40 protein-coding genes are annotated in these 57,671 nt (G+C 37.4%); 19 read left to right on the forward strand and 21 right to left on the reverse strand.

What is annotated here, in order from left to right:
* Positions 1 to 311: 311 nt before the first annotated feature.
* The 3 genes from QNJ50_RS03785 to QNJ50_RS03795 all read right to left on the reverse strand — a co-directional run bounded on the left by QNJ50_RS03785 (position 312) and on the right by QNJ50_RS03795 (position 5,755).
* Positions 312 to 689: a response regulator gene (locus QNJ50_RS03785; RefSeq protein WP_300632179.1), complete on the reverse strand. Its 378-nt coding sequence runs from the start codon at positions 687 to 689 to the stop codon at positions 312 to 314.
* A gap of 156 nt (positions 690 to 845) precedes the next feature.
* Positions 846 to 2,969, reverse strand: coding sequence for a PAS domain S-box protein (locus QNJ50_RS03790; RefSeq protein ID WP_300632180.1), 2,124 nt, complete (start codon positions 2,967 to 2,969; stop codon positions 846 to 848).
* A gap of 410 nt (positions 2,970 to 3,379) precedes the next feature.
* On the reverse strand, positions 3,380 to 5,755 hold the full coding sequence (locus tag QNJ50_RS03795; protein WP_300632183.1) for a response regulator: 2,376 nt from the start codon (positions 5,753 to 5,755) through the stop codon (positions 3,380 to 3,382).
* Positions 5,756 to 6,191: 436 nt separating this feature from the next.
* Between QNJ50_RS03795 and ppsA the strand changes: the two genes are divergently transcribed.
* The 5 genes from ppsA (at position 6,192) to QNJ50_RS03820 (ending at position 13,243) form a co-directional block, all read left to right on the forward strand.
* Positions 6,192 to 8,642 carry a phosphoenolpyruvate synthase gene (ppsA, locus tag QNJ50_RS03800; RefSeq protein ID WP_300632185.1) on the forward strand — a complete coding sequence of 817 codons (2,451 nt, stop codon included), beginning with the start codon at positions 6,192 to 6,194 and terminating at the stop codon, positions 8,640 to 8,642.
* A gap of 379 nt (positions 8,643 to 9,021) precedes the next feature.
* Positions 9,022 to 9,591 (forward strand): universal stress protein, encoded by a 570-nt coding sequence (locus QNJ50_RS03805; protein WP_300632187.1) that lies wholly within the window; start codon positions 9,022 to 9,024, stop codon positions 9,589 to 9,591.
* A 208-nt stretch (positions 9,592 to 9,799) separates the two neighbouring features.
* Complete coding sequence (locus QNJ50_RS03810) at positions 9,800 to 10,351, forward strand: universal stress protein (protein WP_300632188.1); 552 nt, start codon at positions 9,800 to 9,802, stop codon at positions 10,349 to 10,351.
* Between the two features lie 442 nt (positions 10,352 to 10,793).
* Positions 10,794 to 11,579: a hypothetical protein gene (locus tag QNJ50_RS03815; RefSeq protein ID WP_300632189.1), complete on the forward strand. Its 786-nt coding sequence runs from the start codon at positions 10,794 to 10,796 to the stop codon at positions 11,577 to 11,579.
* A gap of 344 nt (positions 11,580 to 11,923) precedes the next feature.
* On the forward strand, positions 11,924 to 13,243 hold the full coding sequence (locus QNJ50_RS03820; protein WP_300632191.1) for a tetratricopeptide repeat protein: 1,320 nt from the start codon (positions 11,924 to 11,926) through the stop codon (positions 13,241 to 13,243).
* Between the two features lie 246 nt (positions 13,244 to 13,489).
* Here the strand turns inward: QNJ50_RS03820 and QNJ50_RS03825 are convergent, their stop codons facing one another.
* The 4 genes from QNJ50_RS03825 to QNJ50_RS03840 all read right to left on the reverse strand — a co-directional run bounded on the left by QNJ50_RS03825 (position 13,490) and on the right by QNJ50_RS03840 (position 17,955).
* The gene (locus QNJ50_RS03825; RefSeq protein ID WP_300632193.1) at positions 13,490 to 14,053 is read right to left on the reverse strand and encodes a DUF1353 domain-containing protein; all 564 of its coding nucleotides are present in this window, start codon (positions 14,051 to 14,053) and stop codon (positions 13,490 to 13,492) included.
* 414 nt (positions 14,054 to 14,467) lie between these two features.
* A complete protein-coding gene (locus QNJ50_RS03830) occupies positions 14,468 to 15,292 on the reverse strand; it encodes a YwiC-like family protein (protein ID WP_300632194.1) in 825 nt (274 codons plus the stop codon).
* Positions 15,293 to 15,754: 462 nt separating this feature from the next.
* Positions 15,755 to 16,102: a FeoA family protein gene (locus QNJ50_RS03835; RefSeq protein ID WP_300632197.1), complete on the reverse strand. Its 348-nt coding sequence runs from the start codon at positions 16,100 to 16,102 to the stop codon at positions 15,755 to 15,757.
* 764 nt (positions 16,103 to 16,866) lie between these two features.
* Positions 16,867 to 17,955, reverse strand: coding sequence for a nucleotidyltransferase domain-containing protein (locus QNJ50_RS03840; RefSeq protein ID WP_300632200.1), 1,089 nt, complete (start codon positions 17,953 to 17,955; stop codon positions 16,867 to 16,869).
* Positions 17,956 to 18,625: 670 nt separating this feature from the next.
* On the opposite strand from QNJ50_RS03840, the gene rplU reads away from it, so the two are divergent.
* Together rplU and rpmA are read left to right on the forward strand one after the other, a co-directional pair.
* On the forward strand, positions 18,626 to 19,009 hold the full coding sequence (gene rplU, locus QNJ50_RS03845) for a 50S ribosomal protein L21 (protein WP_300632201.1): 384 nt from the start codon (positions 18,626 to 18,628) through the stop codon (positions 19,007 to 19,009).
* 355 nt (positions 19,010 to 19,364) lie between these two features.
* Positions 19,365 to 19,634 (forward strand): 50S ribosomal protein L27, encoded by a 270-nt coding sequence (gene rpmA / locus QNJ50_RS03850; RefSeq protein WP_300632203.1) that lies wholly within the window; start codon positions 19,365 to 19,367, stop codon positions 19,632 to 19,634.
* Between the two features lie 327 nt (positions 19,635 to 19,961).
* Here the strand turns inward: rpmA and QNJ50_RS03855 are convergent, their stop codons facing one another.
* A complete protein-coding gene (locus QNJ50_RS03855; protein ID WP_300632205.1) occupies positions 19,962 to 20,450 on the reverse strand; it encodes a molybdenum cofactor biosynthesis protein MoaE in 489 nt (162 codons plus the stop codon).
* A 1,029-nt stretch (positions 20,451 to 21,479) separates the two neighbouring features.
* Between QNJ50_RS03855 and QNJ50_RS03860 the strand changes: the two genes are divergently transcribed.
* The 3 genes from QNJ50_RS03860 to QNJ50_RS03870 all read left to right on the forward strand — a co-directional run bounded on the left by QNJ50_RS03860 (position 21,480) and on the right by QNJ50_RS03870 (position 28,787).
* The gene (locus QNJ50_RS03860; protein WP_300632208.1) at positions 21,480 to 24,653 is read left to right on the forward strand and encodes a PAS domain S-box protein; all 3,174 of its coding nucleotides are present in this window, start codon (positions 21,480 to 21,482) and stop codon (positions 24,651 to 24,653) included.
* Between the two features lie 568 nt (positions 24,654 to 25,221).
* On the forward strand, positions 25,222 to 28,137 hold the full coding sequence (locus tag QNJ50_RS03865; protein ID WP_300632211.1) for a PAS domain-containing protein: 2,916 nt from the start codon (positions 25,222 to 25,224) through the stop codon (positions 28,135 to 28,137).
* 131 nt (positions 28,138 to 28,268) lie between these two features.
* The gene (locus tag QNJ50_RS03870; protein ID WP_300632214.1) at positions 28,269 to 28,787 is read left to right on the forward strand and encodes a gamma-glutamylcyclotransferase; all 519 of its coding nucleotides are present in this window, start codon (positions 28,269 to 28,271) and stop codon (positions 28,785 to 28,787) included.
* Between the two features lie 565 nt (positions 28,788 to 29,352).
* On the opposite strand, the gene QNJ50_RS03875 is transcribed toward QNJ50_RS03870, so the two are convergent.
* A complete protein-coding gene (locus QNJ50_RS03875; RefSeq protein WP_300632216.1) occupies positions 29,353 to 31,809 on the reverse strand; it encodes an ATP-dependent Clp protease ATP-binding subunit in 2,457 nt (818 codons plus the stop codon).
* Positions 31,810 to 32,070: 261 nt separating this feature from the next.
* On the opposite strand from QNJ50_RS03875, the gene QNJ50_RS03880 reads away from it, so the two are divergent.
* A complete protein-coding gene (locus tag QNJ50_RS03880) occupies positions 32,071 to 32,361 on the forward strand; it encodes a DUF3288 family protein (RefSeq protein ID WP_300632219.1) in 291 nt (96 codons plus the stop codon).
* A 74-nt stretch (positions 32,362 to 32,435) separates the two neighbouring features.
* Here the strand turns inward: QNJ50_RS03880 and QNJ50_RS03885 are convergent, their stop codons facing one another.
* Both QNJ50_RS03885 and QNJ50_RS03890 read right to left on the reverse strand, forming a co-directional pair.
* On the reverse strand, positions 32,436 to 33,944 hold the full coding sequence (locus QNJ50_RS03885) for an MlaD family protein (RefSeq protein ID WP_300632222.1): 1,509 nt from the start codon (positions 33,942 to 33,944) through the stop codon (positions 32,436 to 32,438).
* Positions 33,945 to 34,311: 367 nt separating this feature from the next.
* Positions 34,312 to 35,097, reverse strand: coding sequence for an ABC transporter ATP-binding protein (locus QNJ50_RS03890; protein WP_300632224.1), 786 nt, complete (start codon positions 35,095 to 35,097; stop codon positions 34,312 to 34,314).
* Between the two features lie 780 nt (positions 35,098 to 35,877).
* Here QNJ50_RS03890 and QNJ50_RS03895 point away from each other — a divergent pair.
* Together QNJ50_RS03895 and QNJ50_RS03900 are read left to right on the forward strand one after the other, a co-directional pair.
* On the forward strand, positions 35,878 to 37,392 hold the full coding sequence (locus QNJ50_RS03895) for an NAD(P)/FAD-dependent oxidoreductase (protein WP_300632227.1): 1,515 nt from the start codon (positions 35,878 to 35,880) through the stop codon (positions 37,390 to 37,392).
* Positions 37,393 to 38,021: 629 nt separating this feature from the next.
* Positions 38,022 to 39,329 (forward strand): ATP-binding protein, encoded by a 1,308-nt coding sequence (locus QNJ50_RS03900; protein WP_300632230.1) that lies wholly within the window; start codon positions 38,022 to 38,024, stop codon positions 39,327 to 39,329.
* A 289-nt stretch (positions 39,330 to 39,618) separates the two neighbouring features.
* Here the strand turns inward: QNJ50_RS03900 and QNJ50_RS03905 are convergent, their stop codons facing one another.
* From QNJ50_RS03905 to QNJ50_RS03925, 5 genes are all read right to left on the reverse strand, one after another.
* Positions 39,619 to 40,941 (reverse strand): dihydroorotase, encoded by a 1,323-nt coding sequence (locus QNJ50_RS03905; protein ID WP_300632233.1) that lies wholly within the window; start codon positions 40,939 to 40,941, stop codon positions 39,619 to 39,621.
* Between the two features lie 190 nt (positions 40,942 to 41,131).
* Entirely contained in the window at positions 41,132 to 42,460 is a 1,329-nt protein-coding gene (locus tag QNJ50_RS03910; RefSeq protein WP_300632235.1) for a histidine phosphatase family protein, read from the reverse strand.
* Between the two features lie 583 nt (positions 42,461 to 43,043).
* Positions 43,044 to 44,519 carry an Asp-tRNA(Asn)/Glu-tRNA(Gln) amidotransferase subunit GatB gene (gene gatB / locus QNJ50_RS03915; RefSeq protein ID WP_300632237.1) on the reverse strand — a complete coding sequence of 492 codons (1,476 nt, stop codon included), beginning with the start codon at positions 44,517 to 44,519 and terminating at the stop codon, positions 43,044 to 43,046.
* A gap of 305 nt (positions 44,520 to 44,824) precedes the next feature.
* Complete coding sequence (locus QNJ50_RS03920) at positions 44,825 to 45,316, reverse strand: pyridoxamine 5'-phosphate oxidase family protein (protein ID WP_300632239.1); 492 nt, start codon at positions 45,314 to 45,316, stop codon at positions 44,825 to 44,827.
* Positions 45,317 to 45,421: 105 nt separating this feature from the next.
* Positions 45,422 to 45,775 (reverse strand): helix-turn-helix domain-containing protein, encoded by a 354-nt coding sequence (locus QNJ50_RS03925; RefSeq protein ID WP_300632243.1) that lies wholly within the window; start codon positions 45,773 to 45,775, stop codon positions 45,422 to 45,424.
* 94 nt (positions 45,776 to 45,869) lie between these two features.
* On the opposite strand from QNJ50_RS03925, the gene QNJ50_RS03930 reads away from it, so the two are divergent.
* Entirely contained in the window at positions 45,870 to 46,346 is a 477-nt protein-coding gene (locus QNJ50_RS03930; protein WP_300632246.1) for a cupin domain-containing protein, read from the forward strand.
* A gap of 50 nt (positions 46,347 to 46,396) precedes the next feature.
* Here QNJ50_RS03930 and QNJ50_RS03935 read toward each other — a convergent pair whose 3' ends face one another.
* A complete protein-coding gene (locus tag QNJ50_RS03935) occupies positions 46,397 to 47,269 on the reverse strand; it encodes a helix-turn-helix domain-containing protein (protein WP_300632249.1) in 873 nt (290 codons plus the stop codon).
* 156 nt (positions 47,270 to 47,425) lie between these two features.
* On the opposite strand from QNJ50_RS03935, the gene QNJ50_RS03940 reads away from it, so the two are divergent.
* The 3 genes from QNJ50_RS03940 (at position 47,426) to QNJ50_RS03950 (ending at position 49,146) form a co-directional block, all read left to right on the forward strand.
* Positions 47,426 to 48,079 carry an NAD(P)H-dependent oxidoreductase gene (locus tag QNJ50_RS03940; RefSeq protein WP_300632252.1) on the forward strand — a complete coding sequence of 218 codons (654 nt, stop codon included), beginning with the start codon at positions 47,426 to 47,428 and terminating at the stop codon, positions 48,077 to 48,079.
* 70 nt (positions 48,080 to 48,149) lie between these two features.
* Positions 48,150 to 48,506: a hypothetical protein gene (locus QNJ50_RS03945; RefSeq protein ID WP_300632255.1), complete on the forward strand. Its 357-nt coding sequence runs from the start codon at positions 48,150 to 48,152 to the stop codon at positions 48,504 to 48,506.
* A 250-nt stretch (positions 48,507 to 48,756) separates the two neighbouring features.
* Positions 48,757 to 49,146 (forward strand): nuclear transport factor 2 family protein, encoded by a 390-nt coding sequence (locus QNJ50_RS03950; protein WP_300632258.1) that lies wholly within the window; start codon positions 48,757 to 48,759, stop codon positions 49,144 to 49,146.
* A 359-nt stretch (positions 49,147 to 49,505) separates the two neighbouring features.
* Here QNJ50_RS03950 and dapF read toward each other — a convergent pair whose 3' ends face one another.
* Complete coding sequence (gene dapF, locus QNJ50_RS03955) at positions 49,506 to 50,342, reverse strand: diaminopimelate epimerase (RefSeq protein WP_300632261.1); 837 nt, start codon at positions 50,340 to 50,342, stop codon at positions 49,506 to 49,508.
* A gap of 144 nt (positions 50,343 to 50,486) precedes the next feature.
* Between dapF and QNJ50_RS03960 the strand changes: the two genes are divergently transcribed.
* On the forward strand, positions 50,487 to 50,699 hold the full coding sequence (locus tag QNJ50_RS03960) for an RNA chaperone Hfq (protein WP_300632264.1): 213 nt from the start codon (positions 50,487 to 50,489) through the stop codon (positions 50,697 to 50,699).
* A gap of 110 nt (positions 50,700 to 50,809) precedes the next feature.
* On the opposite strand, the gene QNJ50_RS03965 is transcribed toward QNJ50_RS03960, so the two are convergent.
* The gene (locus tag QNJ50_RS03965; protein WP_300632267.1) at positions 50,810 to 53,149 is read right to left on the reverse strand and encodes a cation:proton antiporter; all 2,340 of its coding nucleotides are present in this window, start codon (positions 53,147 to 53,149) and stop codon (positions 50,810 to 50,812) included.
* 780 nt (positions 53,150 to 53,929) lie between these two features.
* Here QNJ50_RS03965 and QNJ50_RS03970 point away from each other — a divergent pair.
* Positions 53,930 to 54,118, forward strand: a complete 189-nt coding sequence (locus QNJ50_RS03970) for an IS1 family transposase (protein ID WP_300632350.1) — start codon at positions 53,930 to 53,932, stop codon at positions 54,116 to 54,118.
* On the opposite strand, the gene QNJ50_RS03975 is transcribed toward QNJ50_RS03970, so the two are convergent.
* Both QNJ50_RS03975 and QNJ50_RS03980 read right to left on the reverse strand, forming a co-directional pair.
* On the reverse strand, positions 54,089 to 55,084 hold the full coding sequence (locus QNJ50_RS03975; RefSeq protein WP_300632270.1) for an RNA polymerase sigma factor, RpoD/SigA family: 996 nt from the start codon (positions 55,082 to 55,084) through the stop codon (positions 54,089 to 54,091). The two genes, QNJ50_RS03970 and QNJ50_RS03975, sit on opposite strands and share 30 nt — an antisense overlap.
* Positions 55,085 to 55,495: 411 nt before the next feature.
* Positions 55,496 to 57,430, reverse strand: coding sequence for an alpha-amylase family glycosyl hydrolase (locus tag QNJ50_RS03980; protein WP_300632274.1), 1,935 nt, complete (start codon positions 57,428 to 57,430; stop codon positions 55,496 to 55,498).
* Positions 57,431 to 57,671 lie beyond the last annotated feature (241 nt).

The following is a 57,671-nucleotide window of genomic DNA, read 5'->3' on the forward strand; positions in this document are numbered from 1 at the left end:
AAGGAAATAAAAATTCTTTGGAAACAACTCAAAGAAAGCAAAAAACTATTACAGGTTGGGGAGCATCCATTTCAAAATGACGAAGATAAATAACTGAAGGATTGCATAAAGAACGCGGATTATTCTGAGTATAAAACATCAAACATCAATAACCAAAAGTCAAAAAGCCAGACTTAAAAACCTAATATGAGTCGTTATCAGTGCTCTTATTCTAGCAGAATTATTGTGTTCCCATAAATAAATTGACTTAAAACATTAATTTTGGTTGATTTATTAAATATTCGTTTGTAAAAAAGAGTTAATTAAATTTATTAATTCCAATTAAGAGCTTTCGCTATTTGACTTGGTAACTCCAAGGGCTCAAATGGTTTAGGAATAGTAGCCTTAATACCTATTTCAGCCAATTCTTGGTCTTGAGTAACTTCTGCTTTTGCTGTCAGCAAAACAATAGGTATGTCTTTGGTTAATTCACTTAGCTGCAATTTTTTGAAAGTCATTATACCATCCATTTCAGGCATCATAACATCAAGCAGAATAGCGTCAGGCTGTTCTTTCTCTGCTAACTCAATACCGGAAATACCTGAATTAGCAGTGATAACTTCCCACCCTGCTACAGTTTCTAAACAAATTTGAATGACTTCCCGAACATATTCTTCATCATCAATTACTAGTATACGTTTATTTTCCATCTTTAATTATAAGAGTGAATGTTTATAGTATTTAAATACTATTTAATATTCTAATATTGATATTCTTACAGAACTTTACTCAAGAAGCACTTTTAACTAGAATTAATTTACGTTTTTTATAATAACTGTTGAGGTATTTTGATATTCATCTATATATTACTCCTCATATAAATGTAGGGGCAAAATTAAATAGAAAGTACTACCTCGATCTAATTTACTTTCAACCCATATTTTCCCTAGGTGTTGTTGCACAATATACTGACAGATAGTCAATCCCAAGCCACTACCCTCTTTTTTTCGAGTGTCAGAAGTATCAACCTGATGAAATTTATCAAATATATTACCTATTTTATCGTTGGGAATACCACATCCTTCATCTTTTACTTGAAAGCTAACATAAGCGCCAGTATACTTGCGGGAGGAATATTCAGATAAATTCTTATATTCACCAATGCAAGTTTCTAAATCTTCACAAATAGAAGCACTTAAGTACACATTTCCTCCAGATGTGGAGAATTTGATCGCGTTGCTCAGTAAATTAGTTAGAGTTTGAACAATGCGATCGCCATCAGCCCAAATTTGAGCGGAAACAGTCGATATAGATAAGCTAACTCCATAACGTTGCGCCATCGTTTGCATCTTATTTGCAGCATAAACAATAATTTCAGATACTTCACAAATTTGTTTATGCATCTTCATTTTGCCGTAAGTGATGCGTTCGATATCTAGAATATTGTTAACTAATTCTACTAAGCGTGCTGTACTGTCAGCTGCAATATGTACTAAGCGTTTTCCCTTAGTTGACTTCGCATCTATTAACCCGCGATCCAAAATACCTAAAGACCCATGAATTGATGCAAGGGGGGTACGGAGTTCGTGACTGACAACGGAAATAAACTCATCTTTCATTCGCTCAATAATTTGGCGATCGCTAATATCTTTAAATGCAATGACCGCTCCGACAACTTTACCCTTATCTAAAATTGGATTTTGAATATATTCCACTGGAAATACAGAACCATCTTTTCGTCGAAATATATCGTTGCTGACTTCCTGTGTTTTCAACTTTCTCACCACACATTCAATATCTGCGTCAGGGTTTTCCAAGCATGGGTTATTTGCTAGCAGCATATCTATATTTTGACCGATTAACTCTTGTTTTTTGTACTTAAGTAAACTGATTGCTGCAGGGTTTACAAATGTGATTTTTCCTGATTTATCTAAACCAAACAAACCTTCTCCAATAGAATTCAGAATTAATTCATGTTTTTGAGAAAGTTCTAATAAAGCTTCCTTTGATTTTTTTTCTTCGCTAATGTTACGTAATATAGCCGTAAAAATAATATTTTTATCTAACTTTAGTTTAGAAATTGAAGCTTCTACTGGAAATTCTTCACCATTCTTTTTCCTGACAAATATTTCTTGACGTTTACCCATTCTCCTAGCTCTGTCATTTGATTTTTCAAAATCAACAACATATTTTCTATGACTTTGATGGTATTTTGTTGGTAAAAGTATATCAAGGGGTTTTCCTATTACTTCTGCTGCTGTATAACCAAAAATTTTTTCTGCACCTTGATTGAACAAAAGAATATTTTGCTCTTTATCTATAGAAATAATTGCGTCATCAGCGATATCAACAATACCAGAAAGATATTTATGAGATATTTGCAAAGCTTTTTCCATTTCTTGGCGTTGATTAACCTCTGATTCCAATCTCTGATTGATTTCAATAAATTCTGCAGTTTGACTAAATCCCTGTTGTTGAATTTCTTCTGACTTCTGTTGAGCATTAATGGAATTTCGTCTGAGTTCCAAAATCATCATCACCTGTTTCCCAAGTGCTTTGAGAACTTCTATTTGCTTTAAACTTAAAAAACGTGGTGTATAGTCAAGTACGCATAAAGTTCCAACAGAATATCCAGCAGCATTTATTAAGGGAACACCTGCATAGAAACGAGCTAATTTCCCATCGATGGTGAAGGAGTTTTGCTCGAAGCGTTCATCTTCCAAACTATCTGTGACAATTAATAGATTAGGGTTGGAAATAGTAAAATTACAAAACGGTATTTCCTTTTTTACTCCTTCCCAACCAATACAAGATTTGAACCAGTGCTTTTCGGTATGAATCAAATTAATTACAGCTACAGGGGTTTCACAAATGTTTGCAGCTAAATAAACCAGATTATCAAATACTGGCTCTGCTTCGGAATCTAAAATTTTATATTCATAAAGAGCCTCAATACGTTCTGTCTCATATTCAGAACTGGAACTGTTCATTCTTTAATACTTTTTTGATTAATTGTTAAATGACTAAATTTTCTACCAGAGAAAGAGTTAAATTTGCTAATATGGGAACTTTTTATAAAATTGAAAAGAAAACGGTATTCAAAGTTTTTAAATCAGGTTTTAAATCTAAAAATAGTTGCGAGCAGTTCAGCTAAATGTAAATTGTAAATCTGCTTTTATATTTCTGTAAAAACTGTACTGTGAACAGCTATACATAAATATTGCCCCAAATTTTTTTGAAATTAATTCAATGCTTGTGAATGACCTTGCTAAAGCCATAATTTACCTGATTTGCTTCTTTTTAAAGAATAAAAGGGTATAAAAATGAGAAATTAATCCAATTATACTGGTTCGAGATCCTATGATTAACTCCAGATTTTTTATATTTCTATACATTTTTGCTAAACATGGGAACCTCTAGCCAACTTTGCATTGGACAAATCCCGAACTGCGGATACATATAATTTTTGTAATTCAGTACCATCTTCAGGATATAGTGCCAATCCCACGCAAGCATTTACTTTGAGCTTATTACCATCTGGAGCGAAAAACTCTTGCTGATTTAAGCTTTCTAAAATTTTTCCGATCTCCTTTCTTGCTCGATCGCGATTCACTCCATACATACATATAATAAACTCCCCCCCTCCCCAACGGGCAACTACATCTTCCTGATTAAAAGATTTTCTTAAAGTTTGCCCTACTTCGCGCAATACAGAATCACCAATTGCGTAACCAAATGTATTATTAATATGTTTAAAGTTTTGCAAATCTAAAATTGTGAAACATAAAGGTTGACGACATCTTTGGCTGAGATGCAAAAACTTTTCTATTTCCTGGGATGATTTATGACGATTGGCTAATTTTGTCACAGGGTCGGTTTCTGCAAGGGTACGAACTAGTTTTATTCTTTCTAAGCGATTAATAATCCGAGCAACCAGTTCTGGACCAATAATTGGTTTGCTAACAAAATCATCAGCACCAACGTTAAATACTTGGTTTACGCTGTCAATATCCTTATAAGCAGTAAGAAACAAAATTGGTAAACCACCCCAACGAGCATCATTCCTCACGACTTGACATAATTCAATGCCACTCACATGAGGCATTTTAATATCTAAAATTAATAAATCTGGTTCCGTTTCTTCTAAGGTATCCCAAAATTTTTGTGGTTCGCTCAAAGTTACAATTTTTAGCCCCCAGGGCTGTAGTAAACTTTGCAGCATTGCTAAGGTTTGTGGGTCGTCATCAACAGCTAGAATGACTGCTTCTGAAGTTTGGTCATTTTGTCTTAAAGCTCGATCAACTACTTCTAAAACTTCATTTGCAGGTAGGGGTTTATGTAGAAAAACTTTGCTTCCCTTGCGAGCAACTTCAACGCGATAATTTAAGCTATCTTCAGATGTGAATACAATAATCGGTATAGGTTGCTTAAAAACACTAATTTCATTTAAGAATTCCAAACCTTTTTCGATTGTTCCTGCAACAGCAGGATCGAACAGTATGAGGTGGGGGGTTTGATTGTATATTTTTTTGAGTGCCGTTTGTATATTTGTTGCAACTTCCGCCCTAATTCCCCGCACATCAGCCTCAATAAACAGTTCGCTTATCAGTTGACGGTCTTTTTCAATTATTAATAAAAATGGTTTTTCATCAGAACTAATTGATGAGGTAGAAGTCGGGCTGGAAATGGATGTTTCAGTATTATTGTAGTTATTTACTTCTTGACGCAGGGCGATCGTCAACAGATTCAGCTGTTTGATTGCTTTTGGTTGTAAAGATAATTGTTGAGACTTCAAATTTTCTGGGTTGAGCAAACTTTCAATTTTACGGGCTAAACCGGAAGCTTTACTTAAACCAAAAGTACCTAAAGAACCGCCTAAAGTATGAGCTTCCCGATGTGCTTGTGTGAGTAAATCTCGATCAATTCTGTTCTCTTCAATTGCAGTAGCAGCTTGTACTAATGTATCTATTTGTTGCTCAACTCTACCTTGAAATTGCCTCCAGACTCCTGCTAAAGCTGCTAAGGTTTGTTGTTGAGTTTGTTTACTAATTTCAGATAAGTCATTCTTGGCAGACTTTTTCGCAGTTTTTTTCCGTTTCTTGCTGTCGGAAATTTTGAGACGATAACCGATTCCATAAACTGTTTCAATTGCATCGACCACACCAACAGCCTTTAACTTTTGTCGTAAACCCTTGATTTGGGTTCTTACAGCTTCTTCCCCTGGGGTACTATCAAAAGACCAAACCCGATCTAAGATGGCGCTACAACTAAAAACCCTACGGGGATTTCGCATGAAAAGTTCGAGCATGGCATACTCTTTGGGAGTAAAATGGATTATCTTCCCGTCACAGGTTACTTCACAACTTCTGGGGTCTAAACGTAAATTGTCCCACTCAAGCACTGGCATAGAAGTAGCATTGCTACGACGCAGTAAAGCCCTCACCCGTGCGACCAATTCTTCTGGATCGCAAGGTTTTACAAGATAGTCATCAGCACCTGCATCTAAACCTACAGCTTTCTCATGACTACTGTTTTTACCTGTCAGCAATAGAATAGGCATTTGATACCCGTATTTACGCAATCGCTGACAAAGAGCTATACCATCTAACTTCGGTAAAATTACATCCAACAAAATTAAATCGTAGTCAAAAGCTTGCACTAAATCCCAAGCTGATTCACCATCATGTGTCATTTCTACAACATAGTTCTGCACCTCAAGAAAAGAGGTAAGTGCTTGTGCAGTAAATTCATCATCATCTACTACCAGAATTTTCATGCGAAAAAATAAGCCAAACTATTGCTGATTTTAAAGCAGCCCTTATAAGTTTAAGCAGCAAGGCAAAATTAATTTAATATTTCGTGGCATCAGGAACCAAGAACAGAGCACAGTAAACAGATAATATAATTCAATAGTAATATATAAATTTAGATAACAAAACCTGTATCCATAAGCACAGGAAATTTTCAATTTTGTAATATATAAAGTAAAAAATAGTCTTTATTTAATAAAATCTTACCCAATTTCTATGAATTATGTGAGGAGCTTTTTGATAAAGTTCTAAATGACGGCGATTTAAACCTTTCACCAATACCCATCCTCACAAATTCCTCAAATTATCTTTGTATAACAGTGAATATCGAGCGAAGAGGATAAAAGAGCTTAAATCAGTACTTTCTTTTGTTGTGCAATACCTTTGATAGGAAGCTTTACTATGTTAAACAAAGTAATTGATACCCACCAACAATCTAAAGAAAAATGTCTAGTATTATCTTTCCATGAAGTAGGAATTGCAGATATTTCTCTAGTGGGTGGTAAAAATGCTTCTTTGGGGGAAATGATCCGCCTGCTCACACCTAAAGGTGTTAAAGTACCCACAGGATTTGCAACTACTGCTGAGGCTTATCGTTATTTTATTAAAGCCGGTGGATTAGAAACCCAATTAAGAGATATTTTTGCTTCGTTAGATGTAGAAAATATTGATAGTCTGCGAAAATGTGGTAGGAAAGCGAGGAATTTGATCCTACAAACCCCTTTCCCAGAGGAATTGCAAAAATCCATTGCAACAGCTTATAAAAATCTTTGCTCTGAGTATGGTCCTGATATTGATGTAGCAGTTCGCTCCAGTGCAACAGCGGAAGACTTACCCGATGCAAGCTTCGCTGGACAACAAGAAACTTATTTAAATGTTCACGGTCTATCGGCTGTTTTACAAGCTTGTCATAAATGCTTTGCATCTATTTTTACAGACCGTGCAATTTCTTACCGACAACTTAAAGGCTTCGATCACTTTAATGTGGCTTTGTCAGTAGGCGTACAAAAAATGGTACGTTCTGATTTAGCTGCTTCTGGTGTAATGTTTTCCATCGATACCGAAAGCGGTTTTAAAGATGCGGTATTAATTACAGCTGCCTATGGTTTAGGTGAAAATGTAGTCCAAGGGGCAGTAAATCCAGATGAGTACTTAGTATTTAAGCCTACATTAAAGCAAGGGTATCGCCCAATTTTAGATAAACGCCTCGGCACCAAAGAAATTAAAATGGTGTACGATTTAGGCGGTTCTAAATTAACTAAAAATATTCCTGTACCTCCAAGCCAGCGTCAGAAATTTGCTTTAGATAATGATGAAATTTTACAATTAACGCACTGGGCTTGCATAATTGAAGAACACTATTCCCAAGTACGGGGTACTTATACTCCAATGGATATTGAATGGGCAAAAGATGGTATTACTAATGAATTATTTATTGTCCAAGCTCGTCCAGAAACAGTCCAGTCGCAAAAGCTAAATAATATCCTCCGGACATACCGCCTCAAAAACGATACAAACATATCCAGGGAAAAATCTTTATTGGTGACAGGTCGCAGTGTTGGCGAAATGATCGGTCAAGGTAAAGCCAAAATTATTCTCGACGTACATAATCTTAACTTGTTCGAACCAGGAGAAGTGTTAGTAACTAACCGTACCGATCCTGACTGGGAACCAATAATGAAAAAAGCTGGTGCAATAGTAACAAATTCAGGAGGACGCACCTGTCACGCAGCAATTATTGCAAGAGAAATGGGAATTCCTGCAATAGTTGGTTGCGGTAATGCTACTACCGTTTTAAAAACTGGACAAGACATTACCGTTTCTTGTGCAGAAGGAGAAACAGGTAAGGTTTATCAAGGATTATTACCTTACGAAGTCGAAGAAGTAAAGTTGGAGAAATTACCCCGTACTCAAACTAAAATCATGATGAATGTGGGTAATCCAGAAGAAGCTTTTGGTTTGAGTGCTATACCTAATGATGGGGTAGGACTTGCAAGGATGGAATTTATTATCGCCAATCATATTAAAGCCCACCCATTAGCATTAATTAACTTTGATATATTAGAAGACAAACTCGCTAAATCCAAAATTGCAGAATTAACTAAACAATACCAAGACAAACCTCAATTCTTTGTAGATAGATTAGCGCAGGGTATAGGTACTATTGCTGCAGCATTCTATCCCAAACCTGTCATAGTTCGTCTCAGTGATTTTAAGAGTAACGAATATGCAAACCTTTTAGGTGGAAGGGAATTTGAACCCAAAGAAGAAAATCCAATGTTGGGATGGCGCGGTGCTTCTCGCTACTATGACGAACGTTATCGTCAGGGCTTTGCTCTAGAATGTCAAGCCATGAAAAGAGTACGGGATGAAATGGGTTTAACCAATGTAATTTTGATGGTTCCATTTTGTCGTACTCCAGAAGAAGGTAATCGTGTTTTAGCAGAGATGGCGAAAAATGGCTTAGTTAAGGGTGAAAATAACCTACAAGTCTATGTAATGTGCGAGTTACCATCTAATGTCCAATTAGCCGATGAATTTAGCCAAATTTTTGATGGATTTTCTATTGGTTCTAATGACTTGACTCAGTTAACACTTGGTTTGGATCGAGATTCAGGATTAATTGCACATTTGTTTGACGAACGAAATGAAGCAGTGAAACGGACAATAGCCAAAGCTATAACTACTGTTAAACTACACGGACGTAAAATTGGTATCTGCGGACAAGCACCCAGTGATTATCCAGAATTTGCTCGTTTCTTAGTCCAACAAGGTATTGACTCTATCAGTCTCAATCCTGACTCAGTATTGAAGACCTTGTTAAAAGTCGCTGCTGTCGAGCAGGAAAGTTAAAAATTATATTTACTTGGAAGGGAACAGGGAACGATAAAGCAAGAAACACAAGGTTAGAAATTCACATTTCCATTGACGCTCAAGTTCAAATTCAAATTCAAGTTCAAATTCAAGTTCAAATTCAAATTCATCTCTAAATTCTTGATTAGCCCCGAACGCTCCGCGCATGCTCTTCGAGCTTATCGCTTTGCGCATGTCCTGAATCGCACCTGCAGTGTTTGTTGACGCGGCTTAGCCGTTTGTTGACGCGCTATGCGAACGCCGGAAGGCGCGTACTAACACGGAGTGCGTCTAAACGGGCTTATCGCTCCCTAATTCCCAAACTTCTTCTAATACTCCCAATACCTCCTAAACTTCCTAACATCCAAGGAGTTAACCCATGTTTCACAAACTTCTTGTTGCGATCGATACTTCTGATATGAGCCAGTACGTTTTTGATGAAGCTGTATCTTTAGCAAAAACAAATAATGCACGCTTGCTGTTACTTCATGTCTTAAATCCCTTAGATGAACAATATATTGATGGTACAGTCATAGAACCAATTATTTTTTATTCAGAATACCAAGGCGAAAATGATAAAACATATATTGATTGGCAAAAGCTCAAAGAAAAAAGATTGAAATGGCTCCAATCTCAGCGTGATCGGGCAAAAAAATTAGGTATGGTCGCTGAATCTAATCAACATATTGGCGAAGCAAGTCGAACAATTTGTAATGTTGCTCGTAGCTGGGGTGCAGATTTAATTGTGATCGGTCGTCGCGGTCGTAGTGGTTTGAGTGAATTTTTTCTTGGCAGCGTTAGTAATTATGTACTGCATCATGCATCTTGTTCGGTGTTAATTGTACAAGGTCCACTTATTCAGACCAACGGTCGAAAAGTATCTCAAACAAAAACATTAGAAACTGAAACTGAAACTAAAACTGAAACTAAAGCTGAAAATAGTATTTGAAATGAAATCTATTCGCATCTTATGAGGAGAAAATCAAAAGTGAGAAATCAGAAATAACTAATTCAATCATTCATATCAAATCCGTTAGCATCGGAATTATATATTTTATATGAACAAAGGTTCAGAGTTTTTTCAATCACCTTTTAAATCATTCCAAAGTAAACGGAAAGAATATCACCCCTATTTTCCAATCTTTTAGGAGTAAAATATGTTTCAAAAAGTTCTAGTTGCGATAGATACTTCTGATATGAGTCAGCACGTTTTTGATGAAGCTGTATCTTTAGCAAAAACAAATGATGCGCGCTTGCTGTTGCTTCATGTCTTAAATCCATTGGACGAACAATATATCGATCCTGTATTTGTTCAACCAACAATTCTTTATCCAGAGTACCAAGCTCAAAGGAATGAGATACATCTCAAAGATTGGACAAAGCTTAAGGAAGATAGGTTGAAATGGCTACATTGTCGGTGCGAAAAAGCGAAAAAAATAGGTATTGTAACTGAATGTAACCAATATATTGGTGAAGCAGGTCGAACTATTTGTGATACAGCACTTAGCTGGGGTGCAGATGTAATTATTATGGGTCGTCGCGGTCGGCGCGGTTTAAGTGAATTTTTCCTGGGTAGTGTTAGCAATTATGTATTACATCATGCATCTTGTTCTGTACTAGTTGTACAAAGTCCGGTGAATGAAACTATTGATGAAAAAGTATCTCAAACAGAAAAAATAGCTGAGACAGAAAAAAGCTCAACTTCATAATTCTAGATTTTTAACATCCTAAATCTTATCAAGGGTTAATTTACAGAAAATCGCACAATTGTTTTTGGTGAAAGTAGAAAAAATAGTATTATTACAGAGGTAAATTTTACTTTCCCGTTTATTCTGTAGGTACACAGACAAAGATAATCTGTAGAAATATATCATGGCACTTATGAATAAGTGCTTTTGTTTTATATGAATTGTTTAGGAATGAGAATTTAATAACCTGTAATTCTGAAATTTGGAATGGTGCGTTACGCGATGCTAACAGCACCCTAATTTTGTACTTTATTTAATCCACATTCCTTAAAAACAGCAAAAATACATTCTATTACAATCTCTATTTAAGACTTGCTGAATATTACAAAATAAATGCACCAAGACTTTGGTTATGGTCTCAGGACACAGGAGAATTAATTCGTACCCTGGAAGGACATTCTAATTGGGTACAATCAGTGGCGATCGCCCCCGATGGAAAATTATCGCGAGTGCTAGCATTGATGGTACAATTAAGCTGTGGCAGCCAGATGGGAAATTACTCCTAAACTTGCAAAACCCTCGGGCGGTATATTCAATCGCTTGGAGTCCTGATGGGAAAACCCTTATTAGTGGGGATGGTAATGGTAAGCTTAAATTTTGGACTCGTGAAGGTAAGCTAAGCCGTTCCATAAATGCTCATACAGGTAACATTGTATCCATTGCCTTTACTCCTAATGGTAAGTTTATTGCTAGTAGGAGTTTCGGCGATCAAGAAATAAAGCTTTGGAATATTAAAACGAATAAATTAGTTCATCGTTTGACTGGTGGTTCCGTAGGTGGGGTAAATTCTCTGGTGATCGATCCTAATGGTAAGTTTCTTGCTGGTTATTTCCGTATGAAAGGAGATATTTACTCCAATGGAGCAGTGAGAATATGGGGGTTAGAGACCGGAGAAGTTTTTGATACTTTCGATGTGAAGATAAATAGACCCCATGCAATAGCTTTTAGTCCCGTTAGCGCAGCGTCCCCGCAGGGGATTGGGAAAACCCTTGCAGTTGGTGGGTTTGGTTCGGAAATTCAGATTTGGAGTATGTCTGCACCTAAGAGCAAGGGAAATTTCCAGGTCGCACCTAGTTTACCTTACACCGGTCATGTCTATTCTTTAACTTTCAGTTCAGATGGAAAAACCCTTGTAAGTAGTGGTGCAGATAACGGAGGTAGTGTTGCTATCTGGTCTATAGGTGAATAGATGTCACTATTGACACAATGATTGATTATTTCCATCTTATTGTGTATTGCAAAAATTTTCACCCTTGAGTGAGAAATATAGAGCATTAGATTGTTTTTGATATTCTCAAAACCTGATTTTGTAAGGGAAATTTATATAAAATATTTCACACTTAATAAAATGAATTGGTAGTTATAATTAATTGCAACATTCGAGCAAATTTAATATTTGCACTCTGCCTAATGCTGAAATAGGTTAGTTAGAATGGGTACTTATGAACCTCTTTATAACTTAACGACTAAATTAACGACAATTAGTGTCACCCGTCCTTAAAAACAAATTTCCTGAGTTTATCAAAAAAAATTATGAGTCAAGAATATTACAATCAAGGCTTAGAAAAATTAAAGGAAAAAGACCACAAAGCAGCAATCGAACAATTTACTCATGCTTTGCAGGTAAATCCTTACTTTGCCGATGCCTACCGCTATCGGGGGTTAGCATACTATGAATCAGGAGATATATATCAAGCAATTTCCGATTATAGTGAGTGTTTAAAATTAAATCCTAGGAATGGAGAAGCTTATTATTGTCGCGCGCTGGCAAGATTAGAGTTAAAAAATTTACCTGGAAGTTTAGATGATGTCGAAAAAGCTATTAATATCAACATCAATCATGCCGCAGCCTATGATTTACGGGGAATAGTTCGGCGCAAACAAGGCTATACCACAGATGCGATCGCAGACTTTAAAAAAGCAGCAGATTTATATCTGCGACAGAAAGATAAGGAAAATTGTCGGCTTTGTTTAGAAAAAATTAAACAGTTACAGCCAAAAGAATATCAAACAACCACAGGACACCTTGCTCAAGAATCTAGAAATCAACAACCTAAAAATCAAACATCTAAAAATCAAAATTCACCAATAGTATCTGAAAGCGATTATTTGACCCAATTATTAGATAAAGCCGAACGCGGGGATACCCCAGAAGCATTAGAGGATTTGAACTGGTTACTTTTAACAGATCCTCAAGATGGTAAAGCTTATTGTTGTCGAGGTATAGTCCGCTTCAAACAAGGTAAATATCAAGAAGCAATTTCAGATTTCAATCAAGCTTTAGGATTAGATTTTCGGGATGCAATTGTTTACCGGAGTCGTGGTAAAGTACGTTCTCATTTAGGGGATTTTCAAGGAGCAATTAAAGATTTCAATTCTGCAATTAGTATCGATCCAGAAAATACCTTAGTTTATGTCGGTAGAGGTAATGCTTACCGAGAAATGGGCAATTACATCGGAGCCATAGAGGATTATACCAGTGCCATTGAACATGATTCCAACAATGCCCACGCTTACTACAATCGCGGTATTGCTTATACCTATATTGAAGAAGTACAACGTGCTGTAGATGACTGTCAACGCGCCATCAGCATATTTTGCGAAAAAGAAGACTGGGAAAATTATCAAACAGTTTTAAATCATATGAAGAGATTTAAATCTCCCAGTCCCGAAATTCAAAAAACAAACGATGAAATTCTCCGACAGCGTCTTTTAAGATTGGTAGGGGGACATTGGGCGATCGCACAAAGATTAATCGAACAAGCAAAACATTACTATCCAGGTATGTCTGAAGAATGGTATCTAGAAACAGTAATTTATGATTTAGAGCGTGACAAAGATGATTCTAATTGAGACTAAAAATAAATTAAATAAAATAAAATTAAATTTAATTAAATTAACTTAGACTAACTTAAATATTGGCTAACTTTCTATTCCAGCAATTTTGTCTTGACAATCCCCAAGCTAAAGTTAATTTTTGATTAAACATGTAGATTTTTTAAGTTTGCCAATAAATCATAATTTTAGTAGGGGGATTTTCTTTATCCTTTTTGTGATTAATATTTGATATTTGAATTTAATTTGATAATTTTGTTTAACTCATACTTTTATTTGGGTCATATCATTAATTTTTTTCTCACTGGAATTCCAGTACCATCCACCAAAAAACTTGACACCTATATATCCCAACAATCTACGCCATCTGCTTACACCTGCTTGTTGCATCATTAGAAGAAATAGATCGTCAACTTCTTTGCGAGAATAGTAAACCCCTTCAGTTTTGATACTACCCAATATTGGTTTTTGGTGTAAATACCCTCTGGTTCCTCCCCTACTCATATACATGAAATCATGAACTAATGGTGCTTCCAGTGAAAGCTCATGGGTTCCTATTATTATCCAAAATAGTCTGGGAATAGAAGAAAGGTCGAACTTGAAACCTTTATCTAAAAGAATTGTAGATTTTTTCATATCATCTTTGTAAGAATATTGTTCTTCCAAAGTCCATATATTATTCTGGGGGTCGTAAGATACTTTTGCTCTTGGAAATTTTGGTATTGCTTGTTTCTGAAAGATTTGCATCAATATACTTTTCCAAGTATTACGATCTACTTTTGTTTGTGGGTATTCTGATATTATTTTTTGATTGAAAATTTGCATCATTTGATTTTCTCTGGTCTGTGTAAAAGGTTTTTTGTGTTTTCTAACTATTTCTTCAGACCAAAAGTCTTTATTTACGTATTTTTTAAGTAAAAATCGACACAAAATTTATCTTACAGAAAGCTGTAATGAATAAACATACAATTATTGACTAGCAAAACAAGAATAACAAACAAGCTCAATTGTATGAGAACAAATGAGCTTATAAGTACTAAAAATATAGTTAAGTATTTAAACTAGTTATAATTCCTATAGCCGTGCAGAAAACTGAAGACTCTTTCTTATTCCGCATCCATTCCACTTTTCTTGGGGATTTAGTGGGAAATGATTAAGCAACGCCATATTGAATTTTTGTCGCCCTACGGGGATAGTCTGTTATGTCCTACGGACAGCTAATGATTTGTGTATAGGGCTGGGCTACAAATGAGCTGGTAAAACACTAATTGCTGCTATAGCCACATAGATTAAGGCAAAACGGGTTTCAAATACAGCGACATATTGAAATCGAGCTTTACAATACCAACTACGAATCCCAATAACCACAGCAAATTTAATTAAAGCAACAACGAATGCTAAAGCTGTAAAGATATTCAACCAACCTAGAAAATAAAACCCAGTGATTATCGTGGTTGCAATTGCGTGATATGTCACCCCCAACATCAAAGAACTTGTCTTCTTACGTCGTAGTTTGATGGTGAAAATCGCACTACCAAAGAACAATGTATTTAATAACCAAACTGCTATTACTTCTACACAAAGGCTATGTGTAGTTGCTGCATAAGCCAAAGGAGTTGATAAACAAATCGCTGCAAATATCACCAGTTCATTGAGAATTGACTTATGTCTTTTCTGCAACACAGCAACAACATCAGCGATGAATGCTATCAAGGCTAAAACATAGATCCAGACTAAAATCGGAGACTGAAACCACAACCAAGTAGCGATCACAATTGCGATCACCCCATAGATTCCACTCCAAATCAAAAATCTAGGTTTCCACGTACTTCTTTGTTTAATCTGAACCACCAAAGGATGCTCTGCTTGCAAAGCAAAAAACGCACAAACAAATGCTAATGTTGTGCAATAATTCCAGGCTTGAGCTAAAGCCGATCCGGTCACAACAGAACCGAACAAAACCAGCAAGACTCCATGCTCTGGAGAAAAAGTCGGTCTCAACCAAGTTTTGAAATTAATTTGCAACTGTTGCTTTGAAACATCTGATGCTGTAGCAAATCCAATCATGCCGCTATTCCCAATATGCAACCTTTACAGCAGAAAAAAACATCTGACAGCGTTATCCTATTCGCAATTAGATAAAATTAGTTTTAGTTAATTAATGCTTTGATTAGCGATACTTATAATTACATATTGATTTATTTGATATAAATTGTCAATAGTGAAAAAATAATTAATTTGTATTACAAATCACAATCCACGCTAAATGATTTGAAACCTGGGCGTCCTAAACAAGACCATGAAGTTATTCTGGGTAACTTTATAAGTAGCTGAAATGGGTTCTTGAAATACAGTAATTTGCGAGTAAATGAGGTACAAAATTATATCCTCAAACTCGTTTTATTTGAGTGCTAATGTCTGTCCGAGTCTGATTCATCATCAAGTTGAAGTATGCTGTAAGTACTTGAGTGAAATTGATTAAAAAATTTGTTAGAGAAGGGAGTAGAGAGTAAAAATAGCTGATGTGACCTATGAAAACCTTTTCACAAAAATACTACTAGCCATGTCTGCACCTAGCCCTAAACATTTATCATTTAAGTTGACAACTACAGAACCGGTTTTGGTCACACTAATGACCTGTAATTCAGCTCCAATCGTAAATCCCATATTCAATAAGTAATCAATGCAGTCTATGGGGTCAATTTCGACAATACAAACAACATCTCCCAGTTGAGTTTCAGATAGTGAAATCAAATTCGCACGAGAGTTCAAGTTGATTTTTCGAGATTGAGCGCCACAAAAAAACTGGAATCCAGCCCATCTTCCAGTCTCTGGCGAATTAAAGTTGCTATCTAAATTATCATTATTATTCAACACTGACCTCCGTTTTTGATGTTATTTACTTATTTGAGTTTTTAATTTATTTATAGAAATCTACTCTCGAAACCCAATTTTATAAGAATATATATTTAGTAATCTATCGCTAAGTTTTATCAATAAAAAGATAAATTAGTTACTATTATAATTTTTATATTCGATCAGATTACTATTAAATTATGGAGAGTGAAGGATATGACAATTACACCACAAAGATTCCATACTGTTAATATATTAACTCATCTATTGAGAAAAATAATCAATTAATATATTATTAATATCAGAATTTACATACCAAAATTTTCACGTTTTCTCTAATCAGAAAGTTCTTCTTGTTGTTGCTATCGGGTGTATTTTGGTTGATTTGATTTTAATTTTCTATTGATATGGTTTTTACTCTTCTATAGAAGTACAGGAGTGAAGTACAGAAGAGATGATACCCATTAAAATCAATGTCCCATATTAAGTTAGGACTTACGCAACCGGCACATTTTTCTTGTAGGGTGCGTGACACAAGCGAGTTAATCTGAACTTATTAATAAGGTTTTGAGTGTCACGCACCACCGGTGTATTGTGACAATTGCGTAAGTCCTGTAAGTGTTAATTCTTGTCGTTTGTCGGTTTTTTGTTAAACAAGCAACTAATCTTGTGGGTTTAGTTACATTGAATCTACAAGATTTTTTATTCTCACTTATTAAATATTAGACATTCAGGTCAATCTGATTATTTTCCTGACTCCTCTTCTTTTTTCTATTGCTAAACTTTTAAAACCCTTGCATTTCGACAAGTTCTATACACAGATCGTTAATTTTATCTAAATCAGGTTTATTTGGTAAATTAGAACCTTCGTAAATCTTATCCATCTCCACAACAACATCATCAGCCATTTTCATGACTTGTTCGTAGGTATATTCACCTCGGAGAATGGCTCTCAAATCTTCTGCATCACCAGCAACTCTGCGATCGACAATTAGTTCTCCGGTGCGTAATATTTCCAATCCACTGCGAAGCAATCGAATGCAATGCATTCCATGCTTGAGGTCAAAACCGGACTTTCTCTCCATTTCAGCCCTCACAGGATTTCGATGTTCTTTCCAAGCTTGATAAGCTTTCCATTCTCGTAGAGTGACCTGATACCTTTGGCTTTTTTTGAGTAAGCGAATAAAATCCTTACGACTATTCGTCAAGTTTTGAGTGTACTCTAAAGTTTCATCCGGTAAAACATACTGTTTCAGCAAACCTTTAAAATCAACTTCTGCAGTTAATAACTTGTATAACTGCTCGGCTTCTTCAAAAAATTCAACCTTACCTCTAATTAATAGATAAAGATATTCCAAAAAAGTATTCAGTTCTTCTTTTGTCAGTAGTGGTTCGTCTTCAATCCCAAAATCAGTAGGAAGCGGCTTTTTTTGGGGAGGATTTAACAACCACTTACGATGGGTTTCCATCTTTTTGATTTGAGCAGACGCGTAGCCAGAATAGGTATGTTTAACCTTTTTACTTAAAAATAACTGACGATTCTCAATTAACAGCTCTCCCACCGATGTCAAAACAGGATATTCTGACAACCACAATAATTCTAAAACATTGGGATTTGCACCAGATAATAACTGGATTAATTTTCTAATCTCATAAATAACCGTATCTGTCGCTCCATCTAAAAATGGAAATATTCCTTCCTCATTCCAACCAGAATCTTTTTGTTCTACTCGGTCAAAACCCAAATAATATCTTTTTGGTGCAATAAATGCTCCCCGGTAATCATAATCTGAATCTGGACGATTTAATCCATACCCATGACTACCCGCTAAGCCAATAAAAATAGTTCTTTTTTCAACATCAATTCTTTTCATGAAGCTCAAATAATTGTAAATGGTAATCAGTAATGTTTGGGATTTACATTCAGAGATTAAGGTGCGAATGAAGTGATAGTTTATTTATTAATTTAAATGATTAATTAATTTAAATGATTGATTAATGTAAATGATTGATTAATGTAAATGACCTATGGATTTGAATTCGCTGAGTATAACAACTGAAGCCATTGTAGTGCTAGCATTTCCAGTAGGTATTAGCAAATAACCGTTGATAAAAGCAGATAAGGTTGATAAAAGCAGATAAGAAAGAAAAAATCTGGGCGGCTGATGCTACCCAGAAATTTTGGTGCTGTCCTGTGTTGTGTCCCTATTAACTACAGAGCCCTACTTATCATTTCGGAAACCAACATAATTTTTTTTTGTGAGCAATTATCTATTTCAGGGGGAATACATAGAAGCACGAATAAATAGTACATAATTACTTTGATGCTCTTAGCTTTATGCTTTTAAACCTTATTTTGTAAATCTGAGACTTTTGTAGATATGATTCAAATTAAGTTGGCTCAAAATAATATTGTCGCTCCGAAATTTTGTTAAAATACTAAACTGCTTACTGTGTAACTCCTGCTCGGATCAGGTAAACAGACGGCAAATGCTGGAAATTAAAATATCCCAGCTACCTGTACGGCAACTTTAAATAAAATCCATGACCTACGCAATTATTGAAACTGGCGGCAAACAAATTAGAGTCGAAGCAGGTCGTTTTTACGACATCGAGCGACTCTCTGTAGACGAAAATGAAAAAGTTACCATTGACTCAGTCTTACTCGTACAGCACAACGGTGAAGTAAACATAGGACAGCCATTGGTAAGTGGTGCGACTGTAGAAGGTACGGTAATGCGACACTTCAGAGATCGCAAAGTGCTGGTCTACAAAATGAAGCCCAAAAAGAAAACTCGCAAAAAGCGCGGTCATCGTCAGGAAGTTACCAGATTGATGATTGACTCTATCAGTTTGAATGGCTCAACTTTGACAGAAGCAGCGACTGAAGAAAGCAGCGCAACACCTGCAGAAGCTAGTGCAGAATAGTGAGTAATGAGTAATGAGTAATGAGTAATGAGTAATGAATAATGAATAAGACTTCTGCTTGAAGTCAGAAAAATCAACTATTGAATTGATTTTTGTGCCTTATTCATGAATAAGGATATTATCAATTTTGCTATTGCTTACAAAAATAATGTACGCACTCACGGCATAAGTTTAACAAAACTGTAAGTTGCTTGATGATAATAAGCTTTTGCTTTGTTACTTATTACTTATTACTTATTACTTATTACTCCGAAAGACTTGGTAAGGTAAGAATATTCACCAAGAAAAATTTGCCAACAGATAAGGTATGGTAAACCTTTATCCTTAATTTTAAAATCAAACACAGGAGAAAATCATGGCTCATAAGAAAGGAACGGGTAGTACCCGTAACGGTCGCGACTCAAATGCTCAAAGACTAGGTGTGAAGCGTTATGGCGGTCAAGCTGTTCGTGCAGGAAATATTATTGTGCGTCAGCGCGGTACCAAGTTTCATCCTGGAAACAATGTTGGTATCGGCAAAGATGACACAATTTTTGCCCTCATCGATGGAGTGGTAGCCTTTGAAAGAAAAGGTAAAAGTCGTAAAAAAATCAGTGTTTATGCAACGACTCCAGGGGCTAGTTAAGTAGGCATATTTTTTCTTTTTTGAACCGGACTAGTCCAGAAAATTTAGAAAAGAAAAATTAATTCACTCTCAGACATAAATTATCCCATCATTATTGTTTTGCTGGACATATAACAGTCAGGCTTCAACAAATGAATGATGGGATGTTTTTAATTTTCAAGTTTCTTCGTAGAGATTTTAGTAAAAAAAACTAGTTATCAAAAGGTGTTAAGTATAGAGGTGTACAAAAATTACCCCCTCTACTTTCAAAATTCCAACACTTCACAACTTCAAAACTCCAAAACTCCAAAATTCCAACACTTCAAAACTTCAAAACTTCAAAATTAATTAGCAATTTTGCTCGCAAGCACCAATACTTACCCAAGTACTAGAACCATCAGCCCAAAATTCTTTTTTCCAAATTGGAGCATTATGCTTGAGAGTATCGATCGCATAACGACAGGCTTCAAAGGCTTCAGAACGATGGGGACAGCCAATAGCAACTAGTACACTAATTTCACCTATTTGCAAACGTCCTATCCGGTGTTGAATAACTATTCGCTTAACATCAGTCCATTGTTGTCGGATATGAGCAGCAATCTGATAAAAAATTTGTAACGCCATTGGTTCATAAGCCTGATACTCTAGCGCAATAACGGCTTTACCATCAGTCTGATTGCGAACCATACCACTCATCATGACTACAGCACCATTAGCATGGTCATCAGCTTTGATATAAGCTTCATCTGGTGACAATGGCGCAAAGCTAATACCGAAGCTATCTTCAGCATTTGGTTTAATAGAGGTACTTCCGGGATTTTTGAAAATTAGATCCATTGGCTATGAAACTGTTATTCAAGGCATTTTAAATATTGTTACATTTTGTATGGCAAAATCGCACTCAATGCATCAGACTTGGAATTAAAGGGGGTTCCTAAAAAGCAAAAACATTTATTAAATACTGTTGATTAATGCCTAGTGGTTAGTAATAACCCTACAGTAAACATATTTGACAAACTCAATTTTTCTTGTAAAGGCAGACTAGCAGCCCATACAAGAAATATATTTGATTGCTAGAATCTATTTTTTTGTGCAAACATTTTAAACAAGTTATTTAAAGAAATTAGTTTAGAGAAAATATTAAACGATTTTAAACATCGAATTTAAAGGTTAAAATTAGAAAAAACAAATATTTTCTCTTTTATTTTTGCTTCATCATACAAAAAAAAGTTTAATATATTCTTCACACGCAACCTTTCGTATTGTATTCAACAGTCTCTTGTTTACTTGCAAGGAATATTTATAATGGAAAGTCAAATTTATAACGAAATTTTCCAATATTGATTGCGAACATTTATTTTGAAATATAAACTTCAAAATGTTGTAATTTTCAAATGTTGTGAATATAACTGTTTGGTAAAAACTTACTCTTGACAAAAACGCTAATAATTACGTAGCTTCTAATATGTATAACTAAGAACATGCAGACAGATAAATCAGAATTAATGGTAATTTATAGGGCATATTACTATAATTAAGGTGATAAAAATAGCTGAACTTAATTAAAAACATTCAAAAATGATTCAATAGAAACAAAACCTTGCGGTTATCGTTTTATTTCTAGAGCTTGAAGCCTAGTTTTAATTTTCTGCACAACAAAAATTATCTGCTCTGAAATACGCTAATTGCAAATGGTGTGAGAATCTTACTCAGTAAACAATAGGAATAAAGATGTCTTTTGCGGCTAAATACATAGTAGTTATAACCTTATAGGCTGTAACTAATATTGATTTCCTGCTTTAGTAATGAAATATCTGCCAGCCAGTTTCAAGAAAATTATAATGACAGCAATAGTAGGAAAATTTGATGAACTCTCTATTGTCTAAAAAAGAGTTAGCAAGGATTGAGGCATTGTATCAATATCGAATTCTTGATACTTCTCCAGAAGAAGAATTTGATGATTTGGCTTTTTTAGCGGCGCAAGTTTGCCAAACACCAATAGCACTGATTAATCTGATTGACATCAACCGCCAGTGGTTCAAAGCTAAAGTAGGTTTAGATGTGGAAGAAATGCCCCGAAGTATGGGATTTTGTCCTTTGTGTATAGAACAAAATGATGTTCTAATTATCCCCGACACTTTAGCTGACGAGCGATTTGCGAATTCCCCTGTAGTTCAATCTTATCCTTTTGCTAGATTTTATGCTGGCGTACCTCTAATTACTTACCAGGGACATGACATTGGAACCTTGTGTGTTGTTGACACTGAGCCAAGAGAGATTAGCGAGAAACAAATCAAATCACTACAAGCTATCAGTCGTCAGGTGATTAAACAATTAGAAATTAAAAGAAATTTATCTGAACTAGTAGATATAAAAAAAGAATACCAACAAGCGCAGGTAGCACTAAGAGATAGTCAAGGTATTATTAATAGCTTTTTTGAGAGTGCCCCAATGATGATGGGGATAATTGAAATTGTTGATGATGATATTTTGCATATTTCTGGTAATGCTGCTGCTGCAGAATTATTTGAGATGACCCCGGAAGAAATGGGGAATCGCTTACTTAGTGAAATGAACCTACCACAACAATATTTACAAGTTTGGGTTCAAAGATATTTAGAAAGTAGTAATGAAAATTTACCCCTTACCTTTGAAGATTCCTATGATAAACCTACGGAAAAAATATGGCTCAAAATAACAGTTTCGCCAATTCCTTGCGATAATAAACGTCAAAGATTTGCTTATTTTGTTGAAGATATTACCGAGCCCAAACGGGTAGAATCAGAGCGGTTACAGTTATTAGTTAACGAACAAGCTGCACGAAATAGAATTACAAATATTTTTGAAAGTATTACCGATGGTTTTGTTGCATTAGACCGTCAATGGTGTTTTACCTATGTTAATCAACAAGCAGAATTACTTTTACAAAGAACAAGAAAACAACTTTTAGGAAAGAGTATCTGGGAGGAATTTCCCGAATCATTACTATCTAGGTTTTACGAAGAATATCACCATGCACTATCAGCACAAGTCAGTGTTAAATTTGAGGAGTTCTATGCTCCACTAAATATATGGTTTTCCGTACATGCTTATCCATCTAAAGAAGGATTATCAATTTATTTTCAAGATATTACTGAAAGGAAAAATTACGAAGAAAATTTACGCTGGAAAGAAGCTTTATTACGTTCGATGAACAGTGTGTCACCACTTGCTTTTTATGTGGTCGATCATACGACAGAAAATATTTTATTTGCAAATGAACGTTTCCGAGAACTTTGGGGGATTGAAGAACTCAAAGAAGTAATGGAAAGGAATATCTTAAAGCATGCAGATGTGATGGAAGCATGCCAAAAATCAATGGGAATTATTCCATTTGATACTTGTTTGCCAGAATCAACAGAAAAATGTATCTGTGAAGATGAAATATTGTTACCTGATGGTCGAACAATTCGACGTTTTTCTCGACAGATTTTAAATGATGGATTAGATTTCGGGCGTTTGTATATTTTAGAAGATATTACAGCACGTAAACAGGTAGAACAAAAAATCAGAGAACAAGCTGCATTATTAGATTTAACTACAGATGCAATTGTTTTGAGAGATTTATATAACAATATTTTACTTTGGAATAAGAGTGCCGAAAAACTTTATGGGTGGAAAGAAGAAGAAGTTATTGGCAAAAATGCTAATCGATTATTAAAAACAGAATTTAAACATTCAGAAGAAATTTTAAATACCGTACTAGAAAAAGGGATTTGGCGGGGAGAATTAAAAAAAATTAGTAAATTTGGTAAGGAAATTATTGTTGATAGTTGTTGGACATTGGTAAAAGATGAAAACTTCAAACCAAAGTCTATTATGGTGGTTGATACTGATATTACTCAGAAAAAACAACTAGAAACCCAATTTCTACGAGCTCAGCGAATGGAAAGTATTGGGACTTTAGCTAGTGGTATTGCTCACGATTTAAATAATGTACTTTCTCCAATCTTGATGTCAGCACAGCTATTGAAGCTTAAATCTCAAGATGAAAGTATGACTGAAATGTTATCAATCGTTGAAAAAAATGCCAAGCGTGGTGCAAACTTAGTCAAACAGGTACTTTCCTATGCAAGAGGGATAGAAGGCGATCGCACATTATTGCAGATGAAGCATTTGATTTTGGAAATGCAGCAAATTATAGATCAGACTTTTCCCAAATCAATTCGGACAGAAATCGATATTCAGCCTGATTTATGGGATGTTTATGGGGACAATACCCAAATTCATCAGGTACTAATGAATTTATGTCTCAATGCTCGCGATGCAATTTTAGAAGATGGAACCCTAAGGATATCAGTTGAGAATATTTTTATCGATGAAAATTACGCTCAAATGAACTTGGAAGCAAAGGTTGGTTCTTATGTGCTTCTCAAGGTTGAGGATACTGGGGTTGGTATTCCAAATGATTTATTAGGAAGAATTTTTGAACCATTTTTCACCACCAAAGAATTCGGTCAGGGTACCGGATTGGGACTTTCAACTGTGATGGGTATTATTAAAGGTCATGGTGGTTTCATCAGCGTTTCTAGTCGTGTAGGTCAAGAAACAAGTTTTCATGTCTATTTACCAGCAAGTAATGTTTCCCTGGAACAATTGGTAGAAGATATTGCAGCTACTCCTTCGGGTTGTGGAGAATTGATTTTGGTAGTTGATGATGAACCAGCAATTAGAGAAATTACTAAAAATTCTTTGGAACATCATAATTATCAAGTTATTACTGCTAGTGATGGAATAGAAGCAGTTGCTATATATGCTCAGTATAAAAATAAAATCAGTGCTGCCATCATTGATATGATGATGCCAAATATGGATGGAGCAACAACTATTAGTACCCTAAGGAAAATGAATCCTCAGGTGCGAATTGTTGCGGTGAGTGGTTTAATGAATAGTGAAAATCTACCGGGTAAAAATACAGGCAATGCTGTAACTTTTCTTCAGAAACCTTATACGACTCAAGCATTACTACAAAAACTTCATAAAGTTTTGCCTCAAAACTAATCTAAGTATGTTAAGAAGAAAAATCATAACTAGTTTGGAATAGCGCTTTAGCGCTAAAGCGCTACTACGAGCCAAATACAGATATTTTATATTTATTTATTACATAGGTTACTTTTTTCTCGCCTACTTGCTTAAGTTTGTAAATCCTAAGTTTTTTGAATCCTAAGTTCTTTATCTCTAAGTTTTTGATTTCCAAGCTGTTTAAATTTGGGTTATTGAATTTGAGTTACTGAATTTGAGGTTATGTCATTTGAAGGTATATGATTTTAAATATTTGAAACTCAAATGTTTAAGTCTCAAGCTGTTTCCTTCGCATCAGACCACATAAATTAGATTCAGAAATTATGTTGTAATTTTTACAAGGTAAAACTTAAAGAGAACATACTAATAAGGAGTTGGTATGTTTTATGCACCAAATATTTTCATTCAGAGAAACCACATGTTTGTCTTAATGAATAAGATGATATGTATAAATAATTATTAAAAAATATAAAAAAGTTAATATAAATAGAATGAGAGTATTTTGCTTAAGTTGTGTTTCTTATATTTTGCTCCCAATTCTTTTTATATGAATAATTTAATTTTAGTTGCTGATGATGATGTTTTAACAAGAATACATCTACGCGAGCTACTAGAGTATGCAGGTTATCAAGTAGTAGAAGCTAATGATGGTGAGCAAGCCTTAGTTATTTATAATCAATTAAAACCCGATCTAATTTTATTGGATGCGCTCATGCCAGTGATGGATGGCTTAACTTGTTGTGAGCGACTACATAATCTTCCAGGGGGAGCAAATACCCCTATGCTAATTATAACAGCAATGTATGACGAAAAATCTGTAGAAAAAGCTTTTGCTGTTGGGGCTACAGATTATATTACCAAGCCAATTCACTGGTCAGTACTGCGTCAGCGAGTTCGCCGTTTATTAGATGCAAGTCTAATGATGCAAGAATTACGACAACAAACCCAGCAAGCTAAAGCGCGGGAAGTTAAGCTAAAAATGGCTTTATCTGCTGCATCTATGGGAACCTGGGATTGGGATATCCTCCGTAATAAGATTATCTGGTCAGGTCACAGAGAAGCTTTATCTGGTTTAGAACAAGGTACTTTTGATGGCTCTTACGAAACTTTTTTATGCTGTATTTATCCTGAAGATCGCGAACGAGTCAACGGTGCAATTCGTCGAGCAATAGAAAAGGGTACCGATTACGATCTGGAATATCGTATGGTTTTGCCGGATGGTAATATTCGTTGGGTATTCAGTAAAGGGGTAGTATTTCGCGATCGCTTGGGTGTAGCAGAACGAATGTCTGGGGTAGATGTAGATATTACCGTTCGCAAACAAGCTGAATCAGCTTTAGAAGCATATGCAAATCGACAAGCACTTTTGGCTGAGTTAAGTCAAATGGCGTTGGCTGGAGTAGAATTAGGTGCTCTCATGCAGCAAGCGACTAAAATAGTAGCTCAATGCTTGAATGTTAAGTATTGTCAAGTATTGGAATTGCTTGATGATAAAAGTGCTTTTATTTTACGAGCCGGTGTGGGTTGGGATAAAGGGGTTGTAGGTCACACAAGAATCAAAAATGAACAGGAATCTCAACCTGGGTATACTTTATCCAGTGAAGAAGTAGTAATTAGTGAAGACATTAGTAGGGAAGTACGATTTACAATTCCACAATTGCTTGTTGAGCATCAAGTTACTAGTAGTATATGTGTGGCAATTAAAAGTAGGGGAATTCCCTTTGGTGTTTTAGGAACATATACATCGGAAAGCCGTAGCTTTAGCAAAGATGATATTTATTTCTTACAAGCAACTGCAAATTTATTAGCAACAGCAATAGAACGCAAAGGTACGGAAGAAAAATTGCGTCAAAGTGAAAGACGTTTTCAAATAATTGCTCGTGCGACTAATGATGCGGTTTGGGATTGGGATTTGCAGACCAATCAAATTTCTTGGAATGAAAGCGTACAAAAGATGTTTGGCTATTCACCCGAACAATTAGAAGGTGATGCTGACTTGTGGTATGCACATATCCACCCGGAAGATAGAAACAAAATAATTCGCGATATTTATGCTTTTGTTGATAGCGAGCAACAGGATTGGTCAAATGAATATCGTTTTCGTCGCGCAGATGGTTCCTATGCTTATATTTTTGATCGGGGTTATGTTGTTCGCGATCGCAACGGTGAACCTTTGCGTATGATTGGAGCCATGATGGACATTGGCGATCGCAAACTGATTCAAGAGGAATTACAGCGTCAAAATTTACGTTCAAAATTGTTTGCAAACGTCACTTTAAAAATTCGTCAGTCCTTACAAGTAGATGAAATTTTACAAACTACAGTAACAGAGGTACAAAAATTACTTTATGCCGATAGAGTATTGATTTTACGTTTACTTAGCGATAATTCAATTTTGGTAGTCAAGGAAGCCGTAGTTCCTGGTTTACCGGTGGTATTAGATCAAGATATCAATGACCCCTGTTTTGGCGAAAAGTATATTGATAAATATAGTCAAGGGCGAATAAGTGCAATTGCAAATATAGAAAAATCAGATATCAAACCATGTCATGTCAAATTTTTGCAGCAGTTTGGTGTCAAAGCAAATTTAGTAGTACCAATACTTTTACCCGATGGAATTTGGGGTTTACTAATTGCTCATCAATGTGCAAATACTCGTGAATGGACTGACTGGGAAACAGAACTCCTACGTCAGCTTGCAGACCAAATCGGGATAGCTATTTCCCAGGCTAAATTACTCGAGCAAGAAACCCGACAACGTCAAGAACTCGCACGTTCAAACGAAGAATTACAGCAATTTGCTTTCATTGCTTCCCACGATTTGCAAGAACCACTCCGAAAAATCAAAGCTTTTGGCGATCGCTTGCAAGTAAGTTGTCGTGAATCCCTTTCTCCCCAAGGATTAGATTATTTACAAAGAATGCAAAATGCTGCTGGGAGAATGCAAAACTTAATCGAAGATTTGTTAGATCTATCGCGTATCACTACAAGAGCACAACCTTTTATTGCAGTAGATTTAACTCAAATTGTTGAAGGAGTTTTATCGGATTTAGAAATTAGGATTCAACAGACCCAAGCAAAGATAGAGATTGGAAAATTAAGCACAATTAATGCAGATCCTTTACAAATTCGTCAATTACTACAAAATTTGATTGGTAATGCTTTAAAATTTCATCGTGATTCCGTTCCACCTTTAATCAATATATATTCCCAAGAGATAGAAACCGAAGAAGATTTACGTTGGTGTGAAATTGTTGTTAAAGATAATGGAATTGGTTTTAACGAAAAATATCTCGACCGAATTTTTAATGTGTTTCAACGTTTGCACGGTCGCAGTGAATATGAAGGTACGGGAATGGGTTTAGCTATTTGTCGGAAAATCGTCGAACGCCATAAGGGTAAGATTACCGCCAAAAGCGAACTAGGAAAAGGAACGAGTTTTATTGTGACGTTACCGCTTTGATTGGTGATTGGGAAAGTGTGGGAAGTGTGGGAGGCTTGGAAAGTACTGTAAGTTTAGGAATTAGGTATTGAGAAATAACATAATGAGAAATAACTCCTGACTTCTGACTCCTTACTCCTTACTCCTTACCCATGACCAATTCCCACTTCTACTATTTCGCTTACGGTTCCTGCATGTGTCCTGTGGATCTAAAAAGGACAATGGGAGAAAAAATACATCCTTATGTGGTGGGTACGGGAATTCTGAAAAATTATAGATTGGGATTTTACCGTTATTCTCCAACCCGTAAATGTGGTGTACTTGATGTAGTTCCAGATATAAACAGTACGGTTCATGGAGTACTTTACCATTTACCCCAAAGATTGAGCGTTCGCTTGGATCGACGGGAAGGTTCTCCCCATGCTTATAAACAAGAATTTGTAGATATTTGCTTGTCAGAAAATACTTCAGAAAAACTCTACCGTCAGGTTCGTACTTACGTTGTAGTTAACAAATCACCAACGGAAGTTGCTCCTGATGATACCTATTTTAATGTTGTATTGCGTGGTGCTCTCACCTGTGGATTACCAGAGGAATATTGCTGGAATTTGTTTACTCACATGCACCAATTGCAACGGTGTAATAAAAAGGGAACAGGGAACGGGGAATAGGGAAAAGAAAATAAAAAATTTTTAATTCAAAAACTTAATGCAGTAGTTAACAAATTACTAACGCAAGTCACCCCCGATAAACGCCTAAGAGGCGTTCCGCGTATCGCACCTATTTGTCCTATTGTTATTCTGTGCAGCGCGTTGCTCTCACCTGCGGTTTACCAAAGCAATATTGCTGTGACTTATTGAGTGAAATGTACAAATTCCAACAATATCAAAAAAAGCTTAAAAGTATAAATAACTGCAGGATTTGGTTGGGTAATATAAACCATAATTTTCTCAAAAAATTTTGAAAAATAATACTAACTCTTGAAATAAGAAATTAACCGTTCCCTGTCCCCCATTCCATTCAAAACAGAACATCAGAAAGACTTCCAGCTCTAAATTACGCAAACAAAAAACCCCTGGTACCACTACCAGGGGCAAAATTAATTATTACCATTTCACCTGATGTTTGCCAAAGGACATTAAATCCTACAGATTTTTCCCCTGGGGGAAAAGTGTTTTGAGTAACGATTGCATTCTAGCGCAAAAATGGTGATTTGGTATAAATATTAGCTAACTATTAGCTAACTCCGGCTAAAAGTAATTCTGCTTTTTCTGACTTGTTGATAACCACTTGACCGTCATCATCAACATCAACGATCGCTGTGTCACCGGCTCCAACTTCACCGCCGAGAATTGCTTCCGCTAACGAATCTTCTAACAGTCGCATAATCGCCCGACGTAAAGGTCTTGCACCGTAACTAGGATCGTAGCCTTCTTGGACTACACGTTCCTTGAAGCGCTCGGTAACTTCCAGAGTAATTTCCTTCTCTGTGAGACGGTTAATTATATCCTTCAATAATATGTCAGCAATTTGCTTGACTTCGTCTTTATTGAGTTGAGTAAAGACGATAATTTCATCGAGTCTGTTGAGGAATTCTGGACGGAAGAAACTTTTAAGTTCCTCATTTACCAAAGTTTTAATCCGGTTGTAGCTAGCATCGACTTCTGAATCTAACTCAAAGCCCAAACCGCCACCACCTTTTTCGATTACTTTGGAACCAATATTGGAAGTCAAGATAATCAAAGTATTCTTGAAGTCCACTTTACGTCCTTTGGCGTCGGTAAGATGTCCGTCATCCAAAATCTGCAGCAGCATGTTAAATATATCGGGATGCGCTTTCTCGATCTCATCGAAGAGCAACACGGTATAAGGTTTGCGCCGTACAGCTTCTGTCAATTGTCCGCCTTCATCGTATCCCACAAAACCAGGAGGGGAACCGATTAATTTGGAAACAGTATGACGTTCCATATACTCGGACATATCCAAGCGAATCATCGCATCTTCCGCACCGAAGAAGTAAGCAGCTAAAGATTTCGCCAGTTCGGTTTTACCAACACCCGTTGGACCAGAGAAAATAAAACTCGCAATGGGTCGATTGGGATTTTTTAAACCGACACGAGCGCGGCGAACTGCTCGAGAAACAGCCGTAACAGCCTGGTCTTGACCGATGAGTCGTTGGTGCAATGTATCTTCGAGGTGGAGTAACATCTCCGACTCCGATTCCGTCAACTTGTTGACAGGTACCCCAGTCCATGAAGCTACGATTTGAGCAATATCTTCTTCACTCACATTAGGAGTGCTAACAAACTGCTGATTTTCTGATTCCGATTGCAGTTTGGTTTCTAAATCTAATTCGCGATCGCGTAACTTACCAGCCTTATCAAAATCTTGGATTTGAACCGCTTCATTTTTGGATTTAGTTACAGTTCTCAGTTCGCGTTTTAATTCCCGATTAGTCGAATTCATGGAATTGCGCAATCTGACCCGTGAACCAGCCTCATCAATCAAGTCGATTGCTTTATCGGGTAAGAAGCGATCGCTAATGTAACGATCTGATAATTCCGCAGCTGCAACCAAAGCATCATCAGTGATAGTGACCTTATGATGTTGCTCGTAAGCACCGCGCAAACCTTGGAGAATTTCAATGGTATCTTGAACGGACGGTTCGCCAATCATAATTGGTTGGAAACGTCTTTCCAGGGCTGCATCCCCTTCGACGTGCTTCCGGTATTCATCAAGGGTAGTTGCTCCCAAACATTGGAGTTCTCCCCTAGCTAAAGCGGGCTTGAGAATATTTGCAGCATCCATGCTACCTTCTATTCCACCAGCACCAACCACAGTATGAATTTCGTCAATGACGAGAATGATATTCCCCTCAGAACGAACTTCTTCCATGATTTTCTTCAGACGTTCCTCAAAGTCACCTCGAAAGCGGGTACCAGCCACCAATAACCCCATATCAAGGTTAAATACCTGTCTGTCAAACAAAACTTCAGGAACGTCTTGATTGACAATCCGCTGCGCCAAACCTTCAGCGATCGCAGTTTTACCGACCCCTGGTTCGCCAATTAACACGGGGTTGTTTTTGGTGCGACGACCAAGAATTTGAATTGTACGTTGAATTTCTTTTTGGCGACCAACAACCGGGTCGAGCTTACCTTCTCGAGCAAGCTTGGTAAGATTTCGACCAAAATCTTCTAAAGTCAGCTTTTTATTTCGTCTCGATCCCCCACTACCAGGAGTAACCGATACTGGTGTTTCTTCACCCAAATAACGAATTACAGCAGTGCGAATATCTTGAAGGTCTACGCCTAGGTTTTGTAAAACCTTTGCAGCGACACCTTCCCCTGCTTCAGTTAAACCTAAAAGTAAATGTTCTGTACTAATGTAATTATGTCCCAGAGTTCGAGCTTCCTTAAATGATTGCTCGAATAAACTCTTGACTTTAGGAGTAAAAGGAATTTCTGGCGGAATAAAACCAGAACCCCGACCAATGATTTTTTCTACCTCCAGTCGGGAATCTTTGAGGGTTACCCCCAAGTCGGTCAGCACTTTTGCAGCAACCCCATTTCCTTCTCCCATCAAACCCAGGAGAATTTGTTCTGTTCCAACGAAGTTGTGTCCCAGTCGACGTGCTTCTTCCTGGGCGAGCATAACTACTTTAATAGCTTCGGAAGTGAAATGTTCAAACATATTGGGTTCTTGCTCCCTTGCTGAACGAGCTGGATGAGAGACATTGACCCTCACCTTGAATATTTGTGTTTATGTATTTTCTTAAGGACAATGTAACTTTATTGAAAGTAAGCTGACAGTGGGGAGAGCCGTAAGCACCCAGGTGTGGTAGCCGTCTTTTGGGCAAAAATCGCCCTTGGTTCGCTACTTTGCAGCTTAGAATCAATAAATTAACTACGTATCCCCAACAGTAAATTCTAAGTATACAATCCAAAATTAAATATGAGTCAAACTAATAAAGACCAGCAACATCCACTTTATAATCGCGAACGTCCCTTGGTTGATAGTTTACTCAATCAAGAGGCAACCGACTACAATTTAGCAGAGTTGGCAAGATTAAGAATTCGTTATTGTGGTTTTCCTGGCGCGAGGGATGTTCAAGAACAATTAGATGGGATCATGAAACAGTGGGGGTTAACAGAAGAGGAGCTTTTTGAAAAAACTCGTATTATTCATCAAAAAGCCGGAATATATGAACTTCGTGGAAAAAAGAAAGAACAGGATTGGAATTAGGAGTAAGGAATAATGAGTAAGAATTTAGTTTTTTCTTCCCAATTCCCAATGTAATTTCCTATTGACCCTATGATTTACTTCTCTTTTGTGACACCTGTTTCCCGATAATTTTTGAGTTTCTGCCTTAAATTTTCTGATTTTTCCGATTTTTCTGATTTTAAGGAAGATGAAGAAATTTCTGGTGTGGAATTTTTATCTTTACTACTTGTTTGGGGCTTGATTGTTTTAGTACGAATTTTTGACTTTGACGGGGCTGATAGCTCCTTATTTTGCTCTAATGCAATTTTAGAAACAGTACTTTGAGAATTTTCTAAGGTTGTTTTCACTGATTCCAATTGTGAAGCCACTTGAACCTGTTTCTCTATTGTTTGTGTGGAGGACACCAAGCCACTTAAACCACCAACGAGTTCCTTGAGATTTTGTCGAAATTTTGGATCGCCCGTCAATTCATCCAAATCAGAAGTAATTTTCTGAGTATTTTCAAATGTAACTCTTGCTGAATCTAAGGTTTGTTGTAAAACTAACAGATTATTTGGCTCGTTAAGTGTTTTAGTAACATCACGTAAATTTGCCGATGCTTGGCTAGCATTAGCTGAAAGAGTTTCTAAATTTTGCACCAATTCCCCTTGAGTTAAGCGGTTAATAGTTGGTGAAAGACTCTCGACTGTTTGACGTAGCTGCTGACTGGTTTGGGTTACATTATCTAACGCTGTTACTAAAGAAGAACGATTATTCGTCACTAGATCGTCTACATTAGCCAACAAAGTATTAACCTGTTTTGTTGTCAAACTAATATCTTTAGCGGTGTTACTAAATTCTCTTGCAACAGCACCAATTTCGTTAGCCGTAGACCCAAATTGCTTGATTGCTTCGTTGGTTGATGCAGTAACCTGTTTGGAAGCAGTTGCAACCGAACTTGCAGCAGAGGAAAAGGTATTTAGATCTTTTTGGCTTTCTCTAACTAATTTAGAAACATCTTTACTGAGTAATGTTAATTGTTCTGCAGCTTTAGAAGTATTTTGTAACGCATCATTGACGTTAGCATAAACACCTGGTTGGGAATAAAGTTTTGTGAACGCGCTACTAGAACGAATTAGTTCGTCAATATTAACGCCAATCTCACCCTTTAAACGGGAACCATTACAAACGATAAGTGTTTTATTACAACTTTTCTCCGAAGGTTTGGCAAACTTTTGATTTTCGGGTAATGATGCGTTAGGTGTTATGTCTATAATGCTTTCGCTAATTAACCCCGACTGATTGGCTTCTATCTTAGAATTTTTGGGGATGATTAAGTTTGGATCGTTAATTTCAATTTCCACTTCAACATTATTTGGTCCGGGGCGTACTTGAGCAATATTACCAACCTTGACACCTCGATAACGAACTACAGCTCCTTTTTGCATTCCACCAGCATTTTTAAATTCCACAATCGCCTTGTAAGAATTACCAGCAGCAGTTAACCTGTTCAACCATAAGATAACTATCCCAAACACACCTAGCCCTAGTAGGAGTAGTAAACCTACAGAACCTTCTCGAAATGCTCGCGTAGAAGCGAAGCTGTTAATTGAACTACCTCGCATTTTTCCTCCCCTCAAGATCTGGGATTTTAGATTTCAGACTCTAAAGTCCTAGGATTTACACATAATTAAAATTGATTTATAAAAAGAGATGATTAATAAAAGGAGATGATTTATGAAAATAAATATCAGTTAGGTTTGATTTCTTCAATCCTAAACCTAAATCCAAATATAAAATTTTCAAATCTAGAATTTCTAAGTCTAAAACTTCTAAATCTATAAGTATTAAATCTACAGGTTTTAGATATAAAAGTTTGAAATTTAGAATTTTTAAATCAAAAGGTTGTCAATCTGAAAGTTCTAAATCTGAAAGTTCTAAACCTGAAAGTTCTAAACCTGAAATTTTTCAATTTTTATCCAAAATTGTTAGTTATCCCACAACTTGAATTGGACCATCAATATTTCCACTCATAAACTGTCTCATATAAGGATGATCCGTTGTGTCGATCTCACTAACCGAACCTTGCCACTGTACTTTACCCTGATATAGAAATATAATTCTATCGGCTGTCCGACGAATAGTACTTTCTTGGTGGGTCACAATAGCATAAGTACTGCAAACCCCCTGCATAGATTGTAGATCCCGAATTAAATCTTCTATCACTGTTGAAGCAATTGGGTCAAGTCCAGCTGTCGGCTCATCGTAGAGCAAAACTTCCGCTCCTTCTTGGGGAGTATCTGGATTAGACATAATGGCGCGAGCAAAACTAACTCGTTTTCGCATTCCACCAGACAGTTCTGCTGGATAAAGGTTACCAATTCCAGGTAAACCAACCATTTCTAGTTTTTTGTTTACCAACTGACGAATACGTTCGGGTGATAACTGAGAATGCTGGTATAGCAAAAAACCAATATTTTCTTCCACGGTTAAGGAATCAAATAACGCTGCTTGTTGAAAGACCATCCCGATACCAACTGGATCATCTTTTGTATCTTCTATCAGCCCTTGGCGTCGAACGCCTTGAACATAGATCTCACCTTCATCTACATTTGTGAGTCCAGCAATCAATCTCAATATAGTAGATTTACCAGTACCACTAGGACCGATAATTCCTAGCGCTTCTCCTCGGTAGATTTTTAAGTCCAAACGGTCTAAAACTTTATTGCTACCAAAGGATTTAGAAACACCTTTTAATTCAATTAGCGGTTCGTTCATCGGTTAGTAGTTAATGGCGGTTAGCATTTATTTATTCAACAGTAAATTTTCTACGGAAAGTCGGATCGATGGCAAATCTGACTCAGTTTACTTCTACGTGATTGAAGTAGCATTTTCCGTATACTGGTTTAGCTGCGAACGAGCAGGCTTCTGCGAATAATACTGCAAAAATGACTTCAAGATACAAAAACGATTAATTCCCCCTGCTTTCTAAGTGTTTTTGGATTTTTAGCACTACATAATTAAAGTTAGGAAATCGGTAAATCCCAAAAGCTAGATTTGTAAGCTTTTAACCTTTGTTAGGCTGATTAATTGCGCGTAGCGCCATAAAATGGTTTTTTTAAGCAATTACCCATTACCCATTACTCATTACCCATTACCCATTACCCATTACCCATTACCCATTACTCATTACTCATTACTCATTACTCATCACTCATTACTCATTACCCATCACTCATTACTCATTACTCATTACTCATTACTCATCACTCATTACTCATTACCCATCACTCATTACTCATTACTCATTACTCATTACTCATTACCCATCACTCATTACCCATCACTCATTACCCATTACCCATTACCCATTACCCATTACCCATTACTCATTACTTATAACCTTCATATATTGGATTGAATCCAAAATTGGCAATTAAGATCGAAGATTGAGAAAATAAATTTTGTTGGTACCGGTATATGTAACTTATGGTAACTATTCAAACCATAATTAACAGTGAAAAGCTAATAACTGACTAGAGAATAAAAAGGTAAAAAATGCAAAACTTCGATGTCATAGTTATTGGCAGTGGAATTGGTGGTTTATGTGCTGGATCTCTATTAGCTAGATATGGCAAAAAAACAATAGTGTGTGAAAGCCATAGTATTGCTGGTGGAGCAGCCCATTGTTTTGGACGAAAAGGATTTAAATTTGATTCCGGACCTTCATTCTATTGTGGTTTAACTACCGCCAAAAGTTTGAACCCCGTAAAACAAATACTTGATGTTTTAGGAGAATCATTTACTGCTATAAGTTACGATCCTTTGGGACATTATCACCTAGGCGATCGCACTTTTCCTGTATACAGCGATTCAGATATTTATCTTGAAGAAGTTGCTAAAATTACTACTTCAGGAGCAAAAGAATTAAAGTACTTTCAACAGCGTCTTTTACCTTTATATGATGCGATGAAAGGAATTCCAGCCCTAGCATTACGCTCAGATTGGCAGTCATTTGTAATTCTGTTCGGGCGTTATCCAGAATACATGTTTAAGATGCTGCCCTATCTATCTTTAGTTAGAGCCTCTGTGGGTAATGTAATGGATGGGACAATCAAAGACCCATGGGTCAGAACACTAATTGATTTAGAGTGTTTTTTGTTATCTGGTTTAAAAGCTCGCGGAACTATTGCTCCAGAGGTCGCATTTATGCTAGGAGAACGTTCCCGTGTTGGGGTGGAGTACCCTGTTGGTGGAAGTGAGGCAATTATAAATGCTTTGGTACGAGGTTTGGAACGTTGGGGCGGTCAGTTACGTTTGGGAAGCCATGTGGAACAAATTTTAGTGGAAAATGGTAAAGCCTCAGGAGTACGCTTGAAAAATGGTGAAACTCTCTTAGCACCGATAGTAATTTCCAATGCCAGTATTTGGGATACCTACACTAAGTTATTAAACCCTGAAGACTTACCTAATTCTTTCCGAAAAACTGCTTTAGCAACACCAGCAGTTGAAAGCTTTATGCATTTGCATTTGGGTATCCGCGCCCAAGGCTTAGAAAACTTAACTGGACATCATGTAGTAGTCCACGATCCCAATCGAGATATAAGTACGCCGGGAAATACCTGTATGATATCAATTCCCAGCGTTTGGGATGGCGATCTAGCGCCAGAAGGACATCACGTCGTCCATGCATATACTTTGGAATCCTACACCGATTGGAAACGCGATCGAGATTATCAAGCCCGAAAACAAGAAAAAGCTCAAACTCTTTATCGCGCACTCGAACGAGTAATTCCCGATATCCGCGATCGCGTAGTTTTAGAATTAATTGGTACCCCTTTGACCCACGCCCATTACTTAAGAAGATATCAAGGAACCTATGGACCGGCGATTTCTGCAGAAAAAGGAACATTTCCTGGAAATCAAACCCCCATTCAAGGTTTATATCGAGTCGGTGACAGTACAATGCCAGGTATTGGAGTTCCAGCCGTCGCCGCTTCGGGAATTATGTGTGCCAATACCCTAGTAAAGCCTCAGCAGACACTGGATATATTAAAAAGTGTGAATTATTAGAAGTTCATACGTAGTAGCTTGAGTACAGATCTGAAGCCTACTACGAACTTTGTTCGTCCATTAAAAATAATTAAACAGGTCTGTAATTGTGCTTTAGCGCATAAAACATATATTAAACAGGGCTGAAGACCAACTACAGACCAAGAAATTACATGTCAAAATCTCGTGACGAACCACTAGTTTGCAATATACATAATAAATTATTAATTTTTATTAACTTTAGTGTAATATTGTTTCATGAGCTTGAGCTTAAAAAACTCTGAAGTTCGATCGAAGCTTTTAATAACTCGGCTTGTGTAAAGTCTGCTTCTTTTTAGAAGCACTGGAAAGATATAAGTCTCCTAGCACTTTGGCAAATGCCCCAGCCTACGGTTACTTTTTGGCGTACTGATGCGATCTATATGTATTCCTTATGTTTGTGAGGTATGGAGGGAGGGTAAACTCTTTTTTGATTAAATTTGGGGAATTTCAAAGGTATTCGAGTTTGATTTATAACTTTCCAAGTATATTCTAAGTAATTCAAGAAAAATATTTAACTTTAAGACGACTTTTCTGTAAGTGAAAATACAAAATCACTGTCAGTAAATGTCGCAGCAGATGATTATTTAACCAACAAAAGTATTTTCCCCATGACAAATCAAAAAGTTTGTGATGTAGGGCTAAGTCAGAAGTTAGAAGTTTTGCAAAGGATTAGGAGTCATCTGTTAACCATCATTGGTCACGAGTTTTGGACTCCCTTATCAACTAGCCAAGTATGTTTGGAAAGTTTGGCTGAAGAGCAATTGATACCTTCTGATTGTAGACAGATCATATTAGAAACTGCATTTAAGGATGTAGAGTGCTTACGTCATTTGATCCAAACAACTCTTTCCATTTCCGACTTAAATTCCGAACAGGATTCTGAGTTGGAGGAGTCCAAACAGGATTGTGAACTTGAACCAGATTCTGAATTTGAATCAAAATCAATCGAGCAACACGAGGAAACCAAAGATTTTGCAGATGCTTCCCCATGTTGGAAAACCATAGCACTAGCAGATATTCTAGATCGCACTCAACCAAGAGTATTACAGCAAAACCCATGCAAACTATTTTTAACCCTAGAACAAAATATCGATTTATACTGCGCCTTAAGTAAGGATAAATCGTCTGGTGAGCTCCAAAATTCCAATTCCTGCGATGATTTAGAAATTTTAGAGCATACTCGAAAAAATCTGATTGCAATTGTCGGTCATGAATTGCGTACTCCTTTATGTACTATTCAAATTTGTTTGGAAAGTTTGATTAGAGAACCGACTATGGCTCCAGAGTATCAGCAAGTAATGCTGGAAATTGCACTTGGAGATATAGAACGCTTAAGACAGTTAATTCAAGATTTTTTTCTTCTTCTACGATTAGAAAATGGACAACTTTACCATCGTCCAGATTTTATTGAATTTCAAGAAGTTATAGATATAGCTTTAAGTAGCTTGAGAGCAAATGCAAAAGAGTGTCATTTACCTCAAGTGACAGCAGAAATTCCACCCAACTTACCAAAAATTCAAGTTGATGGAGATCGAATCGTTGAAGCGTTGATTAAATTGATCGATAATGCCTATAAATTTACAGATATCGATGGAATTATCAATATTCAAGTCAAAATAAATCAAGCAAAAGTTGATGATAGTGAATCCGTTACAGGTAATTCCAAAACTATGTTGGAAGTAATTGTAGCTGACACTGGTAGAGGAATTGCACCCGATAATTTAGAAGCTGTATTTAATCACTTTTACCAAGAAGAAGATTCTTTAAGGCGTAGTGTTGGTGGTACTGGTATTGGTTTAGCAATTTGTCGCTACATAGTACACAGTTTGGGAGGAGAGATTTGGGCTTCTTCCGAAGGAAAGCATAAAGGAACTCAAATTCACTTTACTGTTCCACTGGAGACAACCCTAGATTAATAATGATTTTTCTTTTTCGTTTTGACTCCTGTTTCAAGGAGGTGTGGGAAGTGTGGGAAGTGTGGGAAGTATGGGAATAAATTACAACACTTTTAAGGAAAAGAAATTGAATTGTGTTACCAAAGTCATATACTGACTTCTAACTCTTGACTTCTGACTCCTGACTCCTGCTGTGCTGACGCCCCACTGCGTTAACGCTCGTTAGAGCGCGGTCTGTCCTGACTCCTAACTCCTGACTTCTAACTCTTGACTTCTAACTCCTGACTTCTGACTCCTGACTCCTGAAAACTTAACACCAAGTTCGCATCACCTTTCCTTTCAAGTTTTTTCCGAGCCAAGGGGTATTCTTAGAAAGAGTATAAAGATTGGGAGTGTCTACTTGCCAAATTTTTTCTGGATTAAATAAGGTTAATTCAGCTTTTTGACCGGGAAATATTGCTGAATAATCTTGGTTTAAGCATTCTGCAGGACCCTTAGAAAGTGCTTTCCACAATTCCAAGGCTGTGAATTTATTAGTTTCTACTAAATTTTCCCAGAGTAAAGCCAATGCTAATTCCAAACCAATAGCTCCTGGAGGCGCTTCGGAAAATGACACAGTTTTCTCCTCGTAACTGTAAGGGCTATGGTCGATCGCAATTCCATCAATGATACCTGTTCTTACTCCTTGTCTTAAAGCTATTAAATCCTCCGGGTTCCCTAAAGGTGGCTCTAAATGTAAGTTTTGATTATAACTTTCAATAGATGATGTATCGAGCAAAAGATGCATCCAAGTTGTACTAGCAGTAACAGGTAAGCCTTTTTGCTTCGCTGCAGCTATTAATTCAACACTTCGGGCTGTTGATATACGCATTAAATGTACCGGAGTTCCCGTTGTAGCAACTAATTCCAATAAAGCTGCTAAAGCAGTAGTTTCTGAAATGGCTGGATTTCCTGGTAAACCAAAGCGAATAGAATATTTTCCTTCCCGCATTACCCCGCTAGATGCTAAATTGCGATCGCAGGGCCAAATTGCGATCGGTTTGCTCATAGGCTTGAGGTATTCTAGGATTCTTCGTAGTAAACCTAAATTTTCTAAGGGTTTACCATCGGCAAAACCTACCACCCCGATAGCAGCTAAATCTGCAACTTCTACCATTTGCTTACCCGCAACATCTAAAGTTAAAGCACCCCAAATATTCAGACGAGGAAATGAGGTCATAGTAAGCAGGGAAGAAGCAACAAATCTGTTTTCCAATTGATTCCTACTTAGGGGGCTGTTCAAATCGTTACTTTTTTGCAGTAGTTGACCCACCAAAGCAGAATTATCAATGGGAGGAGATGTATCCGGTAGAATGCTAACTCTGGTAAAACCCCCAGCAGCAGCAGCCAGTAAAAGTGAATTTAGGGTATCTCTTTGTTCTCGCCCGGGTTCCCCAGAATGGCTATATAAATCTACCAAACCCGTACCAAGCACTAATCCGCGAGCATCATGTATTTTCGTATCAATTGCAATATCTGAAATTCTGTCAGAAACATGTTCAATATAACCATCCACGATCGATACATCTGCAACTCGATCAGTTTGAGAAACAGGATCGATAATCCTTACTTGTTGAAGTAATTCTGTTGTCATTTTGGCTATCAGCAGTTCAGAGTTCGGCTTTTGTGTAAGTAATTGTACTTTTTTCTGGGTTGCAGGATGATTGGCAAATTATTGTCAGATGATTCAAGGCTCGAGTCTGAATGCTGCGTAGCCATCTTTGATGCTGCAATTTTTGGTATTGTAAGCGATCGCAACCACAAAAAATATGTAGTTTTTATAACTAGATTTCTTCAACTAAATGAGCGTTAATATTCATGGCTTGCAATACCGGCAATCCATTCAATCCACGAGGGTAATCTATAACACTCAAAGCAGCATTGTCATTTTTGATAGACCAAAATTTCTCCGGTAATAATCCTAGAATATGACAAATTAAGGCTTGATTGATATCACCGTGGGCAAATACAATTCCATTCGCATATTGTTTGTCCAATGCTGTTTCTACGACTGAGAGCCAGCAGTTATGACTGCGCTGCCATAATTGTTGCAGATTCTCTCCCTGTGGCATTTGTACTTCTGCTGGAACTTTTCGCCAGCGTTGTAACTCTCCTGGATATTCTCTATCTATTTCTACTTCAGTTTTTCCTTGCCACAAACCATGATTAATCTCTTTTAAATCTTGAAGTAATTCCAATTCTACATTTTGGTGGTGTTGCAAAATAATTTCTGCGGTTTCCCTTGCTCTTTCCATGGAACTGCTACAGGCAAAATCAATATTTTCTGTTTGTAAAAATGTTGCTGTTTTATTAGCCTGCGATTTTCCCAGATCATTTAAAGGTACATCAATTTGTCCCTGAAATTTGTTGAGATTATTCCATTGGGTTTCCCCATGACGCACTAAAAATAACCTCACACCTTGATGATTAGGTCGTAAGGAAGGACAAACTTCTCCCAAGTGCTGAGTTTGATTTAAAGATTCTAGTTCCACAGAGTCTTCTAAATCCCCAGTAAAATTAAGTACGCTAAAACCACAGTTTGATTGTTGAATGGAGTGGTAACGTTCTGGAGAAATTCCCACAGCCGTGCTTATCAAAGCGCGATTGATTCCATTGTGAGCAACTATCATTAAGTTGCGATCGCCCCGATACAATGGGAGAATATCCTGCCAAAATTGTTTTGCTTGCTCGTATAAAGCCAAAACAGGAAAATATTCTTCTTCTTTTCCTGCTTTTTGAATCCGCATTGACAGCTCATGAGGATATTCTTTCCAGATGCGATATTCTTCGGCAAAAATTTCCCTTACTTCACTATTAAGCATCCCCTCCCAAAGAGGTAAATGAACCTCAATTAATTTTTCATAACTACAAATTTTATTGGGTTCTTTATTCGCTGCAACCAATTGAGATTTAATAATCTCCGCTGTCTGTGTAGCTCTTGTCAGAGGGCTATGGTAAATCGCATCAAAATAAATATTACTTAGAGCCTTACCAACTTTGGCAGCATCATTACAGCCCTTTTCTGTTAGTTCGGATGCATCAGTACATCCTTGAATTCGTCTAACAATGTTATAAGTGCTTTGACCGTGACGAACAATGATGACACGAGTCATCGACAGTTATCTCCTACTATCTAAAATCCAGACGGATGCTGACCAGCAAGCCCAGAGGGTAAGAATGCGCAAGTCATAACATCAGCCCTGGTTAATAATTTAACTGGTGACGAGCACAGATTGAACTTCTAGTGTACACTTTTTATGCTGTTTACTAGTATTTCTACCTTTGAGAATATCACCATCGCAGCTGTAGTGTTGATTTTACGGTGATATTTCTTATGAACTAGTACAGATTTTACACGTACCCACTGAAAAGAAAAAAATGGAGAGCCGCTTGGGGCAACTCTCCAGATCATCAGGGTGCATCTACTAAGCACAGTATAGCACTTTTGGGATGAGGGGCAACACCCCTTAATAAATTATTTTTTATAAATGTATTATTAATAACTTTAAGTAAATATACTTATTGCTTAAATTTTGCTAGCTTAAACTCAGGGATTGCGCGTAGTTACAGGAAAAAGTCGGCTTCTTTATTGTTCGTAACTTGAAAGTTTTAGCTTTAAATAAATAGCCTTAAAAATATAAACAATAAAGAAGTCGAGTAGTTTAAATTACACTTTATTTGTAACAATGTGTAATATTATCCATTTAGTTTTTCAGTGACTAGTTTATTGGTCAATTTGGGGTCAGCACGCCCTCCGGTTTGTTTTAAAACTTGACCGACAAAAAAGCCCAATAATTTGGTTTTACCGCTACGATATTTTTCTAATTCTTTGGGGTTATTGGCGATCGCTTGTTCGACTAGTGGTATCAATACAGCCGGATCGGAAATTTGCTCCTGTCCTTTAAATACATCATCGGGAGATTTACCCGCTAATAAATCTGTCAACTTATCTTTAACTTTTTTACCGCTAATAGTTCCTTTCTCGATCAGAGAAATTGTTTTGGCAAGATTTTTTGGGGTCAGAGCAATTTCATCAATACTAAGTTTTTGTTTGTTCAGGTAAGCTGCAATATCACCCATAATCCAATTAGCAGCACCTTTAGCACTTGCACCAGCAGCGATGGTCGCTTCAAAGTACTTAGAAGTGGGGACTTCTTCTGTTAAGACGCGAGCATCATAAGCAGAAAGACTTAATGTTTCTTCATAACGGTGACGCTTATCTGCGGGAAGTTCGGGAAGTTCGCTACGCCAAGAACTTAATTGTTCTTCAGAAACCTCAATTGGTCCTAAATCTGGTTCGGGGAAATAACGGTAGTCGCTAGAACCTTCCTTAACCCGCATGCTAAATGTTTTTTGAGAACCCTCTTCCCATAAACGAGTTTCTTGGATAATTTTTTCGCCAGCTTCAACCGCAGCGATTTGTCGTTCGATTTCGTATTCAATTGCTTTTTGAATTGCACTAAAGGAATTCATATTTTTGATTTCGACTTTAGTCCCAAATTCCTTTTGTCCTACGGGACGAACAGAAATATTGACGTCACAACGGAGGGAACCTTCTTGCATGTTCCCATCACTTACACCCAAATAACGCATAATTCGGCGTAATTCTTGAGCGTATTCGGCTGCTTCTTGTCCCGAACGTAAATCTGGTTCGGAAACAATTTCCACTAGTGGTACGCCTGCGCGGTTGTAATCTACTAGAGAATAGGTAGAACCCGATAGGCGGTCGCTCCCTGCGTGAACCAATTTACCTGCATCTTCTTCCATATGCAGGCGAGTAATACCAATTTTTTTGCGAACGGGGTTACCATCTCCGTCAATTAACTCAATTTCTAGCCAGCCATGTTCAGCTATAGGCAGATCGAACTGAGATATTTGATAATTTTTTGGTAGGTCGGGATAAAAGTATTGCTTGCGATCGAACTTACTATATTTAGCAATAGAGCAATTCAGAGCTAAACCCGCTTTAACAGCATATTCCAATACTTTTTCATTTAATACTGGTAGTACACCGGGTAAACCCATACAAACTGGATCGATGTTGGTATTGGGGTCAGCACCAAATTTGGTCGAGCTATCAGAGAAAATTTTGGTTTGGGTACTCAATTGACAGTGAGTTTCTAAACCAATAATTGCTTCATATTCTGTTTTGGCTGGAGCAGCAGAAGTCATAACATTAAAAATTATCGCTAATTAATTCTTTATCTAGATACTTGGTTTCCTATTTTAGAACTGTATTGGTTCTAATCAACTACGGATTTTTCGATGGGGAAACCCTCATAACCTTACCAATTGCAAATCTCCTACTAACCTTTCGTAGAAATAAACCTCCCCGAGAATAAATCCTCTACTAAGCTTCCGGGAAAATAAACTCCTTCCTAACCTCCCCCGTTAGCGGAAGCGTTAACGTAGTGTTTGTATCCGCATGCTCGACGTAGGTCTTTGCGTCAGCATTGGGAAGAATGGGAAGTGCCTAACTATTTGCCTTTAACATGAATTAAATTATTAAAATTATTCGGATCTACTTCGTAAGCTGCACCAAAGCCAACGACAAATCTGCCCGATTTGGGTTTGAGTTGAAATATCCGGAAGTCTGGTAACTGTTCAAGCATTTCAATGATGTTACCAAAACGAGTTTTAAATTGAGAAACCATTTGCAACCATAAATGAGTATCTCGTTCTATCAATTGTGCATCACAATCGAAACTGAGACGACGACGGGCAAATATTTGCTGGGTTTTACTCTCATCTTCGACAAATAATATGCTGGCTTTAGGTAATGCGTGCAAATTTTGCGTGTGACTGGAAAGCCCACTGACGTATATATAAATATTTTTCTCCTTGTCCATCACGAAAGGAGTATAACTTGCATTAGGCATACCATCTTTATCAACGGTACAAATGACTAAGCTTTGGAATTCTTCAGGAAATTTTTGGTATGCAGCCAGAATTGTTTCAAATTGAGACATATAATCTACGAGTTGGGATTTTGCCCAGGATGATGTGGCTTGAAAAGAAACTACATCTTGATTTTAGTACTAGTACCGCTTCACGGAAATCAAAAGATGATTGCACTACTGGTACGTCACATCATCGTCAGGAATTTTTGTGTCAGGAATATACTTTAATCCCCAAGCAATCATTGCTTTTAGTACAGGTCGAAGACTTTTCCCTTGTTCTGTTAATTGATAGTTCATACGCCGAGAATGATTGCTGTATGGTAGTTTTTCAACTAAATTCATCTCCTCAAGAGACTTAAGACGATTAGCCAGAATATTAGTTGAAATCCCTTCAGCAGATTCTAAGAATTCTTCAAAACGTTGTTTTTTGAAAAACATCATGTCCCGAATAATCAGAAGTGTCCAACGATCGCCAATTAAATCAAGGGAACAGGTGATTGGACAGTGTGAACGGTGAGATTTGCTCATTACTAGAACTAAATTTAGAAGTTACTTGCATTTTACAAGTCATGCAGACTAAACTAACTTGCAGTTTGCAATTTAATATTTGAACAACATCAAAATGAATCAAATTACGCCAACTGCTAGAACCGGGGAAAATTTTGCAGTTACTGATTTAGGGTTATTTTCTGAACTGCAACAGTTCACCTTTGAAACTCCAGAAGCTCCGATGAAAGTACAAGGTAAGGTATTTCTCAAACAGATTTTGAATCTCTCAAGCGCCGAAATTTCGTTTAACAACCTTCCCCCGAAGAAATCTGTACCTTTTTATCACAAACATCGTTTGAACGAGGAAATTTATATCTTTGTTGGTGGTGAAGGTGAGTTTCAGGTGGATGGTTGCATATTTCCTGTAGCTGAAGGAACGGTCGTGCGAGTAGACCCTGAGGGGGAACGCTGTATGAGAAACACCTCAAATAATAAGGATTTGTGCTGGATTGTGGTTCAGTCACGAGTATCTTCCCATCCAGACCATATGATTCAAGATGGTTTTGGTGTTCAAAAGCGAGTAAGTTGGGTTGGTAAGCAGCAGATTTAATCTGAAGCAAGCATAGTTGAAGTCATTTGCGACTCAGTATATCCTCGACTCTAACCCCTGCGATAACTACCAGGGGTGACTCCCGTTAGCTCTCGAAAAGACTTCCCAAGATGACTTTGACTGTTAAAACCACACTGAAGTGCGATTTCGGCGATCGCTAATTTAGAATTTTTCAATAAATTTTTTGCTCTTTCTACCCGCTCTTTAAGCAAATACTTGTGGGGTGAAATTCCCATGGATTGTTTAAAAAGGCGACTAAAGTGAAATTGACTAACTCCTGCGACGGATGCAAGATCGGCTAATTTAATATCTCGATCTAAGTGTGCGTTGATGTACTCTGAAACTTGTACAAGCTTGCGATCGTCTAGTCCCCCTTTATAGACTGATACGCGAGTTTTAGTTTCAGAATAATCTCGTAGCAAATGCACAACCATTGCATTCGCCAAGGATTCTATATAAAGCTGTCCAAATCCATCTCCACCTTGATGTAACTCAGTTCGTAACATCATTGCAAGTTGTTCAATTTGGGGATTGCGACAGCGAAATTCTGTAGTTAGTTTGAGGTCGGGGTCAGAATCGACCGTTTCTGTAACAACTTTCCTGACAAACTGCGGGGGAATTCTTATTTGTAAGTAATGGTCATTATTATAAGCTCTATACGAACAAGGAAGTTCGGCTGGCGTAATAGAAATATCGCCTTTCCTATAAAGTCCCACATAAGAGTGATCGCCTATAGTTTGCCAAAGACGATTAGGGCGAGTTGCCAAACTTAAACAAATAGCATGCTCTTTCCAAAAGCAAGATTCTTCTGCCCCTGGAGGTTGCTGAAATTCTTCAACAATAATAGATTCCCATCCCAGATCCTGACTAGAAATAATCGATGATGGGATTTCGACAAGTGGTTTATGGGGCAAACTTACCATAGACGCTTTACTTATTTTAAGAACTCGCAGCAAGATTTTGACAATTGCGCAAAATTTAAATAGCTCTTCAGATTTGAGTTACTTATTCTGTAATTGTAACGATTTACTGAACAAAACTTAATAAGTGCAAAGGTTTCTTGAATTATTTCTTAAATTATGGCTAATTTGCTACATATAGACACTAGTCCAAGGGGAGAGCGCTCCCAATCTCGCGCCTTGAGCAAATATTTCGTTGAAGCATGGAAAGATTCTCATCTAGAAGACAGCATTACCTATCGAGATGTAGGACGTAATTCTATTCCTCATGTTGATGAACCTTGGATCGCAGCCTGTTTCACATCACCAGAAAAACGAACATCGGATATGTGGGAAGCTATTGCATTGAGCGAACAATTGGTAGATGAATTGATGGCTGCAAATGTCTATGTCATCGGTGTTCCTATGTATAACTTTAATGTTCCCAGCGGATTCAAAGCTTATATCGATCAAATTGTCAGAGTTGGGCGAACCTATGCTTTTGAACCCGAGGATAAGGAATCACCCTACAAACCACTGGTACATGGGAAGAAGATGTTCATTATTACAGCACATGGGGCTGGAGGATTTGCTCCAGGTGGTCGCTTGGAAAAGTTAAATCATCAAGCTCCTTACTTAAAAACAGCGTTTGGTTTTATTGGAATTACAGATATCACCTTTATTAGCGTAGAAAATGATGAATTGGGCGGTCAAAAGCTTGCTGATTCTATCGCTGCAGCTCGCGCTCAAATTAATAAGCTAGTGAATGTACCAGCCATAAATCAAAATAAATGACCCAAAGGTTCTAGGAAATGTGGGAATCGCGTTAGGGATTTTATTGAAGTCAAATTTTAGGAGATGTCACATGCTGACAGAAAAACAGATTGCGATTGAAACTCACAAGCAAAAAAGTAAATTTGTTACGGTTATTCATCCAGAGAAGTTAACTACAACACAAACTACAGAAGAAAATAACGACAACACTTTCCTCATTAGTTGGTTATTTCTAATTGGCTCATTAATATTTCTGTTGGATGGATTTATCGAACTTAGTGAGGATTTTTCTATCCATGTGTTACTTCACATTACTGCTAGTACTGTGTTTACTATTGCTTCGGGTCAATCCATTGAAATCGAAGGTCGTCAAACAGATCTATGGGAAAAGCACAGTGGGAAATGGGCGATCGTCCACGAACATACTTCTGCTCCGGTATCTCTTTAAACTTTAGTTATCGACACAGGAGAAACTATTGAAAAAGCATGTATCGATAACAAGTTGGTCATTTATCATTGGCTCAGCCTTCTTCGCACTCGATGGAATTTTCCAAGTTGTCAATGAGTTTTCAATTACGTCTTTACTGTATTTATCGGGAAGCATTTTATTTGTGGTGGGTTCAATCTTTCTGATACCGGAATCCTCAAGAAACTCGTCACAGGATAAAAACAGGTTTTAAACCTCAATAGATTTAATAATGAATAACAATATCGAAGTCATTCAAGAACTATATCGAGCATTCCGCGAAAAGGATTATGAAGCATTTCTGAAAATTTGCACCGAGGATATTGAATGGGTTCAAAATCAAGGTTTTCCCGGTGGTACGACATATCAAGGTGCATCAGAAGTGATTAAGGGAGTTTTCAAAGCTAATGACAACAATTGGGAAAACTTTGCTTATCATATTGAAGAGTTTTTAGACGCAGGTCACTCAATAGTTGTCATTGGGAAATATAGTGGACGCTATCGCGTTACTGGAAAATCTATGAGCGCTGCTGCTACACATATTTACGACCTACGTGATGGAAAAGTTTGTCGCTTTCGGATGTTTGCAGATACTAAAACTATTTGGGATGCGATTCTTTAACTATGCAAGGGGAAAATTATTACATCTTCTTATAAAATTTCTAAAAATTATTTGCCTGTATTAAGAGCAAACTACAACTGAAATCGTGTCCCGTTGAACACTTGTCATTACGTTAGCGTAGCGTTATTAATCTAACCTAAATAAAGTAGAAGAAAAATGGAGAATATTCCTCAATAATTCTCTCTATTCATAATAATAAAAATCTGAAATACAGTTTTTGTAGAGACTTACCAGAGTATTTATATCTGCTAGTGACATAGTCAGAGACTGTGACTGACATCAGTTCGAAGATTCGCAGTCATAAGCTTTATATAACCTCTAGTAGGTCTCTACATTGAACTTCAGGTAGCAAAAAATCCTTAGATATTCCCAGCAAACACCTTTTGCGCAGGTCCAGTCATATAAACTTTTTGGTCCACCTCCGACCACTCAATTTGCAAACATCCTCCTGGGAGTTCTACCGTCGCTTTACGTCCGCACTTTCCTGCTAAAACTCCAGCGACTAATGTGGCACAAGCTCCAGTACCGCAGGCTAAAGTAATACCTGCACCTCGTTCCCATACTCGCATTTTTACGTAGTCAGAACTTACCACCTGAATAAATTCCGTATTGGTTTTCTGGGGAAAAGCTGAGTGAGTTTCAAATTGAGGTCCAATTTTTTCTAACTCAATCGCCGCAACATCATCAACAAAAGTAATACAGTGGGGATTACCCATACTCACACAGGTAACATCCCAAGATTTTCCTGCTACTTCCAAAGGTCGATTTACAACTTTCTCATCTTTGAGAGCCAGAGTTGTGGGAATTTCACCCGCAAGTAATCGAGGGAAACCCATATCTACTTTGATTTGACCATCCGGCATAATTTCAGGAATAATTTCCCCAGCTAAGGTATTAATGTGATATTTACTTTTGCTATTACCCCCTTCCAAATCCACTAGAAAAGCAGCCAGACAGCGAATACCATTACCACACATTTCCGGTTCCGAACCATCGGAATTAAAAATCCGCATCGTGTAATCACTACCATTTTCACCCGGGAGAGCAAAAATTACACCGTCAGCACCAATGCCAAAATGGCGATCGCACATCTTGACTGCTTGCTCTGGAGTTACTACAGGTTCTGGATTTAAACGGTTATCAACCAGAATAAAGTCGTTACCTAGTCCTTGATACTTAGTAAATTTGATTGCCATTTATCGTTTTAATGAATTATCACAGTAGTGAAATTGTTAGTTGTTGATTTTTAGTCACTGATTGTTAACCGTTAATTATTAGTCGATTAACAACCCCAAACCACTAACCACATAAACCAACCACATACATATATCATTACCAATATGCTTACTGAATTAGATACTTCATTACCGAGCGTTAAGCAACTCCAGAATTCTATCAAAGAAGCAAAACCGGTAGAGTTAAAGCTAGTGACAGGAGATTTACTAGCCGGAAAAATATTATGGCAAGATCAATATTGTGTTTTCCTCACAAGCGAAAATACACAAAAAACTATGATTTGGAAACAGTCAATTGTTTATATGAAGGAAGGTTAGGCGATTGGATTGGGGATTGGGGATTGGAGATTGGGAATTTGGAGGTTAGAAGCAGCGATCAAAAAAATATTACGATTACCAATTACCAATTACCAATTACCGATTACCAATTATTCCCGCAAATCATCCAAAGGTAAATAATCCCGCAATGCTTCAGCTTCCCCCGCTTGGACTATTGGTATAGATACCAACTCCGGTTGACTGGTAGGAGAAAGTAACTCTTCCAACTGACTCAGACTTGATAAATTACCACACAGTAATACTTGGTCATTTTCTTTTAACTTGGTATTGCTGTGGGGAAAGCGAATAAATTTACTTCCACGACGTATGGCTTGTATTTCCACACTATATCGATTGCGCAGATCTAAATGATTTAAAGTTTTTTCTGTCACGGGACAATTCTCACTGACAATCACCCACTGACAAGCACTATTTTCTCCTGGAATAATCGCCTGACCTTTTGCAAATTCATTAAAACCTGCAATTTCTCGGGAAGAACCCACCACCAATAGTTTGTCACCTTCTTGTAATCTGGTTTGTGGTATAGGGAAATCTATTTCCTCCCCTCCTTTACGCCGAATAGCCATGATACTGACTCCGGTGACATAGCGCATATCTGCTTGTTCTAAGCTCATACCAATTAGAGGTGAACCCGCAGGTAGGGGATACCATTTTGAGTTCATTTCTCTGGTTGCTTGTCGTAACTCCCGAGAAACCTCAGATGGAGATTGTTCCGGTCGCAAATCTAAATAATGACGATTGCGAATTTGCTTAATTTCCCGTTGCACTAGATTAGGCGATATACCTACATCATCTAACAGGTAAGTTACCATTTCCAAACTTGCTTCAAATTCCGGTTGTACTACCTCCCGCGCTCCTAATTGGTAGAAAATTTCAATATTTTTGTTGTTATTAGATCGTACTACCACATTTAAATCCGGATCCAATTCCAAAGCACGCTTCAGACTAAGACGGGTACTCATCGGATCGGGAAGTGCGATCGCCATTCCTTTTGCATTGGTAATTCCTGCTGCTTCCAAAACGTGGAAACTGACACAATTACCGTATATGTAGGGTATTCCCGCGTCTCTTAATTGTTGAATTCGGCTTTCGGACTGATCGATTACAACCAGAGGTAAATCATGAGCGAGTAACAATTTAACTAAATTTTTACCAACTCGCCCATAACCACAAACCACCACATGATCTTTCATTGGTAGTTCTTCGGACATTTCCTGTGGCATTCCATCCCCGTCAAAATAGGGTTTGAGCCACGGCATTGATTCAATGATGTTAAATAAGAATGGTATTAAACGCAGTACAAAGGGCGTTACCACCAATGTTACTGCTGTTGTTCCTAAAATCAGTAAATATACTCGGCGCGAAACTAACCCTAAAACTTGTCCTTCACTCGCAAGAACAAAGGAAAATTCCCCAATTTGAGCTAACCCTAAACCAACTATTAAGGAAGTTTTTAACGGATAACGAAATACTTTTACTAGTGGGGTAACAATCAAGAACTTACCAACGAGTACTAATGCTACTAACCCCAAAATTAATTCAAGATTTTGCCACAGAAATAACGGGTCGATCAGCATCCCGATCGCAGCAAAAAACAAACTCGCAAAAATATCTCGCAATGGTTCTACATAGGTCAGGGTTTGATCTGCATATTCCACCTCGGAAATCATCAAACCGGCGACAAAAGCCCCCATTTCAATCGAAAGTCCTAATCTCTCGGTGAGTAGCGCAATTCCCAAACACAGCGCCACAACTCCCAACAAAAATAACTCTCGACTTTCCGTCCGGGCTAATAACCGCAACAAAGGTGGTATCAACCAAATTCCTGCAGCAACTGCACCTGCAGCAAATAAACCTATTCGCAACAGCGCATACAACACCGCGATCCAAATAGTTTCCGCTGGTTGGTTCAGAGCAGGTAACACTGCTAGCATCAATCCCAATGCTAAATCCTGTACCACCAAAATCCCCAACATCACCTGTCCGTGGGGAGTTTCCGTCTCATTGCGTTCCATCAAACATTTGAGGACAACCGCAGTTGAAGACAAAGACAAAATTGAACCCAAAAACACACCTTGGGCTGGGGATTCAACCCATCCCACCGCAACGGAAATCAGGGTCGTAACTAGGATAGTTAAAACTATTTGTAGTCCACCACCACCCAAACTAATTGTTTTCACCTTTTTCAATTCTGCCAGGGAAAATTCTACTCCCAAAGCAAATAATAAAAAAGCAACACCAAACTGTGCTAATGTCTCTACTTGAATTACTTCTTTAATTAATCCCAAGCCGGATGGACCCACAATCATCCCGCCAATGAGATATCCGAGCAACACTGGTTGTTTTAACAATGATGCTAAAAGTCCGCCACTAGCCGCCACAGCTAGCACCGAGACTAGATCGACTATTAATCTAAAATCTTCCTGCACAAGACAATTTTAATTAAGAACTGTTAAGAGGTATTAACCTTACTCTACAAACTTTTATGTACTCCTGTGTAGAATTCGGAGAAATTGATACCAGATAGCAAATTTTTCAGCCACCTGAAATATAGGTTAATATACCTTGGAAGGTGGATGCTAGGGAATAGGGATGAGATATTAAGGATGGGCATCAGGAAACAAATTTTACAAGTACATAATTATATTTAAATTTGTTGTTTATATTAAAGTTTGTTTTGTTATACAAAATAATATTTTTCCTATGTATTTAATACTATGAGATAATTCAGGCTTGATTCTGATATAATTAGTTTTTTTATTTACAGGAATTACGCAATTGTCACAATACACCGGTGGTGCGTGACACTCAAAACCTTATTAATACGTTCAACTCGCTTTTGTCACGCACCCTACAAGAAAAATGTGCCGGTTGCGTAAGTCCTAATTTAGTCTGGGTTAAATTATGGCAATTTACTATGGAATTGAATTGTCGAGGTCGGTAAATTTTTATCTACAAAATTATACTTAATCAAACAATTTTTTTATTTGACAGATGCTAATATTTTTCCTGGTCTGAATGCTATGGCGCTACGCGCAAGTAAAAAGTAAAAAGTCAGCCTAAGGCTATCGCCAAGACTTACGTCTCACTTCGTTAACGCTCCGCTAACGTAGCGTGTCCGTAGGACATAAGCCTAATACGTATGGCTTTTAGGATTAATATATGTCCTAACGTAACTTCGTAGTGCTATATCAGGAATTAAAGTAGATATTAAACCAAAAAATACAGATGGATGGAAAACTTATGAACACCATCTACCACCAGGGAAGAGACAAGTAAGTAAATTAAAAATGCAGACAATTGAACGCAAACATCTAATTTTACGAACAAGGATTAAACTAACTAACCTCCATAACATTACCAAGATGTTAACTAACGAGATACTCCCGCAAAGTTAAGGAATGTTTTCTCCGAAGATGAGCAAGTGCTCGAACTTCTATTTGACGAACCCGCTCGCGGCTGAGATTTAATCTTTTTGCAATCTTAGCTAAAGACAGTTCTTTGCCATCTTTTAAACCAAAGTGTAGTTTAAGAACTTCACGTTCTTTGGGGTTAAGTTCCTGTAGCATCTCCAGCACATCCTGCCTCATTAACTCGTGGGTTGCGTAATCTTCTGGCAAAGCCCGATCATCTTGAATCATCTCACACAGTTCTGTATCTTGATTTTCACCGATGGGTAGATCTAGAGACAGAAGACGACGAGCGATGCGCAAATACTCGCCAATAGTATTAGATTCAAAACCCAACTCCTTAGCAATTTCACTTGTAGTGGGACGGCGACCTAACTTTTGAGTAAGTTGTTGCTGGGTTTTTTTGATTTTATTGAGCTTTTCAGTGATGTGAACGGGTAAGCGAATTGTCCGTGATTGTTGACCAATGGCTCTGGTAATCCCTTGGCGAATCCACCAATAGGCATAGGTGGAAAAGCGATATCCTTTGCTGGGGTCGAACTTTTCTACTGCTCTTTCTAAGCCTAGGCTTCCTTCTTGAATCAGATCAAGGAATTCCATATTCCGCTTAAGATATTTCTTGGCAATGGCAACGACTAAGCGCAAGTTTGCTTCAATCATTTTGTCTTTGGCTTGTTGTCCTTGCTCCAGAATCTGGTTAAGTTGGTCTTCACTCAAGCCAACGGCGTCAGCCCACTCTAACTGATTGACAAAGGATCCACACTGTTGCTCTAGCTTTTCTTTCTCTGTTAACAGAGACATCATGTGTTGGACTTTTTTACTATAAATAATTTCTTCGTAATGGCTCAGCAGGGGTACTTTACCGATATCGTGTAGATAAGCACGTACCATATCGGTGTAACCCCTCGATAATAAGGATTGATTATTTTTTTCGTTGAGTTTTGTTTTACTCATATTGTCTGTCTAGTTTTTACTTGACTGACAAGCAATAAACTAACGCTTTGAACCAAGCGCGTTTCTTACCCTTATCTAAAGTGTAGAAAAAGAAATTGAGGAACTTGTGACTAGAAAAGTCGTGTACATCTTAGTTATGATTTAAGCCGGTTCTAGAAACCCTTGATATTACAAGGTTGAATTTAATTCACATTAGCCATAATTTGGAGATTTATTATTTTCCTCTGCCTGGAGTAATGAAAGAGCAATGATAGATATCAATTTTAAGTAGATACAGCCGATTTCATTTAAGTGAGGTACACATATCTTTAATAATGCAGGGAATAGGGAACAGGAAACAGGGAAAATGTACCTCATCTACTTGCAAAGTGCTGTATATAGCTATTTCAACTCATCTACAACATCAGCAAGTCAAGAATCAGAGACAAAAATCTTGCCGTAATAACTGGGTACGTCAATCTTAACGACGCTATCTGAGCTTAAATCGAAGCTTTCAGGTGTCTGCGAGGGTTCAAGACTATTAATCTGTTCAGTCCAACGACCTGCCAGAAAGGGAATCTCCAAGTTCGCACTCCCGTCGGCACCAAAATTTATCAGTACCATTACTTTTGAGCCAAAACCATCGGGATCGCGTCGGTATGCAACTAAACCTCGTTCCAGTCTCGATTCCCTTTCGTAAAAAATGTGTTTTCGGCTTCTCAATGCTGGATAAGCGTGACGAAGTGAGGCTAGGGTTCGGTATAAACGTACTAAGGCTCGCCCACCTGGCTCGTAAAATAAATCCCAATGTAAGGGTCGAGGTGCCAAAACCCGTAAATTACCGCTGTCTGGCAGACCATAATATTCCCCAAATTCTTGCCCTTGCCAAATTAAAGGTACACCTTCGCCGGTCATCAGAGCGATCGCCAAGGGCTGTAACTTAAACCACCGCTGTTGCCATTCATCGAATCGGTCAGCGATCTCGTTGCGATCGTCATCACTCAATAAATCCAAACCTCCCTCTCGCCATTGCTCAGACTGTCCAAATCGACCAATGCTCCGGAAAAAAGCTGTCGTCATCCGATACATCAAACGACTGCGATCATGAGATTCGATAAATTGTAATGGTGCTGTGGGAAATTGCTCCTCGGGGTTATCACTGGGATGTTTTTCCAGCCAATTCAGTCCACTGCTATCAATCAACAAAATATCATTAATAAATCCTTGAGAAACAGAGGGGTTGTCAAGATTCTGCACCATATCTTCAGCCTTGAGCATTAACCACCAGCGTTTACTAGAACTGGAGAAAGTCTCTCTCAACACTTCTCTCGGCTTATCCAAATATTCTGCTGCCTGGATAATCCGGCTAATCGAACCATCAAAAAATCTCGGAATAGCTTTACTCTTGTTATAGGTATCATATACTAGTTTGGCGTATCCTTTGCCGGTTGCCCCATCGTAAAATCCAGGTACATAATCGTAGCGAAAACCATCAATATGCAGTTCGTTAATAAAATAATCGTTAACCTGGGCAAAGTACTCTCGCGCAAACTCCTTATTATAATCTGGACCGACCCCAAACATATCTTCCGCGAAGGGACCCATCATTGGATTGGGCTCCCCAGATAATTTATAGACTTTGTTATAAGGAAAATCCCAACTTGCATGGGCATACACCGCATCATGGATCACAGCTATCCCTGATCGATGGCAGGTATCGATCAAAAGTTTGAGTTTCTCTACTCCTCCATAACGCTCTTCAATGGCAAAGTAACTCATCGGCATATATCCCCACCGAAAAGGTTCGCGGATATTCGTTACCGGCATTAGTTCGATACAGTTAATTCCCAGTCCTTGAAGATAGGGAAGATATTCCATAACCCCATCAAAATCTCGATTAAATTCATCTACCATCAACTCATAAACAATCAAATCCTTAAGCAGTGGAACTTTAAAATCACCATCTTGCCATGAAAATGCTGGGAGGGGTGGGTAATGAAATGCCGAAAGTGTCCCTTGGGCACTGTATCGACCAAAGGGATCGCTAAACCAGGGAACAACTACTTCACCTTGTCGTGAGAGTTGATACCGATAGCAATATTTTCCTGTTTGCCCCATATGTCCCATGGCAGGCAAAGAACTCAGACGACCCTCATACTGCCACAGACCGTATAGACCACCAATAAAAGTCAGGGACACCTCATTGGCTGGTATTGAAGGATCAAACTGGTCCTTTTCATGGATAATTTGAGCTTTTAACTCATAGCCTTTACCATTTGTAATATTGGGTAAATAAATTCCTAGTTGTAAGTTATCATCAGAACCTATTCCCACTCGAGCACCAACTTCTTCTAGATTGATATTCACCTTTTCTTCCTTTCTAATTGCTTGACAAAAGTATTATTGGAACGTAGCTCATAAACTTGCAATACGCTCTATATCAAATAGATTTAGTTCAAAAAAGATATAAATCTTCTTTCTGTATATTTCATAGATGTAATTGAAATTAACTTATAGATATTTGTAACTGTCCGTTCGCTTATTTTGAGAAAGCAAAAGGAATTAATACTTTGAGGAACAAGGAATAAGTTTCAGTCCTGCGCGTTGC

This window comes from Mastigocoleus sp. MO_188.B34, from assembly GCF_030065675.1.
In the GTDB taxonomy this organism is placed as follows: domain Bacteria; phylum Cyanobacteriota; class Cyanobacteriia; order Cyanobacteriales; family Nostocaceae; genus Mastigocoleus.

Coding starts and splice junctions, on each gene's coding strand:
- QNJ50_RS03785 (WP_300632179.1), bottom strand. CDS start 689: ATGGAAAATAAACGTATACTAGTAATTGATGATGAAGAATATGTTCGG.
- QNJ50_RS03790 (WP_300632180.1), bottom strand. CDS start 2,969: ATGAACAGTTCCAGTTCTGAATATGAGACAGAACGTATTGAGGCTCTT.
- QNJ50_RS03795 (WP_300632183.1), bottom strand. CDS start 5,755: ATGAAAATTCTGGTAGTAGATGATGATGAATTTACTGCACAAGCACTT.
- ppsA (WP_300632185.1), top strand. CDS start 6,192: ATGTTAAACAAAGTAATTGATACCCACCAACAATCTAAAGAAAAATGT.
- QNJ50_RS03805 (WP_300632187.1), top strand. CDS start 9,022: ATGTTTCACAAACTTCTTGTTGCGATCGATACTTCTGATATGAGCCAG.
- QNJ50_RS03810 (WP_300632188.1), top strand. CDS start 9,800: ATGTTTCAAAAAGTTCTAGTTGCGATAGATACTTCTGATATGAGTCAG.
- QNJ50_RS03820 (WP_300632191.1), top strand. CDS start 11,924: ATGAGTCAAGAATATTACAATCAAGGCTTAGAAAAATTAAAGGAAAAA.
- QNJ50_RS03825 (WP_300632193.1), bottom strand. CDS start 14,053: ATGATGCAAATTTTCAATCAAAAAATAATATCAGAATACCCACAAACA.
- QNJ50_RS03830 (WP_300632194.1), bottom strand. CDS start 15,292: ATGATTGGATTTGCTACAGCATCAGATGTTTCAAAGCAACAGTTGCAA.
- QNJ50_RS03840 (WP_300632200.1), bottom strand. CDS start 17,955: ATGAAAAGAATTGATGTTGAAAAAAGAACTATTTTTATTGGCTTAGCG.
- rplU (WP_300632201.1), top strand. CDS start 18,626: ATGACCTACGCAATTATTGAAACTGGCGGCAAACAAATTAGAGTCGAA.
- rpmA (WP_300632203.1), top strand. CDS start 19,365: ATGGCTCATAAGAAAGGAACGGGTAGTACCCGTAACGGTCGCGACTCA.
- QNJ50_RS03855 (WP_300632205.1), bottom strand. CDS start 20,450: ATGGATCTAATTTTCAAAAATCCCGGAAGTACCTCTATTAAACCAAAT.
- QNJ50_RS03860 (WP_300632208.1), top strand. CDS start 21,480: ATGAACTCTCTATTGTCTAAAAAAGAGTTAGCAAGGATTGAGGCATTG.
- QNJ50_RS03865 (WP_300632211.1), top strand. CDS start 25,222: ATGAATAATTTAATTTTAGTTGCTGATGATGATGTTTTAACAAGAATA.
- QNJ50_RS03870 (WP_300632214.1), top strand. CDS start 28,269: ATGACCAATTCCCACTTCTACTATTTCGCTTACGGTTCCTGCATGTGT.
- QNJ50_RS03875 (WP_300632216.1), bottom strand. CDS start 31,809: ATGTTTGAACATTTCACTTCCGAAGCTATTAAAGTAGTTATGCTCGCC.
- QNJ50_RS03880 (WP_300632219.1), top strand. CDS start 32,071: ATGAGTCAAACTAATAAAGACCAGCAACATCCACTTTATAATCGCGAA.
- QNJ50_RS03885 (WP_300632222.1), bottom strand. CDS start 33,944: ATGCGAGGTAGTTCAATTAACAGCTTCGCTTCTACGCGAGCATTTCGA.
- QNJ50_RS03890 (WP_300632224.1), bottom strand. CDS start 35,097: ATGAACGAACCGCTAATTGAATTAAAAGGTGTTTCTAAATCCTTTGGT.
- QNJ50_RS03895 (WP_300632227.1), top strand. CDS start 35,878: ATGCAAAACTTCGATGTCATAGTTATTGGCAGTGGAATTGGTGGTTTA.
- QNJ50_RS03900 (WP_300632230.1), top strand. CDS start 38,022: ATGACAAATCAAAAAGTTTGTGATGTAGGGCTAAGTCAGAAGTTAGAA.
- QNJ50_RS03905 (WP_300632233.1), bottom strand. CDS start 40,941: ATGACAACAGAATTACTTCAACAAGTAAGGATTATCGATCCTGTTTCT.
- QNJ50_RS03910 (WP_300632235.1), bottom strand. CDS start 42,460: ATGACTCGTGTCATCATTGTTCGTCACGGTCAAAGCACTTATAACATT.
- gatB (WP_300632237.1), bottom strand. CDS start 44,519: ATGACTTCTGCTGCTCCAGCCAAAACAGAATATGAAGCAATTATTGGT.
- QNJ50_RS03920 (WP_300632239.1), bottom strand. CDS start 45,316: ATGTCTCAATTTGAAACAATTCTGGCTGCATACCAAAAATTTCCTGAA.
- QNJ50_RS03925 (WP_300632243.1), bottom strand. CDS start 45,775: ATGAGCAAATCTCACCGTTCACACTGTCCAATCACCTGTTCCCTTGAT.
- QNJ50_RS03930 (WP_300632246.1), top strand. CDS start 45,870: ATGAATCAAATTACGCCAACTGCTAGAACCGGGGAAAATTTTGCAGTT.
- QNJ50_RS03935 (WP_300632249.1), bottom strand. CDS start 47,269: ATGGTAAGTTTGCCCCATAAACCACTTGTCGAAATCCCATCATCGATT.
- QNJ50_RS03940 (WP_300632252.1), top strand. CDS start 47,426: ATGGCTAATTTGCTACATATAGACACTAGTCCAAGGGGAGAGCGCTCC.
- QNJ50_RS03945 (WP_300632255.1), top strand. CDS start 48,150: ATGCTGACAGAAAAACAGATTGCGATTGAAACTCACAAGCAAAAAAGT.
- QNJ50_RS03950 (WP_300632258.1), top strand. CDS start 48,757: ATGAATAACAATATCGAAGTCATTCAAGAACTATATCGAGCATTCCGC.
- dapF (WP_300632261.1), bottom strand. CDS start 50,342: ATGGCAATCAAATTTACTAAGTATCAAGGACTAGGTAACGACTTTATT.
- QNJ50_RS03960 (WP_300632264.1), top strand. CDS start 50,487: ATGCTTACTGAATTAGATACTTCATTACCGAGCGTTAAGCAACTCCAG.
- QNJ50_RS03975 (WP_300632270.1), bottom strand. CDS start 55,084: ATGAGTAAAACAAAACTCAACGAAAAAAATAATCAATCCTTATTATCG.